Origin of the sequence: Gordonia sp. SCSIO 19800 (genome assembly GCF_018132775.1) — a bacterium.
Lineage (GTDB): Bacteria > Actinomycetota > Actinomycetes > Mycobacteriales > Mycobacteriaceae > Gordonia > Gordonia hongkongensis.
Map to the genome: position 1 here is coordinate 1 of NZ_JAGRQM010000028.1, position 49,208 is coordinate 49,208.

The following is a 49,208-nucleotide window of genomic DNA, read 5'->3' on the forward strand; positions in this document are numbered from 1 at the left end:
TTTGCGGCGGCGATCACCGGCGGAATGAGGTCGACAGATCTCGTCCATGACACCACGGTCAGCCACGAAGCAGGTCAAACCTCACCCCCGACAATCACCACACCCATTCTCACTGCCACGAAGGGCCTGGCGAGGCAGCTCACCCGGCCCTTCGTGGCTCGCTTCGCTCGCACCTCAGGGAGCAGAGGGAGTGGGCTGGCGAATCAGAACAGAGCCTCCCGATCACGCCGCCGAGGTCACCCGGTAGACGTCGTAGACGCCTTCGACGTTGCGCACCACGTTGAGCACGTGCCCGAGGTGCTTCGGGTCGCCCATCTCGAACGTGAACTTGCTGATGGCCACCCGGTCCCGGCTCGTCGTCACCGACGCGGACAGGATGTTGACGCGTTCGTCGGCGAGCACCTTGGTCACGTCTGACAGCAGCCGGTGCCGGTCGAGCGCCTCCACCTGGATCGCCACCAGGAACACCGATTCCGGCGACGGGGCCCAGGACACGTCGAGAATTCGTTCCTCTTGCTGCCGAAGCGATTCGGCGTTGGTGCAGTCGGTGCGGTGCACGCTGATCCCGCCGCCGCGGGTGACGAAACCGAGGATGTCGTCGCCGGGCACCGGGGTGCAGCACTTGGCGAGTTTGATCACGACGTTGTCGATGCCGTCGACCATGACGCCCGCGTCGCCGCCCTGACTTGCCCGGGTCGGCATCGTCGACGGCGTCGAACGCTCGGCGATCGCCTCTTCGGCGTCCTCGATGCCACCCAGTGAGGCGACCAGCCGGTTGACGACATGCCGTGCGGAGACGTGGTTCTCACCGACCGCGGTGTAGAGCGCGGTGACGTCGGTGTAGCGCAACTCGCGGGCGATCGTCGACATCGATTCCGCGCTGAGGAGCCGCTGGAGCGGGAGCCCGCCGCGGCGGACCTCCTTGGCGATCGCGTCCTTGCCGGCCTCGAGGGCCTCCTCGCGTCGCTCCTTGGCGAACCACTGCCGGATCTTGGCCTTGGCGCGCGGCGAGACCACGAATGTCTGCCAGTCCTTCGACGGACCGGCGGTCGGCGCCTTGGAGGTGAACACCTCCACCACCTCGCCGTTCTCGAGCGTGCGCTCGAGCGCGACCAGCCGGCCGTTGACGCGCGCGCCGATACAGCGGTGCCCGACCTCGGTGTGGACCGCGTAGGCGAAGTCGACCGGGGTCGACCCGGCGGGCAGGGTGATGACATCGCCCTTCGGGGTGAACACGAAAATCTCGCGCACGGCGAGGTCGTAGCGCAGCGACTCCAGGAACTCGCCCGGGTCCGCGGCCTCCCGCTGCCAGTCGAGCAGCTGGCGCATCCAGGCCATGTCGTCGATCTCGGCGGTGTCGGACTTCTTGCCCGACTTGCGGTAGCCGTTCTCCTTGTAGCGCCAGTGCGCGGCGATCCCGAACTCGGCCGTGCGGTGCATCTCGTGCGTGCGGATCTGCACCTCGAGCGGTTTGCCCTCGGGTCCGATCACAGTGGTGTGCAACGACATGTAGACGCCGAACCGCGGCTGGGCGATGTAGTCCTTGAAGCGCCCCGCCATGGGTTGCCACAGCGAGTGCACGACACCGACGGCGGCGTAGCAGTCACGGTCCTCCTCGCAGAGGATGCGCATCCCGACGAGGTCGTGGATGTCGTCGAAGTCGCGGCCCTTGACGATCATCTTCTGATAGATCGACCAGTAGTGCTTGGGCCGCCCTTCGACGGTTGCGTTGATACGCGCACCGGCCAGCGCATTGTTGATGTCGGCTCGCACCCGGGCCAGGTAGGTGTCGCGGGACGGCGCGCGGTCGGCGACGAGCCGGACGATCTCCTCGTAGCGTTTGGGGTGCAGGATCGCGAACGACAGGTCCTCGAGTTCCCATTTGACCGTCGCCATGCCGAGTCGATGAGCAAGTGGCGCAATGACTTCCAGGGTCTCGCGGGCCTTGCGCGCCTGCTTCTCCGGCGGCAGGAAGCGCATCGTGCGCATGTTGTGCAACCGGTCGGCGACCTTGATGACGAGAACGCGCGGATCGCGCGCCATCGCGATGATCATCTTGCGGATGGTCTCGGCCTCCGCGGCGCTGCCGAGGGCGACCTTGTCGAGCTTGGTCACGCCGTCGACGAGGTGCGCGACCTCGGGTCCGAAGTCCTTCTCCAGCGCCTGCAGGGAGTAGCCGGTGTCCTCGACCGTGTCGTGCAGCAGCGCCGCGATGAGGGTCGTGGTGTCCATGCCCAGATCGGCGAGAATCGTGGCGACCGCCAGCGGATGGGTGATGTAGGGATCGCCGGACTTGCGCTTCTGGCCGCTGTGCCGTTCGTCGGCGACGTCGTAGGCGCGCTGCAGCAACGCCACGTCGGCCTTGGGGTAGATCTCGCGGTGCAGCGTGACCAGCGGTTCGAGGACCGGCCGGACCTGGCTGCGGGTTGCGGTCATACGGCGCGCGAGGCGGGCGCGCACCCGGCGTGAGGCCGACGCACCCGGCTGGATGGAGCCGACCGCGGCCGGTGCGTTCGGCCGGTCGGCGGTCTCGGCCGACGTCGCTCCGGCGTCCGGGTTACCCGCGGGGGTCACGCCACGCTGCGCCGTGTCGGATTCATCGGGCATCAGCGGTCCTCCTCACGGTTGTCTGTCGGCATACGGTGACCCGTCCGGCCTGCCGGGCGGGCTCAGCCGATTCTAGTCGCGGCCCGCCCATGACCGGGTCGACGCCGTCAGTCCAGTGCGACCGCATGCACGGGAACGTCCGGTCCGAGGCCACGGGCGATCGTGTCCCGGCCGCCGAGACCCGCGAGTTCCATGATCACCGCGACCCCGACGACGTGCGCACCCGCACGATGGAGCAGTTCGGCCGCGGCGACCGCCGTCCCGCCGGTGGCGAGCACGTCGTCGACGAGCAGGACACGCCGCCCGCTGAGGTCGAGGCCGTCGGCCGGGATCTCAAGCGTTGCCTGCCCGTATTCGAGGCTGTAGTCGATGGCGAGGACCGGCGGCGGCAGCTTGCCGCCCTTGCGGACCGCCAGCACCCCGACCTCGAGCTCACGCGCGACCGCGCCGCCCAGCAGGAACCCGCGCGCGTCGATACCGGCCACGAGGTCGATCGACGAACAACCATGCGTGAGCGCGGTGACGATCGTCGACAGCCCTTCCGGGTCCGCGAGGACCGGTGTCAGATCCTTGAAAGCGATTCCGGGAGCCGGGAAGTCGTCGACGAGGCGAGCGTGTTCGGCGATCGCCGCCTGCGCTCGCGAGACCGCCTCCGCCGTACGGTCGGGCACGACACCACCCATCGCTTCACTCCCCTGCTCAGCCACGGATCGTCCACCGATCCATGTTCCATCCGGTGCCGTCGCGGCCGAGACCGGCCACCACGTTGCCCACCCGATCCTTCCACTGCCGTACCCGCGGCGCCGCGAAGAGGGGCACCGACGGCATCGTCGCCCAGGTCGCGTTCTCGATGGACCGGGCCAGACGGAGTCGGTCGGGCGCCGAGACGGTCGTCGCGAGCTGATCCACTCCCCGACTCACCATCGGCTCCCGGATGCCGGACAGGTTCAGGGGGTCTCCGCCGCGCAACGCGTAGGCGTCCCGGCTCGGGTCGGCAGCACCGGCCGCGGCGAATGACGCGCCCCCGGCGACGATGAGTGCGTCGACATCGCGGCCCAGCGCGTCGGGCCGCAGGTCGGGTGAGGACGCGTCCTCGACGACGATCCCCGCTGCGCGGCACGACGCCGCGATCGCCGCGGTCATCTGCTGCCAGCGCGGAGTCGGCGCGACGTAGCCGATGCGTACCGTCCGCGGTCGCAGCGCGACCTCCGAACCGGCCGCCTCGCCGCCGGCCGGATCCTGTACCGCGCCCTGCACGGTGGCCGCCCGGACGAGTCCGCGCGCTCGTTCGATGTCCGGCCGCTGATAGGCCTGGCCGAATTCGGTGTTCATCTGTGCGGCCAGATTGTCTGCCGGGGAGAGCACCCGGAGATTCCAGACCTGCGCGCCGGCGCCGAAATCGCGCGCGAGGTCGGCTCGCGGGACGCAGGAGGCGAACGCCCGGCGCATCCGGACATCGCCGAACAAGCCGCGGCCCGCCAGGACGAGTTCCTCGACGCCCAGCGCGCGCGCCGGCGAGGACGTCCCGGCGGCCCCCGCCGAACCGGCGATGTCACCGTCGACGAGGCCGGCCGTCACGTCGACGACGTCGAATCGCCCGTCGGGGAGCCGGCGGGTCGCGTCGGTCCCGCGCCCCCAGACGACGACGCGCGAGGTCTCCGGCTTGTCGCCCCACCACTCGTCGTTGGGCACCAGGACGAGTCCGCCCGAGCGCGAGTACCGGTCGATGCGATACGGACCCGACGCCGGATAGTGCGCGTGATCGACCGGTCCGAACGTCAGGTCGAAGCCGGTGTTCCATGCGTCCGCGATGCGTCCGACGGCGGCCCGGTCCATCGCCCGGATCGGGTCGATGACGTCGGAGAGGCCGGCCACGCGGGCCACCACATGCGCCGGCATCATCGCCCCGGCGCCGAAGAGCGAGAGCCAGTTCCGGTACTCCCGTCCGGGCGCGAAGGTGACGGTCGCGCTCTTGTCGCCGGCCGCGCAGTTCACCGAGTCGATGTCGCGATAGCCGGCGGTGGTCGCCGGGGTGAAGCCGGGCAGCCGTCCGCTCATCGCCGCCCAGGCGAGCACGAGATCGTCGCAGTCGAGGGCCACCCCGTCGGAGAAGGTCGCCTCGGGGTTGAAGTCATACCGCAGGGTCGGCACGCGGCCGGGCACCTGGGTGACCGTGCCGACGTCGCGATCCGGGATGACCTGGCCGGCCGGGCCCAGCAGACTGAAGCCGGGCAGCAGCCGGGTGGTCGCCATGAGGACGCCATCGGCGTTGCCGCTCACCGTGTTCGCGTTGTAGGTCGTGATCCGCGCGTCGACCACGTAGTCGATCGTCGGCGGCCCGTCGTCGCCGCAGGCCGTCACCAGCCCGGCGACCGTGACGAGCCCGACGAGGAGGCTCAGGACCCTGACGAACTCCCGGCGTCCAACGCTCACGTCGCAGAGACTAGCGGTTGCGGCGGCGTTTGCCGGTCGGGACCGCGCGGTCCGCGTCGTCGGTGTCGACTGCTGCCCCGGCGGATGCCCCTCGGCGCGTCCGGACCGGCCGCGGCTCGTCGGACGGGAGCCCGGCGCGACGTCGGAGGACCTTCTCGGTGTGCCGGCCGATGTCGGGGCGACGTTCCTTCAGTGTCGCCAGGAGCGGCGCGGCAAGGAAGACCGACGAGAACGTACCGACGAGGACACCGACGAGCTGGATCAGCCCGAGATCCTTGAGCGTTCCGACGCCGAGCAGCCAGACCGCGATGACCATCAGCGCGATGATCGGCAGCACCGAGATGACGGTGGTGTTGATCGATCGCATGAGGGTCTGGTTCACACCCAGGTTGGCCTGTTCGGCGTAGGTGCGCCGGGTGGTCTGGAGCACCGAGCGGGTGTTCTCGGAGATCTTGTCGAACACGACCACCGTGTCGTAGATCGAGAAGCCGAGGATGGTGAGCAGGCCGATGACGGTCGCCGGGGTGACCTCCCACCCGACGAGCGAGTAGATACCGGCGGTCACGATCAGGTCGAAGAACAGCGACCCCATCGCCGCGATGGACATCTCCCGGTCGAATCGCACCGCGATGTAGACGAAGACGATGACCAGGAACACGGCCAGCGCGATCAGCATGCGCTCGGTGATCTCGCTGCCCCACGTCGAGCTCACATCCGAGATGCTCACCTCGGCGGGCGCGAGTTCGGGACCGAATTCGTCGGCGAGCGCGCGCGTCACCGACTCCGCCTGGGCGAGATCGAGTGTCTCGGTGCGCACCTGGACCGTCTGGCTGCCACCGGCTCCCGCGGTCTGTACCGATTCGGGCGCCTCGCCGAGGGTCGCGGTGACAACTTCTTCGACGGACTCCGCGGTGATCTCCGAGGAGACGACCGGCACCGACATCTGGGTGCCGCCCTCGAAGTCGATACCGAGGGTGAACCCGCGGATTCCGATCGAGGCCAGGCAGATCAGCAGGATCGCCGCGGTGACGCCGTACCACATGCGGCGGCGCCCGACGATCTCGAAGGCACCGGTACCGGTGTAGAGCCGGGACAGGAACGAGCGGTTGCGATCGGCGACGAAGTCGGCGTCCGCGCCGGGCTGCGCCTTGTCGGCGTCGAGGACGGCCGAGTCGCCGGTTGCCTTGTTGTCCGGCCCGGTCATCGCACGGTCCCCTTCTCCCGAGTGGCGTCAGTGGTGTGGTCGGCGTCCGTCGACGATGCAGACGTGCCGGCGGTGGCCGCACCCGCTTGCCGGTGCGCGGCGACGCGACGCTGGCGGGCGACCTCGCTGATCGCCCCGAGTCCGTTGACGCTCGGCTTCGACAGGAATGTCGAACGGCTCGCGTAGACGACCAGCGGGTGGGTGACCAGGAACACGACCATGACGTCGAGGATCGTGGTGAGACCCAGTGTGAACGCGAAGCCGCGGACCTCGCCGATCGCCAGGATGTAGATGACCGCGGCGGCGATGAAGCTCACCGCATTGCCGGACCAGATGGTGCGGCGCGCGCTCGCCCAACCGCGGGGCACCGCGGACCGGAAGCTGCGCCCCTCGCGCATCTCGTCCTTGATTCGTTCGAAGTAGACGACGAACGAGTCGGCGGTCATACCGATACCGATGATCAGACCCGCGATGCCGGCGAGGTCGAGGGTGAACCCGATCCAGCGACCGAGCAGCACGATGATGCCGTACACCATGGCCCCGGCGAGGACGAGCGACAGCACCGTCAGGATGCCGAGCATGCGGTAGTAGGCCAGGGCGTAGATGAACACCGCGACCAGGCCCACCAGTCCGGCGATCAGGCCGGCCTGCAGCGACGCGAGACCCAGTGTCGCCGAGATCGTCTCGGCGTCGGAGGCGGTGAACGACAACGGCAGCGAGCCGTACTTCAGCACGTTGGCGAGTTCGTTCGACGACGACTCGGTGAACGGACTGGCGCTACCGCCGCTGATCCGGGTCTGACCGCCCGGGATGGGCTCGTTGATCGCCGGCGCCGAGACGACGCGCGAGTCGAGCGTGAAGGCGGTCTGGGTCCGGTTGGGGGCCTGCTCGGCGGTGTACCTGGGCCAGAAGCTGGCGGCCTCACCCTCGAATTCGAGGGTCACCACCCATTCGCCGGTCTGCGGATCGGTACCGGCGTTCGCGTTCTTGATGTCGCGACCGTCGATGATCTCCGGGCCGAGGAGGTAGACCTCCGAGCCGTCCGTCGAGCAGGCCACGAGGTACTGGTCGGGGCGGTCGTTGCCCAGCAGCGGGTCGTTGGCCGTCGGCGAGCAGTCCATCTTCGCCATCTGCTGCTGGAGAGCCTCGAGCTGCTGCGGGGTCGCGTTCCCCGGCGCCTGACGGAGCTTGCGCTGCTCGTCGATGGCGGCTGCCGCGGCCTCGGTGGGCAGGGCGTCGGCCTGATCGTCGGCACTCTCGGGCTTCGGCGGTTGCGGAGTCGCCATGGCCGGCTGCCCGACGACCGGTCGGACGTACAGGCGCGCCGTCTGGCCGAGTGACTTGGCCTGCGCGCCGTCCTGGCCGGGGACCGTGATGATCAGGTTGTCACCGCTGACGACGACCTCGGAACCGGAGACGCCGAGCCCGTTCACGCGCTGCTCGATGATCTGCTTGGCCTGATCGAGCTGCTCTCGGGTCGCCGCCTGACCGTCCTCGGTCCGCGCGGTCAGCGTGACGCGCGTACCGCCCTGGAGGTCGATACCGAGCTTCGGTTCGATGGTCTGGGGTCCGGTGAAGAATATCAGTCCGTAGACGACCGCGAGCAGGCCGATGAAGGCCACGAGCGGACGCCACGGCGGGATCTCTCGAGCCGGTCGCGACCGCTTCCCTGCAGTCCGGCCCTTCCCCGAAGTCCGAGAGGGAGTTGTCACAGCTGTTCAGGTCTCCTTGAGAGCGTCAACCGGCCGACGAGCAGCCCGACCGGCATGACCCATCGTCCACTCCTGGCCGGGACACGCCGGAAGCGCGTCGGAGGCGGTGCAGACGGACGGGCGCGCCGCGTCGTGGTCCGACGCGGCGCGGATGCGGCTTACTTGTCGTTGTCGCGCGCGTTGTCGGTGGCGGGCTTGTCCAGGCTGACCGAGTCGGCGTCGCCGTAGTCGTCGGACTCGATCTCCGGGGCGACGTGGCCGGCGTAGGTGGCCGCGGCCTCATCCGTCGGGACGACGCGCATGACGGCCAGCCGGTTCCAGCGGGTGACCACGCCGGTGGCGATCTCGACATCGACGACTTCGGGCGAGCTCGCGTCGATCACGGTGCCGAAGAGACCGGAGGTCAGCTGGACGCGGGTACCGGTGGACACCGAGTTCTGCATCTCCTGCATCTCGGCCACACGCTTCTTCTGCTTCCGCATCGACAGGAACATGAAGCCGGCCAGCAGGGCGAGCAGAAGCGGGAAGAGCAGAGCGTCCATGAGTGCGAGTCAGTCCTTTGGGTATCAGTGGGTACGGCGTGAGCGAGCGGCCTGTCCGGACGAATCCGGGCAGCATCAGCTCAGCTGTGCTCCACACAGTGTGCCACGTCTTGCGCGGAGCTCATCCCCGCAGGTGGTGCCGGTGTCCTCGACGGTCGTCGAAGATCCGGCTAGAGGTCGTCGAACAGCGTGTCGGCCGCCACGTCACGGGGACGCACCCCGAAGGTGGCGTTCATCGCACCGGCGGGCGGGGTGAGTCCGAGGTGATGCCAGGCGGCGGCGGTGGCCACCCGCCCGCGCGGCGTCCGCGCGATCATGCCCGCGCGCACAAGGAACGGCTCGCAGACCTCCTCCACGGTCGCCGGTTCCTCGCCGACGGCCACGGCCAGCGTGGACACCCCGACCGGCCCCCCGCCGAAGGCGCGGATCAGGGCGTCGAGGACCGCCCGGTCCAGACGGTCGAAGCCGAGTTCGTCGACGTCGTAGACCGCGAGCGCCGCGCGGGCGACGTCCACGGTGATCGACCCGTCTCCCCTCACCTCGGCGTAGTCGCGGACCCGGCGGAGCAGCCGGTTCGCGATGCGGGGCGTGCCCCGCGACCGGCGCGCGATCTCGCCCGAGGCGTCGCCGCGGAGTTCCATGCCCAGGATCCCGGCCGAGCGGTGCAGCACCCGGACGAGTTCGTCGGGCTCGTAGAACTCCATGTGCGCGGTGAACCCGAACCGGTCGCGCAGCGGGCCCGTCAGCGACCCCGACCGTGTTGTCGCCCCGACCAGCGTGAAGGGTGCGACGTCGAGCGGGATCGAGGTCGCTCCCGGGCCCTTGCCGACCACGACGTCGACGCGGAAGTCCTCCATCGCGAGGTACAGCATCTCCTCGGCCGGGCGCGCGATGCGATGGATCTCGTCGATGAACAGCACGTCGCCCTCGACGAGGTTCGACAGCATGGCCGCGAGGTCGCCGGCCCGCTCGAGTGCCGGACCGGAGGTCACCCGGATGGCGGCGCCCATCTCCGAGGCGATGATCATGGCCAGCGACGTCTTGCCGAGCCCGGGCGGTCCCGACAGCAGGATGTGGTCGGGGGTGCCACCGCGGCCCTTGGCCCCGTGCAGGACCAGTTCGAGCTGTTCGCAGACCCGCGGCTGGCCGATGAAATCAGCGAGTGACCGGGGACGGAGACCGGCGTCGAGGTCGCCGTCGGAGCGCACCGGCATCGCGCTCACGTCCCGATCGTCGACGTCGTCCGGATCGCCGCCCATCTACGACGCCTTGCCGAGCAGTGACAGCGAGTGACGCAGCGCGGTGGACGCATCGGCGTCGGGATTCTCGGCGAGTACCGTCGTGACCGCCTTCTCCGCGGGGCCCGCGGTGAACCCGAGCCCGACGAGCGCCTCGGCGACCTGCTCGCGAATACCGCCGACGACGGTCACACCGGTCGACGCCTCTCCCGTGGGCCGGTCCACCTTGTCCCGCAGTTCGACGCACAGCCGTTCGGCCACGCGTTTGCCGATGCCGGGTACCGAGGTCAGTGACTTGGTGTCGGATTCGGCGAGCGCGCGTCGCAACGCATCCGGCTCGAGGACTGCGAGGGTCGCCATCGCGAGTCTCGGGCCGACGCCGGTGACCGTCTGCAGCAGCGCGAACAGCGCACGGGCGTCGGGTTCGGTGAAGCCGTAGAGCGTCATCGAGTCCTCGCGGACGATCATCGAGGTCAGCAGCGTCGCCTCGTCACCGCGGCGCAGCCGGGACAGCGTCGCGGGCGTCGCCAGCACGCGGTATCCCACTCCCCCGCAGTCGATCACGGCGTGGTCGAGCGCGATCTCGAGCACCGGTCCGCGGACTGACGCGATCATGCGCGACTCCCCTCTCGTGCCTGGGCCACCCGCGCGCGGTGCCGGGCCGCGGCGGCGTCGGCCTGCTTCTGTGCGGCTGCCATCCGCTCCATCATGGGTCCGCGCCAGCAGTGACAGATCGCGAGCGCGAGCGCATCCGCGGCGTCGGCGGGACGCGGCTTGGTCTGCATGCCGAGAATCCGGGTGACCATCGCGGTGACCTGAGACTTGTCGGCCCGTCCGCTGCCGGTCACCGCCGCCTTCACCTCCGACGGGGTGTGAAAGCGCACCGGTACGTCGCGCTGGGACGCCGCGAGCGCGATGACGCCGCCGGCCTGCGCGGTCCCCATGGCCGTGGACACCTGGTTCTGCGCGAAGACCCGCTCGATGGCCACCACGTCGGGCTGGTGAACATCGAGCCAGTGACACGCGGAGGTGTAGATCGCGAGCAACCGCTCGGCGAGTTCCATGTCACTGGGGGTGCGCACGACGTCCACGTCGAGGGCGGTCACCGTCCGCCCCCGACCCGACTCGACCAGCGCGATACCGCACCGGGTCAGACCCGGATCGACGCCCATGACGCGCACTCGTACCCTCCCAGGCATGGTGATCTGCGAACAGTTGTTCGAGATCTTATCGGGGAGGACGGACAAGTCCGGTGATCAACACACCGGAGAGGCGGCGGCTGTCAGTCGTTCTCGAGTTCGGCGAGGACCTCGTCGCTGATGTCGACGTTGCTGTAGACGTTCTGGACGTCGTCGGAGTCCTCGAGGGCGTCGATCAGCTTGAACACCTTGCGTGCGCCGTCGGCGTCCACCGCGACCTCGACCGACGCGCGGAAGCTGGCCTCGGCGGAGTCGTAGTCGATCCCGGCCTCCTGCAGCGCGCTGCGGACGGCGATGAGATCGCTTGGCTCGCTGACGATCTCGAAGGACTCGCCGAGATCGGTGACCTCTTCGGCGCCCGCGTCGAGCACGGCCATCAGGACGTCGTCCTCGGTCTGTCCGTTCTTCTCCAGCGTCACCACGCCCTTGCGGGTGAACAGGTAGGAGACCGAACCCGGGTCGGCCATGTTGCCGCCGTTGCGCGTCATCGCGGTCCGGACCTCGCCGGCCGCACGGTTGCGGTTGTCGGTGAGGCATTCGATGAGCACGGCGACGCCGTTGGGCCCGTAGCCCTCGTACATGATGGTCTGCCAGTCCGCGCCGCCGGCCTCTTCACCACCGCCGCGCTTGCGTGCGCGTTCGATGTTGTCGTTGGGGACCGAGGACTTCTTCGCCTTCTGGATCGCGTCGAACAGTGTGGGGTTACCCGCCGGGTCACCGCCGCCGGTCCGCGCCGCCACCTCGATGTTCTTGATGAGCTTGGCGAACATCTTGCCGCGCTTGGCGTCGATGGCCGCCTTCTTGTGCTTGGTGGTGGCCCATTTGGAGTGGCCGCTCATGTCCGTCGATTCCTTTCCCGGCGCCGGCACGTGCGGCGGGCCGTGGCCCGCATCCGGCGCACTTCTACCTGTATCCGGTCGCCCTGTTGGTGGTGCGCCCTGTTGGGTTGTTCCCGGCGTGCCGGGCTCGTGGTCTACCGCTGGTTCGGCACGATCTTACCGACGCACCATCTCCACGAAGTATTCATGTACGCGCCGGTCGCCGGTCACCTCCGGGTGGAACGACGTCGCGAGCACGTTCCCCTGACGCACCGCGACGATCCGCCCGGCCGCCGGGCCGCCGGGAACACGCGCCAGGACCTCGACCTCCGGGGCGACGGACTCGACCCACGGCGCCCGGATGAACACCGCGCGCATCGGCGCGGCGCCCTCGGCGTCGGTGATCCCGGTGAACTCCAGGTCGGTCTCGAAACTCTCCACCTGACGCCCGAATGCGTTGCGCCGCACCGTGACATCGAGGGCGTCCAGATGCCGTGCGTCGGGCCGGGTGTCGAGGATCGTGGAGGCGAGCATGATCATGCCCGCGCACGACCCGTACGCCGGGAGGCCGTCGGACAGCTTGTCCACCAGCGGGTCGAACAGGTCGAAGATGCCGAGCAGTTTGCTCATCGTCGTCGATTCACCGCCGGGGATGACGATTCCGTCGACCTCGTCGAGTTCGGCCGGGCGTCGCACCGCCACGGCGTCGGCGCCGGCCGCCTCGAGCGCGAAGACGTGCTCGCGCACATCGCCCTGCAGTGCCAGAACCCCGATCCGCGGCCGGTTCCCTTCGCTCACCGATCGGTCCGGGCGTGCTGGTCGTCGGGCATCACGCGGCCGGTGCGCGCCAGCCCCTCCTGGGTGACCGCCGCGACCAGGCGGCCCTGTCGATCGAAGATCCGTCCCTGGGTCAGGGCGCGACCACCGCCCGCCGACGGCGACGTCTGGTCGTAGAGGAGCCAGTCGTCCGCGCGGAACGGCCGCATGAACCACATCGCATGGTCGAGCGAGGCGACCTGCGGATTGGATTCGGGGTGGGGCACACGCGAGGACCCGAGCAGGGTCATGTCGCTCATGTAGGCCAGCGTGCCGACGTGGAAGACGGTGTCGTCGGGCAGCCGATGGCGGTAGCGGAACCAGACTCGTTGTTGCGCAGCGAAATACGACGATGTGACCATCATCTCCGGGGGCACGATGCGCAGATCGAAGTTGCGCCACTCCTTGAACACCGCGCGCTCTTCCTCGGCCAGCTCGTCGAGGCGGTCGGTGAGCTCGTCCGGTTGCGGGGCCGGCGGCATCCGGTCCTGGTGCTCGTAGCCCTGGTCGGTGCGCACGTGGAACGACGCCGACATGGTGAAGATGGCCTCGCCGTTCTGGATGCCGGTCACCCGCCGGGTGACGAACGACCGTCCGTCGCGTATGCGGTCGACGAGGAACACCGCCGGACGATCCGGGTCACCGGGACGCAGGAAGTAACCGTGGAGGGAATGGACGTCGAACTCGTCGGACACCGTGCGGGTCGCCGACATCAGGGCCTGACCGGCGACCTGGCCGCCGAAGGTGCGCTGCAGGTGACTCGGGAACGCACCGCCGCGGTAGATGTCGGTCTCGATCTGTTCGACCTGGAGTATGTCCTCGATGGCTGCCACGCAGACCAGTATCGCGCACGGCGCCGGTGGGCACTCCCCTGCCCGCCGAAGCGCGGCCGGCGATCAGAGTTCGTCGAGGGTCATGATCCCGTCCTGGATGGCCCGGGCGACCAGCGATGCCTTCGTCGGGGCGGGACGGCCGATCTCGGCGTACTTGGCCCGGATCCGGGTGAGGTGGGTGTTGACCGTACCGAGCGAAATGTAGAGCTCCTGGGCCACAGCGGGTTTGGAGTCGACGAGCATCCAGGTGCGCAGGACCTCGACCTCGCGCGAGGTGAGATTCGGCTTGGCCCGGTCGGCCGTGGCCTCCGCGACCTCGGGGACCTCGGTGAGCGCGGGAACGGCGACCGCACGGTGCAGGTGGGGGTGTCCCGGACGATGGCCCAGGCCGAGCGGCTGACCCGCACGCGGCGTCTGGATCTGGTGGCCGGGCAACGGCATCCGGCGAGCCGCCAGACGCGCCAGGGCTTCCTTCCGGCGGGCGATGGCCTCCGCGTCACGACGAGCGCTGACCGAGCGCAGGTGCTGGGGGGCCTGATGGGCGATCGCAGTCATGTGTGCTTCCTCTTCACTCATTCAACCGGTGGTCTTCCGGGTTCTCCCGGCGATGAGATGAAGATTATGGGCTGCGGCCCGGGTGGTCGATGGGGAGAACTCCCCTACCCGTGGGGAGAACTACCCACGGTGAAACCGCAGGTCAGCGACGTGCAGACGCGGCGGCTGACTCAGTCGGCCGCGTTTCGGGCCGCCTCGGCGTCGATGAGGGGGAGATCTTCTCGCGTGACGATGCGTGACGACACCGCGTACTCCACCAGTTTGGTCCGGCGGTTGCTCGCGAGTTTTCCGCCCCCACCGCGCATTCCGCTCACCCCGAGTTGATCGAGTTTGTCGCAGACGTTGTCGAGTTTGCGATTGAACTTGGTCAGCGGCCAGCCCAGCCGGCGCGCCGCCTGCGCCGACGACGGGATGGCACTCGAGCCGGTCCCCTCACGCCGCAGGATCTCCTCGGCCAGCACGATGATGAGCAGTTTCTGGCTCTCGGTAAGCGTCGGCACGCCCTGCGTCGTGTGCCCGCCGCTGTATTCCGGCCGCGTCACCGACTTCACCTGCGGTGCGCGGGCGAACAGACTCAGCTCGTAGGTCGTCGGGCCGGCGGTGAACACGATGGTCGTCTCACCGAAGACGAGCGGCATCCGCGCACCGGGGCCCAGGGTCGCCGAGAACCCGACGTCGCCCGCCGAGACGCTCGCCGACAGGTGCGTGCCGAGATTGGTGAGCCACCAGAGCCCGTTCTCGTTGTGTATCACCAGGAATCGGCGATGAAGATAGGGGTTGTCGTCGATGGACAGATCCGCTTCGCGGCCGATGAAGAACCGTCGGTCGGCGTCGAGCGCGATGCGCTCGCCGCAGTATTCGACGTAGGTCGCCCCGGCGTCCAGCGCGGCGTCGCCGGACTCTGCGGGTGGTGTCTCGGCCCGGTCCTGACCCGTGGTCATCAGTCCTCCGATCAGCTCGGGTCGGGGGCCGGAGCAGCTCCGGCGGCCTCTCCCTGCGCCGAGTCGTCGAGCGCGGGCATCGTGAGGGTCGGCACCGATTCGTGGACACTCACGACGATGACGGTGACGTTGTCGTGCGCGCCGAGCGCCAGGGCGGCGTCGACGAGCCGTTCGGCCGCCTGCCGGGAGTCCTCCGCATTGCGCAGGATGTCACCGATCTCCTCGTCGGGCAGCTCCCCGGTGAGACCGTCGGTACACAGCAGCAGCACATCCCCCGGGAATGCCGGCGTACTCGAGTAGTCGGCGACCGGGTCGACCATGCCCGCGCCGAGGGCGCGCGTGATCACGTTGCGGCGCGGGTCGGTTCGGGCCTGCTCGGGGGTGAGGAATCCGGCGTCGATGAATTCCTGGACCTGCGAGTGGTCGGTGGTGAGCTGGTTGAGCGAGCCGTTCTGGAAGCGATAGGTCCGCGAGTCGCCGATGTTCAGCACCAGCCAGTGCGGGCTCTGCTCGTGGGTGACGAGCACGATGCCGGTGGCGGTGGTACCCGCGCGTCGCTCGGTCTCGGTATCGATCTCGCCGATGCGCCGCTGGGCGGCGAGCAACAGATCGTCGAGTTGCAGTTGGGTCGCCTTGAGTTCACCCGCGCTGGTGGCCTCCGACAAGGTGAGCAGTGCGGCCTCGCTGGCCAGCTCGCCGCTGTCGTGCCCGCCCATGCCGTCGGCGAGCAGGTACATCCCCGGCAGCGCGAGTGCCGCGTCCTCGTTCGTCTCCCGGACTCGCCCCACATTGCACGCGGCGGACCACTCGAGCCGCAATTCACCCACGATGTGTGTGCCCGAGACCGAAGCGTCTCGAACGATGGTCGCCGCATCCATGATCAGCAGATACTACCGCCGCGAAGCCCCTGACCCGCCACGCATGTCGACTGTTCGGTCTCCGGCGTGTTGAGACGGGGCGCCGCGGCGGCCGGCGGTCGGTCTGACCACCTACGATTCGGACGAAGCGGTCACCAGCCGCGCTCGGCGAGGCGGTGCGGCTGCGGGATGTCGTCGACGTTGATGCCGACCATCGCCTCGCCCAGGCCGCGCGAGACCTTCGCCAGCACGTCGGGATCGTCGTGGAACGTGGTCGCCTGCACGATCGCCGCGGCCCGCTGTGCCGGGTTGCCCGACTTGAAGATCCCCGATCCGACGAACACGCCCTCGGCGCCGAGCTGCATCATCATCGCCGCATCGGCCGGGGTGGCGATCCCGCCCGCGGTGAACAGGGTGACCGGCAGCTTGCCGGCCTCGGCCACCTCGACCACGAGCTCGTAGGGAGCCTGCAATTCCTTTGCGGCCACGTACAGTTCGTCCTTCGGCAACGAGGTCAGACGCCGGATCTCGTCGCGGATCTTGCGCATGTGGGTCGTCGCGTTCGACACGTCGCCGGTGCCGGCCTCGCCCTTCGAGCGGATCATGGCCGCGCCCTCGGTGATCCGGCGCAAGGCCTCACCGAGATTGGTCGCACCGCACACGAACGGCACGGTGAAGGCCCACTTGTCGATGTGGTTGCTGTAGTCGGCCGGGGTCAGGACCTCGGATTCGTCGACGTAGTCCACCCCGAGGCTCTGCAGGATCTGCGCCTCGACAAAATGTCCGATGCGGGCCTTGGCCATCACCGGGATCGAGACGGCGGCGATGATGCCGTCGATCATGTCGGGATCGCTCATCCGCGACACCCCACCCTGGGCACGGATGTCGGCGGGCACCCGCTCCAGAGCCATGACGGCCACCGCGCCGGCATCCTCGGCGATCTTCGCCTGCTCGGGGGTCACGACGTCCATGATCACGCCGCCCTTGAGCATCTCCGCCATGCCGCGCTTGACCCGGGCCGTGCCCTGGCCGACCTCGGGAACGGTCGCGCCGTTGTGACTCACTGAAGATCTCCTCGTGTCGCAGTCCCGACCTGCCGCGTTCGCGGCGGCGGTATGCCCACCAGTCTAGGTGAGGGGCCGAGGGCCCCCGACGAGGGATCAGTCCGCCTGGCCTGGGGTGACGCGCTCGATGATCTCGAAGTACTCCGGGGGTGCCGCGTGGCCGCCGAGCCGCAGCCATCGAACGGGCCGTCGTTGCGCGAGGGCCCTGGTGTCACGCACGGCGTCGTTGTAGAACCGACGCGCCATCATCACCCGCGTCTCGGCGTCGGCGAGTTCGACGACGAGGGCCGCGGACCGACGATTCGGGTCGGTGCGCGCCAGTGCGGCCGACAGCGCGTTCTCGGCGTCCTCACGTGCCGACGGCGCGGCCCGCTCGGCGCGATCGGCCAGCGTGGCGAGCTCTCGCGCCTGGGCGGCGACGCCGTCGTCGACGGACGTGCGGGAGTTCGCGGCGCCGTCGCCGGCGATCATCTCCGCTGACACCGCACGCACGACCACCGCGCGCCGGTCGAGGTTCGATTCGAGCGCCTGGCGGGCGAGATCGACGCGGACGTTGAGCCGGTCGAGGCGGTTGGCCGTGTGGTAGGCCCATCCCGCCACGAGCAGCACGGCCACCACGCCGAGGACGATCCAGGTGGCCATCAGTCCGACACCACGACCGGACCGGCTCCCACGGTGACGGTGTCGTAGACCCGGAGGATCTGGTCGGCCACCCGCGACCAGTCGTACTTGTCGGCCCGAATACGTCCGGCGGCGACGAGGTCGCCGCGCGCCTCCGGGTCGGCGAGGAGTTCGACGAGGCCGGCGGCGAGTTGATCGGGGGAACCCGTCTCGACGAGTCGCCCGGCCCGGCCGTCGTCGAGCACCCGCCGGAAGGCGTTCAGGGAGCTGGCGATCACCGCCGCCCCGGCCGCCATCGCCTCGACCAGGACGATGCCGAAGCTCTCGCCGCCGAGGTTGGGCGCGCAGTAGACGTCGGCGGAGGCCAGCGCCCGCGCCTTGGTCGCGTCGTCGACCTGCCCCAGGAACACCAGGTGTTCGGCGAGTGGACCCGCCCGCCGCCGCAGCGCCGCCTGGTTGCCGCCGCCGACGACCAGGACCCGCACGTACGGGAACCTCTCCACGACCGCGGGCAGCGCACGCATGAGCACATCGATGCCCTTGCGCGGTTCGTCGAAACGGCCGAGGAACAGAATCGTTCCACCCGGGTGCGGATACCCCTCGAGAGGCTCGGCGTCGGCGAAGGACGCGACGTTGATGCCGTTCGGGATCTCGACGGCATCGGAGCCGAGTGACTCCATCTGCCAGCGACGCGCGAGCTCGGAGACGGCGATCTTGCCCGCGATCCGTTCGTGATACGGCCGTAGGATTCCCTGGAACACGCTCAGCCACAACGATTTCGAGGTGGCGGTGTGGAAGGTGGTGACGATGGGCCCGGAGGCCACCATCAACGACAGCATCGAGATGCTCGGCGAATTCGGTTCGTGGACGTGCAGGACGTCGAATCCGTTCTCGGCGACCCAGCGACGCAAGCGCAGGTAGCCCTTGGGACTGAAATTCACCCGGGAGACCGAGCCGTTGTACGGGATCGCCAGCGCGGGCCCCGCCCGGACGACGTAGTCCGGCAGTTCGGTGTCGCGGCCGGCCGGGGCGAGCACGCTGACCTCGTGGCCCCGGTCGAGGAAGACGACGGCGAGTTCGGTGACGTGGGCCTGTACACCCCCGGGCACGTCGAACGAGTAAGGGCAGATCATTCCGATTCGCATGGCACTCCCCTGGTCGTCGTCATGTCGGCGTCCCGTCCTGCTCGACGCGACCGCGCTGACGGTCGGTCCAGTCGCTCTCCCAGAGCGGCTGCAGCATGTGCCAGTCCGCCGGATGCGCGGCGATGTTGACCGCGAAGGCGTCGGCGAGGGCCTGGGTGGCCGTTTCGATCCCGCCGGAGACGTCGATCTGCTCCCCGCAGCACATCATCGAACGCGGCGCCTCCTCGAACCAATGATGGACGGGCATCAGCGCGGCACCGGTCTCCATCGCCAGCCGTGCGGACCCCGCCGGCATGCGGGTTCGTTCGCCGAAGAAGGTCACCGGAACCCCGTGCCGGGCGATGTCGCGTTCGCCGAGCAGGCACACGATGCCGCCGGCGCGGAGCCGGTCGGCCAGCTGCCCGAACGGGGGTTGCTCGCCGCCGCTCAACGGGAAGATCTCGAAGCCCAGTGATTCCCGGTAGGCGACGAACCGGTTGAACAGTGACTCCGGCTTCAGGCGTTCGGCGACCGTCGCGAACCTGCCGTAGTGGTGGACGAGCCAGACACCGGCCATGTCCCAGTTGCCGGTGTGCGGCAGAGCCAGGATGACTCCCCTACCCCGGGCCAGCGCGGCGTCCAGGCGGGCCCGGTCCTCGTCGGGGAGCGCAACGGTGGACGTGACGGTCGCACGATCCTGGGTCGGCAGGCGGAACGCCTCGCACCAGTACCGGGCGTAGGAGCGCATGGCGTCGGCGACGAGGTCGTCGGGCACCTGCGCGGGTTCGACGCCCAGGACACGGGCCAGGTTGCGGCGCAACTGGTCCGGGCCGCCGCCACGACGGCCCGCGTAGCTGCCGGCACGGTCGAACAGACCCCGCGCGGCCCGTTCCGGAGCCCACCGGACCGCGGCCCACCCGGCCCGGTATCCGAGGTCGGCGGCCATCGCGCCGAGATCGGTCATCGCTGTCCCGCGGGCGGGGTCTGACCGTCCGAGCCGGACGAGGGTTCGGCATCGCCGTTCTCGGATTCTGCGGGCTCGGTGTCTGCGGGTCCGGTGTCTGCGGGTTCGGAGGCGATGGGGATGAGGTCCCGCGCACCCGGCGACTGCGCGATCGACCACATCCGCTGCCCGACGGTGATGACACTGGCGACCGCGAGGAACCACATCGCGACGTGGATGGCCCACCACAGGCCGAGACCCGTGAGACCGGCGCCGACGAGCACGATGATCAGCCGGTCGGGCCGCTCGATGAGACCGCCGTCGCCGTACAGGCCGCTCGCCTCCGCGCGGGCCTTGGCATAGGAGATGACCTGGGAGGTCACCAGACAGATGAGGGTCGCGACGAGGAGCAGATCGTGGGGTTCGGTGACCGCGCACCACCAGGCGAGGCCGGCGAAGATGGCGCCGTCGGCGACGCGGTCACAGGTCGCGTCGAGAACGGCGCCGAATCGCGTGCCGCCGCCCCGGGCACGAGCCATCGCGCCGTCGAGCATGTCGAACATCACGAACAGCCAGATGACCAGCGTGCCCCAGAACAGCTCCCCCATCGGGAACAGCGTGAGGGCGGCTGCGACGCCGGCCAGCGTGCCGATCACCGTCACCGAGTCCGGCGTCAGCCCGGTCCGCAGGAGCGCCCGACCCATCGGGAGGGTCACCTTCGAGACCGATGCCCGACCCAGAATGCTCAGCATCGCCGAGTTCCTCCCCCATCTCGCGCCGCGTCGTGGCTCAGCGCTTCCCGATCGCTCTCGTCTGACATCGCCTCACCTGATCGCACCGGCACCCGATCGCTCACAGCGGGGTCAGTCGTCCAGCCGTTGCCAGGCGGTGGCCAGCAGTCCGCGGGTGTCCCGGAGCAACTGCGGCATGACCTTCGTCTCGCCGACGATGGTGATGAAGTTCGCGTCGCCCATCCATCGCGGCACGATGTGCTGGTGGAGGTGCTCGGACAACGAACCGCCCGCCGCGTAGCCGAGATTCAGACCCACGTTGAACGCGTTGGGGTTCGACACCGCCTTGATCGTGCGGATCATCCGCTGCGTGAACGCCATCAGTTCCGCGGACTCCGCGGCGGTCAGATCCTCGAGGTCGGCGACCTGCCGGTACGGCACCACCATGGTGTGCCCCGGGTTGTAGGGGTACAGGTTCAGCACCGCGTAGACGGTGTCACCACGCGCCACGATGAGACCGTCCTCATCGCTCATGGTCGGGATGTCGAGGAACGGGTGCCCCGTCTTCTCGGCCGGTTGCGGGTCGGCGATGTAGGTCATCCGGTGGGGACTCCACAGCCGTTGCAGGCGATCCGCCACACCGACACCCTCGTCTCGGATCTCGCCGGGCGCCTCACCGAACGCGGCGTCACTCATCGAGCGCTCCCGCCACCACGACCGTCTCCACCTCGCCGAGCGCGGCCTCGACCAACTCCTTGGTGGGCGACTCGTTGCGCCTGCTCCGGACCCACTCGACGATCACCGACACCGCATCGGCGACCGGTACGCCGTTGACCTGTGTGCCGTCGCGGAACCGGAAGCTCACCGCCCCGGCCTCGACGTCGCGTTCGCCGGCCAGCAACATGAACGGCACCTTGCCGGTGGTGTGGTTGCGGATCTTCTTCTGCATCCGGTCGTCGGAGGCGTCGACCTCGGCGCGGACACCGGCGGCGAGAAGGTCGGCCACCACATCAAATAGGTGTCCCTCGAACGCCTCCGCGACCGGGATGCCGACCACCTGGACCGGTGCGAGCCACGCCGGGAACGCGCCCGCGTAGTGCTCGGTGAGCACGCCGAAGAAGCGCTCGATGGAGCCGAACTTCGCCGAGTGGATCATCACCGGCTGCTGCTTGGTGCCGTCGGCGGCGGTGTACTCGAGGTCGAATCCGGCAGGCTGGTTGAAGTCGTACTGAATGGTCGACATCTGCCAGGTACGCCCGATCGCGTCCTTCGCCTGAACCGAGACCTTCGGTCCATAGTAGGCGGCACCACCCGGGTCGGGCACGAGGTCGAGACCTGATTCGACGCACACCTCTTCGAGGATGGCGGTCGCGGCGGCCCACTGCTCCGCGGAACCGATGAACTTCGGCGAGTCGTCGCGGGTGGACAGCTCGAGGTAGAACTCGTCGAGGCCGAAGTCGCGCAGCAGCCCGAGGATGAAGTCGAGCAGATGCTTGATCTCGTCCTTGGCCTGTTCCGGCGTCACATAGCTGTGCGAATCGTCCTGGGCGAACCCGCGGACGCGGGTCAGACCGTGCACGACGCCGGACTTTTCGTAGCGGTAGACGTGACCGAACTCGAAGAGCCGCAGCGGCAGTTCACGGTACGACCGTCCGCGCGACCGGAAGATCAGATTGTGCATCGGGCAGTTCATTGCCTTGAGGTAGTAGTCCTGCCCCTGGCGGGTGATCTCCCCTGTCTCGTTGCGTTCCTCGTCGACGTGGATCGGCGGGAACATGCCGTCGGCGTAGTACGGCAGATGGCCCGACAGGTGGAACAGATGCTCCTTCGAGATGTGCGGGGTGCCGACGTACTGGAAGCCGTTCTCGATGTGCTTCGCGCGGACGTAGTCCTCCATCTCGCGCTTGACGATGCCGCCCTTCGGGTGGAAGACCGGGAGTCCCGAGCCGAGCTCGTCGGGGAAGCTGAACAGGTCGAGTTCGGCGCCGAGCTTTCGGTGATCGCGCTTCTCGGCCTCCGCGAGCATCTCCAGGTGTGCGTCCAGCGCCTCCGACGATTCCCACGCGGTGCCGTACACGCGCTGCAGACCGGCGTTGGCCTGGTCGCCCCGCCAGTATGCCGCCGAGCTGCGGGTCAGCTTGAAGGCCGCGATGTACTTGGTGGTGGGGACGTGCGGTCCGCGGCACAGGTCGCACCAGATGCGTTCTCCGGTGCGCGGATTGAGGTTGTCGTAAACCGACAGTTCCCCGCCGCCGACCTCCATCACCTCGGCGTCGTCGGCGGCGCCCTTGTCGTCGATGAGTTCGAGTTTGAACGGCTCGCCGGCCAGTTCGGCGCGGGCCTCGTCCTTCGACTCGTACACCCGCCGCGAGAACCGCTGACCCGATTTGATGATCTGCTTCATCTTCTTCTCGAGGGCGGTGATGTCCTCGGGGGTGAAGGGTTCGGCGACGTCGAAGTCGTAGTAGAAGCCGTCCTTGATCGGCGGGCCGATGCCGAGCTTGGCCTCGGGGAACAGCTCCTGGACCGCCTGCGCGAGAACGTGTGCGGTGGAGTGCCGGATCACGCTGCGGCCGGCCTCGGTGTTCGCGGCGACCGGTTCGACATCAGTGTCGGCGTCGGGTGCCCACGACAGGTCGCGGAGATCCCCGCCCGCGTCACGGACGACGACGATGGCCTCCGGGCCCTTGTTGGGCAGCTCGGCCTCGCGCAGTGCGGTGCCCGCGGTCGTCCCAGCCGGCACACGGATCGTGGCGGGGCTGGTCACCTGGACGTCGTCGGGCACGGGGGCGCTCCTCGGGTTGGGGCGGACACGCGAAGACGCGTCCGGGTCGGACGTTTGCGCCTCTGATGGTATCCGCGACGGGTCGTCGTGGAGTGCACCCCTACCGTGTGCCCCTACCCGCGTCTCGAGTCGTCAGCCGAAGACGGGACTGGCCAGCCAGCTGTAGTCGAGGCCCACCCAACCGGCGACGGTGTTCAGGGCGCCCAGAACCCACAGGGTCGCGATGACGATCGCGCAGGTGCCGAGCCAGAAGATCGCCTGCACCGACCAGTGCTGATGACTCATCCAGTCCATCCAGGCGTCGTACTTCGCCCGCGCGAACTTCAGCAACCGGTGCGCCCAGTCGAACTCGGACGCCAGGATGCCCAGTCCGAGGAACACGATGAGCCAGCCCGGGCCCGGGTACGGGATCGCGACGATGCCGCACAGCAGGACGATCGTGCCGATGGTCCCGACCGCGATGCGGTACATGCCGTGCCACTTCGGGTTGCTGCGCACGACGTAGCGACGATGGCGTGCGCGGACGCGCAGGCGATGCCGGAGAGACCCGCGGTCCGCGTCGGCCGACGTCCGCGCGCCGCTCGGTGTGGACGCCTCGTTCACTCCCGACTCGCTCGCCCCCGGTGTCGGCATCGTCTCCCACCTCGTTCATTCGGCCCGCTGCGCACTTCGGCCCGGTGTTCGTCTCGGCCTGGAAAGTGACGTCCAGGCTACGCGATGCAGGTGTGGGCCTCCGGCCTCGGCAGGGTGGTCGAGCGGCGCCGTCGCCTCCGCCGCGCGCCGTCGATCAGAGTCGCGGACACGGTGACCGCGAGAAGCAGCGGATAGCAGCCCGAATACAGCACGACGAGCAGATCGCCCACGACGGAGTCGTCACCGTTTCGCGGCATCATGAAAAGCCCCAACGCGATCGCATGGTCGGAGGTGAGGTACGGCCCGCTGTCCCACCAGTGCCGCCACCAGGTGAACGTCAGCGCAGCCACGCCGGCCGGCGCGAGCCAGTACCACCACGTGCGAGCCGCGCTCCCCCGCCGCACCACCAGATCCAGCGCGACGACGAACAGCGGCACGCACCAGACCCAGTGGTGTCCCCACGCGAAGGGCGAGACCGCACACATGGTCATGCCGACAATCGTGGCCGCGAGGAGGTCGCGACCGTCGCGGTGGGCAACCACCGCGGCGAGCAGTCCGAGCGCGGCGACGACCAGCGCAAGCGGGAGCCACAGCCACGTCGGCGCGACGAAGACGGGTCCGCCGGGTGCGGGCTCGGCGAACCGCCCGATGTCGAAGTGCGACAACATCTGCGACACGAATCCGCGCACCGACTGATTGGCCGGCGAGTCGGCCCGGCCGATGCGTTCGGTGTCCGTGAGGTGGCGGGTCCAGTAGGCCCACGAGTCGGCGGGGACGGCGAGGAATCCGATCATCACGGTCGCCGCGAACGTCGCCAGCGCCGTGGCTGCCGCGCGCCACTGGCAGGTCACGAGCAGGTAGACGACGGCGAACAGGGGCGTCAGTTTGATCCCGGCGGCGATGCCGATAGCCACTCCGCGCCATCGAGAGTGCGTCCGGAGGAACACCAGGTCGACGAGGATCAGGATCATCACCAGGAGGTTGACCTGTCCGAGCCAGATGGTGGTTCGGACGGGTTCGAGGGCGGTCGACGAGATCGCGAGTAAGGCGGCGAACGTGATCAGGCGACCGTCGGGCCGGTAGCGCAGGCTGCGAAGGCACATCCCGATCACGCCGGTGAGCGAGGCGAAACCGATTGTCCACCAGACGATGTTGGCGACGGCCTCGGTGAGCAGAGCCAGCGGGACGAACACGACCGCGGCGAACGGCGGATAGGTGAAGTGCAGACGCCACAGGACGGGTGCGTCGTACAGCGGACCCGCGTCGAGCACGGTGGCCGCGCCCGCGCGATAGACGCGGGCATCAGTGGCGTTCTCGAAGAGCCCGTAGAACGGGTTGGCGATCGGGAACGCCGCGATGTGCCAGGCGATCACCCCGACCGCGACGACGGCCGCCACGACGATTGCCGCCGTCGGGATCCGTGCGGGCACAGGACGAGACGACTCCGGCAGATCGACGGCAGTCTTCGCGGCCACGCGGCGAGCGTACGCCCTGTCTGTGAGCTGCATCACGCGCAACGCCGTGGGGCGTGGTCGGTTGTTCGGTGGACAGCTGGATCGCGACGGTCCGTGCCGGACTACCGTTGACCTCGGTGGGTGACGAGATCACCTTGGGGACGACACCATGTCATCACTACGAGCAACCCTCGGCGTCGTACTGGTCATCGCGGCATCGTCGACGCTGACCGTCGCATGCGTCGGGGAAGGCATCGAGCCGGTCGCGATGACGCGCGACACCTCGTCGAGAACTGCCGACGGTCCGGTTCCACCGATCCACATCGCACTCGAGACCCCGTCCGAGGTCGTGCGCCCGCGGCTCGACCCCTGGCCACTCCCCGACGACTCTGCGCTACGACCCGACCAGCGGCGAGTGGCCGACATACTCATCGATCTCTCGACCGGGAACGACGGCGACGAGCTCGCGCAGCGGTCGACCTGCCGCGTTCTCGACGGCATCCAGTCACCGCCGGCCGACGCGCCGGGCTGGCAGGCGCGCATCGTCGCCACGGTGACGATGCGACACGGTTACGCGCTCCTCGCCGCGCCGTTGCAGCGGTCCGCGGACGCCGCGGTCGTCGTGCTGGCCCGGGCTCTCGACGACGTCGATGCGGTTGCGGGACAGCCATACCGGCCCGTGTTCGTTCAGGGATGCAGTCCATACTGACGCAGGTCGGTGATGCCGAACGGACGAAACGCTGGTGCGGCGATTACCACTGCCACCGCAAACCGGCGCTGCTCGACTGGCGGCAGGTGGCGATGCCGTCGGTCTGGTAGACCATCGCGCGAGCACCGAGCTTCGGGCAGGGTGTGCCGATTCGAACCTTGGGTGCGCGCGAGACCGCATGGCTGCGCCAGATGCCGTCGCCTTCTGGAGAGCAGTAGAGCTTGCCATCGGCGGAGTCCAGGCCGTACTCGTGCACGAAGCAAGGTCCGCCTTCGCGTTGGGCCGAAGTGGATTCCTCGTAGCGATGGGCGTGACGTGGGCATAGGTCTTGGGTTGCGTAGACCAGGAACAGTCGCTGCGTGTGCGCGGGCTGGTAGCTGCCGTCAGGGTTGTAGAAAATCCGCTCGGCAACCTGAGTGTCGCGGTATCGGTCCATGACGCCGCAGGCTCGGTAGCCTCCCGCCACCATCTCCGCGTCAGTGGTGTACCGACTGTTCGGCCAGGCAGCAGTGGGCAGCGTCCGCGCCTTGTTGACGAAGGCCTGTTCGGCAACCGTGATGGCTGATGCCTGCCCGACACCCACGAGCAGTCCCGCGACCAGAGCGAACGTGGCCAGGATTCCGATGATGAGTCGCTTCATTCGCAAAGCTCCTTGTGCGCGGCGTCGACGACGATGGCGGAGTTCTTCTTGCTGAGGAACAGCCCATCCGCTGTGTACATCTGGTGGGCGATGGAAGACGGTGAACGGCCTATTTTCAACTGATTGCACACCCAGTGGCCGGTATGAAGAGCATCGTCGGCTGTGGTGATTCGTCTGCTGCAACCGCTGGTGTCGTCGTCGGGATAGTCGAAGCAAGACGTCGCCCCAGGAGTTGTCGTGTAGATCCCGCGCGATTCCAGAACAGCGAGGTAGTCACCGGGTGCTGCCGAGGCGTCACCGGCACCGAGCGCGATGACGGCGGCCGACGCGAACACTGCAAGCCCGCCGAGCCAGTCACAGCGTCTGGTCATGTCACTCTCCAAGCGTCCGACTGCAGCTGTGAGCACTCATCGCCACATCTGCCGCCGCATCGTATCCATTGCATGACGGCAAAACCGGAGGTAGATGCGTTGTTCATCCGATCGACCGAACCCCGGGTTCCGGCGAGACGAGCGGGTGAGGTCGAACGAGAAAAGCCCCGCCGATGTCGGCGGGGCTTGTGGAACTGTGGTGGTCCCGGCTGGGATCGAACCAGCGACCTTCCCGGTGTGAACGGGACGCTCTTCCACTGAGCCACGGGACCGTGTCGGGCGCCTTCGGTCAGTGCCGGGGGCGCCTGCGCACGAGCCAGAAGATTACACGGGTTGCGCAGAAGTCCCAAATCACCGCGGTGGGCCACGTCACAAACGCCCCTACACGGCACGGGAGCGAATCACACGCTGGGGATTCACTCGCGGCCACGCCCCTGACCAGGCGATTTGGATAGTTCGGAAACCATCGCGTAAGTTTCTCTTCGCACCGCGAGCAGCACGATCCACAAGATCGCTCGTGGGCATGCGGATGTAGCGCAGCTGGTAGCGCATCACCTTGCCAAGGTGAGGGTCGCGGGTTCGAATCCCGTCATCCGCTCGGCGCGAGTCGACTCGCATCTGGTGGTGTGGCCGAGTGGTGAGGCAACGGCCTGCAAAGCCGTGTACACGGGTTCGATTCCCGTCGCCACCTCCACCGCTGCACAATTCCATACCCGCGCGATTAGCTCAGTGGGAGAGCGCTTCCCTGACACGGAAGAGGTCACAAGTTCAATCCTTGTATCGCGCACCACGACAAAACCCCCGGATCGCTCCGGGGGTTTTTCGTGGGCTCATCGGCCTTTCAGTTGCCCGCCGACCACTCGTCGACGATTTCCCCCAACGACGCCGCCGACGGACCTGAGGGCGCCGGCAGTACGGTCCGCGAGAACCGCGGTGCCGGCGCGGGCGCGATCACGTCGTCGACGCGCACGAACGAACCGCGTTGCACCGCGACCGGGTCTGCCGAGGCCTCGTCGAAGTCGAGAACCGGTGTCACACAGGCGTCCACACGGTCGAACACACTCCCCCATTCGTCGCGCGTACGCGACCCGAAGCGGGCTTGCAATGCCGCGCTGATCACCGGCCACGAGGCCCGGTCCCACCGGTCGGGCAGGTCGCCGATGCCGAGGGTGTCGATCAGGTTCCGCCAGAACTTCTCCTCGAGCGCGCCGACGGCGACGAACTTGTCGTCGGCGCACCGATATGTCGCGTAGAACGGCGCCGAGCCGTCGAGGAGATTGCCCTGGTCCCGAGACCCCCAGCGTCCGGCGGCCTTCCACGACCACTGCAGCGCGCCGAGCAGTCCGGCACCGTCGACCATGGCGGCGTCTATGACCTGGCCTCGGCCGGTGCGCGTGCGGTCGTGCAGAGCGGCCAGCACGCCGACGACGAGCAGCATCGATCCCCCGCCGAAGTCGCCGACGAGCGAGAGCGGCGGCACCGGCGGGGCGCCGGCCGGACCCATCGCCTCGAGCACACCGGTGACCACCAGGTAGTTGATGTCATGTCCGGCGCTCGCGGCACGATCCCCGTCCTGACCCCATCCGGTCATGCGCGCGTAGATGAGTTGCGGTGCGTCGGAGCAGATCTCGGGACCCAGTCCGAGACGTTCCATCACGCCCGGCCGGAACCCCTCCACGACGATGTCGGCGCGCCGGATCAGCTCTCGGATGCGGGCCACGTCGTCGGGGTCCTTGACGTCGGCGTCGACGGTGCGTCGCGACCGGTACAGACCGGCGTCGGCATCCGGGATACCGTCGGGCCCGGGCAGATCGGGGCCGGGCCGCCGGATCCGGATGACGTCGGCGCCGAGATCGGCGAGCAGCATGCAGGCGTGCGGGGTCGGCCCGAGTCCGGGCATCTCGACCACCCGCACGCCGGCGAGTGGTCCGCTCACGACGTCGGACGATGGTGGAGAACGCCACCGATCGTGAAGTCGACGTAGTCGCGGACCAACTGGTCGACATCGTGGGAGTCGTTGAGCCACCAGCTGATCCCGTTCATCAGGTCCAGCACCGCGATCGCCGACTGGTGTGGGTCGCGGACCTCGAACAGCCCCAGTCGGGCGCCGGCGGCGATCACATCGCGAATTCGACGCTGGTAGTACTTCCGATAGTCGGTGACCACCCGTCGGTGCTCGGGTGTCAGCGCCGACAATTCCCGAAGGGCGACAAGGTGTTCCACCCGGTGCCGCGCCAGGCGCCGGACGTGGGCCTCGATCAGGTTCGTGAGCCGTTCGACGGGACCGCCCTCGGCGTCGAGCAGCAGCAGATCCTGCTGGGGATCCTCGGTCATCCGCAGCGCGATGGCGTAGAGGATCTCCTCCTTGGACTGAAAGTGGTTGTAGAGGCTCGCACCCCGCATACCGACCGCCTGGGCGATGTCACGCATCCCCGCGTTGGAGTAGCCGTGATCGGCGAAGTAGCGGGCCGCGGCCTCGACGATCTCGTCGCGGCGTCGGCGGGGCCGCCGCGCCGGCGGCGTCCGGTCTTCGTCGGTGGCAGCGTCGGCGTCGATCTCAGCCCTGACCGGTTCCATAGGCCTTCCTCAACTCGCGTTTGAGCAGTTTGCCCTGGGCGTCGGTCGGCAACGCGTCGACCACGTGGACCTCCTTGGGCACCTTGTACGATGCCAGGTCGGTTCGGCAGTACTCACGGATGTCCGCGCCGGTGTGTTCCGCGCCGGCGCGGAGCACCACGAATCCGGTGACCGCCTCCGACCAGTAGGGGTCGGGCAGCCCCACGACGGCGGCGCGCTCGACGTCGGGGTGCGCCTGCAGGACACGCTCGACCTCTTGCGATGCGACGTTGAACCCGCCGGTCTTGATCATGTCCTTGCGCCGGTCGCGGAAGAACAGGTTGCCGTCGGCGTCGATGCGGACGATGTCACCGGTGTGCACCCAGCCACCCTCGAAGACCTGCGCGGTGCGCTCGGGGTCCTTGAAGTAGCCGAGCATGACCGACGGTGTGCGACACAGCAGCTCGCCCTCTTCGGAGTCGTTGCCGTCGGCGTCGACGACCCGGACCTCCAGGTGCCCGACCGGCTTGCCGATCCAGGTCGGGTCCTGGTCCGGTACGTCTTCGAGCCGCCGGAACCAGCCGACCGAGCCGAGCTGGGTCAGCTCGGACTGTCCCCAGTATGTGCCCCAGACGGACTCGGGTGTGGCCGCGGCCCACGCGTCGACCGCGTGCGGCGACACCTGGCCGCCGTAGGTCAGGCAGCGACGCACCGTACCCACGGTGTCGGGGCCGAAATCGGGGTGATTGGCCAGCGCGATGAAGAACGTCGGCGTCTGCGCCAGGACGGAGATCTTCTCGTCCCGGATCATCCGCAACGCCGTCGCCGGGTCGACCGCGGCCGGCAGGACGAGGGTGGCACCCAGCAGCGTCAGCGACGTCAGCGAACCGATCCCGGCGATGGTGTGGAAGGGCATGACGTAGAGCCACACGTCGTCGTTGCGGCAGCGAAGTCCCCATGTGTACGCGGGCGAGGTGGAGATGAGGTAGTTGCGGTGGGCGATCTCGACGCCCTTGGGTGTCGACTCGGTCCCGCTGGTGTAGACGATCATCGCGAGGTCGTGTTCGTCGACCTCACACTCCGGTTCGGAGTCGTCCGCCGCGGCCACCGACTCGTCGAAGGAGTTCCACGAGTTCCCCTCGGCGTCGCCGACGACGAGGACCGAGATGCCGAGACTGTCGGCGATGGGGCCGGCCAGCGCGGACAGCGGTTGTTCGACCACCAGCACCGTCGGCTCCAGGTGGCGGAGCTGTTGTGCGACCTCGCCTTCGCGGAACATCGGGCTCACGCCGGAGTACGCGGCGCCGACCTTGAGGGCGCCGTAGTAGGTGGCGACCGTCTCGACCCGGTTGCGACTCATCACCGCAACGCGATCCCCGCGCCCGACGCCGAGGTCGAGCAGCACATGGGCGACCCGGTTGGCCATCGTGTTCAGCTCCGCGTACGAGGTCGACGTACGACCGCCTTCCGCGTCGTAGGCCACGATCGCCGGGGTCGAACCCTGGGACCGGGCCAGGCGACGCAGCTGGTCACCGATGGTGGCCCGGCCCAGCATCGAGGTCTGTGCGGGAGAGAGAGCGCGCGTCGAGGGGTTCACGGCGGGGGCGCTCACGCGAACATCCGGTTGTCGAAGCGGTCGAGGAAGGCGATCTCCTCGACCGGGGTCCGGGACAGCTTGCGAGGGAAGTCGTCACGCGGATAGCCGACGGCGATGTGGGCGGCGGTGAGATAACCCTCGGGGATGCCGAGGAGGTCCTTCACCTCGTTCTCGGCAGCGCACAGCAGGGTCGTCAGCGCAGTGGCCACGCCTTGCTGCCGAAGCGCGAGCGTCAGGTTCTGCACGCTCGGATAGATCGACGCCCCGCCGACGACGCTGAGCCTGCCCAGTTCGTGGTCGGTCGGGTGCAGTCCGTCCATCTCGGCGCACACCACGATCAGGGCGGGCACCTCGGCGAGGTGGTGCGCAAAATAGTTGGCGCTCTCCACGGTCTTGGGGATGGCGCCGACCTTCTTCGACCCCTCGACGACCGCGGCGTAGTAGCCCTCCCAGAACGGCAGGTACAGGTCGGCGAGAGCCTTCTTGGTCACCTCGTCGCGGACGACGACCCAACGGACGGGCTGGCGGTTGCCGCCCTGCGGGCCGAATCGCGCGTCGTCGAACGCCCGGTACAGCACCTCGTCCTCCACCGGACGGTCGCTGAAGTAGCGGCAGGTGCCCGTCGTGCGCATTGCCTCGCTGAGATCCATGTCAATCCTCCGTGCTCACTAACCATTGTTAGTATGACTGAGGACACAGTGACACAGCTCGTTTTCGCCGTCAAGGCCCGTCAGTTCAAGTAAAACGCGGTGTTGACGACGCACTACTAACAGTGGTTAGTTTTATCCATGACATCTGTTTCGCTGCGTCCGGAGACGCGACCGACCACAGCGGAGATCCGGGCATTCGTGGCGGCGGGCAACATCCCGACCCTGCTCGCGGTCCTCGTGGAGATGACGGGTGACCACCGGTGGATGGCCGATCGATTCCGCCCGACGCGGAGCCGAGGCATGGACGACAACTCCTCGGGCGGGCTCGGAGAGGACGTCCAGCAGGAGATCCGCGCGGCGGTCGTCGACGCCCTCGAGGACTGGTACGACCGTGGCCGGCCTGCGCGGAAGCCGGCCGACGAGGCACTCGTCGCATCGTTGATGTCGTTCACGGCGGGCGAGCAGGTGGCCCCGGAATTCGCGCCGATGATGACCGAGATCGTCCGTGGCGACCTCCGGGATATGCATCTGCCGGCGTTGCCCGATGATCTCGCCACGTCGATGGACGCGCTGGTCATCGGCGCCGGTGTGGCCGGCATGCTGATCTCCACGCAACTCGCCGGAGCCGGCGTCGAGCACACCGTGCTGGAGAAGAACGACGAGGTCGGCGGCTCGTGGTACGAGAACCGGTACCCCGGCGCCGGCGTGGACACGCCGAGCTACCTGTACTCGATCTCGTCCTTCGACCACCCGTGGTCCACGCACTTCGGCAAGCGCGACGAGGTGCAGGGCTACCTACAGGCCTTCGCCGACCGGCACGCGGTGCGCGATCGCGTCCGCTTCGGCACCGAGGTCCTATCGGCTGCCTACGACGCCGAGACCCAGCGCTGGACGGTCCACGTCCGTAACCGCGAGGGCCACCAGGACACCCTGACCGCCCGGATCCTCATCAGCGCAGTCGGTCTCCTCAACCGCCCCAAGCTTCCCGAACTTCCGGGGATGGACGACTTCACCGGTTCGATCTTCCATTCCGCACAATGGCCGGACGAACTCGACGGTCCCGGCGCGCTCACCGGCAAACGGGTCGCCATCGTCGGATCCGGTGCCAGCGCGATGCAGATCGGGCCGGCCATCGCCGATCGGGTCGGATCGCTGACGATCTTCCAGCGCTCGCCGCAGTGGATCGCGCCGAACGATGACTACTTCGCGCCGGTCGGCGACGACGTGCACTGGCTGATGGACAACCTCCCCGGGTACCGGGAGTGGTACCGCGCACGGCTGTCGTGGATCTTCAACGACAAGGTCCACTCGACCCTGCGCATCGACCCGGACTGGCCCGAGCCGACCGCGTCGATCAACGCCGTCAATCACGGTCACCGCGAGTTCTACCTGCGCTACCTGCGCAGCGAACTGGGTGACCGCGACGACCTCATCGACCTGTCGACTCCCGACTACCCGCCCTTCGGCAAGCGGATGCTGTTGGACAACGGCTGGTTTCGCATGTTGCGTCGGCCGAACGTCGAGCTGGTTCCACACGGCGTCGAACGGGTCACCTCCGATGGACTCGTCGACGGCACCGGCACCGCCCACGACTTCGACATCATCGTCTTCGCCACCGGATTCCACAGCGACCGCTACCTCTACCCCATGGACATCGTCGGACGCAGCGGGCAGAACACCGTCGAGGCGTGGGGTGATCACGACGCGTACGCCTACCTCGGGATCACCGCACCCGACTTCCCCAACCTGTTCATCCTCACCGGGCCGAACACCGCACTGGGACACGGCGGCAGCTTCATCAGCATCCTCGAGTACCAGGTGCGCTATGTCTGCGACGCTCTCCGCGCGATGATCGAGAACCGGCTGGGCGCACTGGAAGTCCGGCGGGACGTCACCGAGGAATACAACGACGCCGTCGACCGCGCCCACGCGCAGATGGTGTGGACGCATCCGGCGATGACCAATTGGTATCGCAACCCCGACGGACGCGTCGTCGCCGTCCTGCCATGGCGGATCGTCGACTACTGGGCGCGGACGCGCAGTGTCGACCTCGACGATTTCGTCGCCGAACCCCTCGTCGACTGACGCGACTACCGTGGCTGTCATGACGCCCCTCATCTCCGCCACCGATCTCGCCGCCCGCCTCGGCGAGGAGAATCTCCGCATCGTCGACGCCACCGTCCATCTGACCTTCGATGCCGACGGCGCACACGTCGCCTCCGGTCGGGAGACCTATCTGGCCGGGCACCTGCCCGGCGCGGTGTTCGCCGATCAGATCACCGACCTCAGCGACCCCGACGGCGAAGCACCGTTCGCCGCCGCAGACTCCGCGCGTTTCGCCGACGCGGTCGGCCGCCTCGGCATCGGCGACGACTCCACCGTCGTCGTGTACGACACCGCCAACGGCATCTGGGCCACGCGACTGTGGTGGCAGTTCGGACTCGAGGGCTTCGACGACGTACTCGTCCTCGACGGCGGATACGCCGCCTGGACCGCGGCCGGCCTCCCGGTCGAGACCGGCGAGGTCACGACCACCCCGGCTTCGTTCACCCCGCGCCGCCGGCCCCAGCGGATCGTCTCCACCGACGAGGTCGCGGCCGCCACCGGCGAGTCCTCCGTCCTGCTGGTCAACGCGCTCGACCGGGAATCGTTCGCGGGCGGCCACATTCCCGGCAGTGTCAACGTGCCGTTCGCCGAACTGGTCGACGACGCGGGGCGCCTCCGGCCGCTAGAGGAGTTGCGCGAACTGTTTGCAGATGTCGGCGCCCTCGACCCGTCGGTACGCCCGGTCACGTACTGCGGCGGCGGAATCGCTGCCACCGCTGCGGCATTCGCACTGCACAGCCTCGGACGCGACGACGTCGCGGTCTACGACGGATCGATGAACGCCTGGACCGCCGATCCGGCTCGGCCGCTGTCGTGACCGATCCCGGTATCGCCGACCTCGCCGATGTCACCGTCGAGGTCGTGACCGACCCCGCAGCGGCGGCGGGAGTCGCCGAGGTCGCCGCCATCACGTTCCCGCTCGCGTGCCCGCCGCACGCAACGCCGGCCGACATCGAGAGTTTCGTCGCCGACAATCTGCGGGAGAACAACTTTCGTGATCACATCGCCGATCCGACTGCGGACGTCCTGGTCGCGCGCGACGGTGTCGGCGGACCGATCCTCGGGTACGCGCTGGTGATGCATCGCGACCCGACGCACCCCGACGTGTGTGCGGTCGTGACCGAGCGTCCGGTGAGCGAGATCTCGAAGATGTACGTGCTGCGCGACCATCATTCGCGGCAGGGCGCGACTCCGTCTCACCTGCTCATGGGTGCCGCGCTCGATCGCGCACGGTCGCACGGCAGCGCTCTGGTGTGGTTGGGCGTGAACCAGCTCAACGTCCGGGCCCAGCGGTTCTACACGAAGATGGGTTTCGAACGCGCCGGCGCGAAGACCTTCACCCTCGGTGACAGCATCGAGCACGACTACGTGTTCACGCAGCGGCTGTGAGCCTTCGGTTCGATCGGACGTCGCACCTGGACTGGTGACTTCGGCCACGCGCTGTCAAGACACCACGCTTTCCGTGTGACCATTCGAGAGTGTCCGCAGAGCGTCATGCAGTAGTCACCGCGATCTCGGCGGCGGCCGCCGACGCCGGGATCGTGCTGGACCCTCAGCAACGGCTACTCGTCGATCGGCTCGCCGTCCTCGTTCCGGAGGGACGCCGGCGGACACGACGCTCGTCGGGCCCGCGCGGGCTCTATGTCCACGGTTCGGCCGGTCGGGGCAAGACGTGGCTGGCCGATGCCTTCTACAACGTGAGCCCCGTACCGAGGAAGACGCGGATCCATTTCCACAGCTTTTTCGAGGAACTCCAGCGCCGAGTACACGAGCACCGGCACGACCCGCACTCGCTACGCCTGGGCATGGACGATGTCCTCGGCGACAGCGAGCTGTTGTACTTCGACGAGCTTCACGTGCACGACTCCGGGGACGCACGTCTCCTCATCCGATTGCTGGAGTACGTGCTCGCCCGCCGGATCACCGTCCTCGCGACGTCGAACTACGCCCCGGATGACCTTCTGCCGAACCCCATCTGGCATCACCTCTTCGAGCCCGGCATCACGCTGATCAAGAATCATTTCGACGTCCATCACCTGAACGGGCAGACCGACTACCGCACATCTCCCCGCGGGGACTCCGTCGGCTTCGCCGCGGGAACTTGGATCACAGTGCCGCCGTCAGGTCGCGTGTCCGAGACCACCCAGACAGTCGGGCTCACTGTTCGTGGGCGACGTTTCGAGGTCCACTCCGAGCGTGACGGGTGTCTGCAGGCCTCGTTTGCGCACTTGTGTGACGCGCCGGTGTCAACCATCGAGTATCTGACGTCGGCGCGAATGTATCCCCGATGGACGATCACCGACGTACCGACATTCGATGTCGCCGACGAGGAGGCGCAGCAGCGGTTCATCAACCTTGTGGACATCCTGGTCGACGAGGACATCGCCGTCACGTTCACCTCGCCCCACTCCTTGCCCGACTTCTGCGCCGCCGCAACGGCCTCCCGTCCCGATGCATTTCGTATGACCAGTCGTCTGCGGTTGATCCGCTCGACTCCGTAATCGCGGCGTTCCGCCGTCGTGGTCGAATCCCTGGCGTTTTCTTGAGTCGAACCAACTCAAGTTCGCGCCACATCACGGGACAACCGGATACTCCTGTGACTGAAGGTGCGTTCTCGTGGTAATCACGCCTCGATCCACATTCTCAGAGTGATTGCAGTGCAACAGTATTCATGTGCAAAACCCCTGGCGCTCGCCAGGATGTCGAGTACCTTGGAGGCATGACCGATCTCACACTGCTTCTCGATCAACTGGTCGACGCCGAGTCACCAGCTGATGATCCCGCCGGGCGTGCAGCTTTCATCGAGCTGGAGACGCTGCGGCTTATGCGGAACGTGATCGATCACCGGATCGCCATGCGCTCAGCAAAACTGGGTCGCCTACGAGTCGCTGAGCGAAACCACTCGACGCTACGGAGGCTGCTGATCGAGATGGGCTTCGCGCCCGCTGTGGCCTCGCGAATCGTGCGGATCGTTGACAGACTAGAAGATCTACCCAAGGTTGCCGGCCACGCCGCCGACGGCCGTCTTTCCGCCGAGATCGTCGACGCCGTCGCCCGAGGCCTGGATCACATCGAGAAGCGCTCGGCCACTGCGCTTGTCGACGACGACCGAGCCGCCTTCGAGACCGAGTTGATCACCCAGGCACTGTCCGGGGCCACGCCCGCAGAGGTGCTGCGACGTGCTCGAGCCCTCGGCAACACGGTTGCCGAGACCAACGGCGGAGTCCCGGCCGCCGAGGATCGGACACTCAATGCCGTCGTCCACAACGTCACCGACGATGGCCGGGTCGAGATCGCCGCCGACTTGACCAACGTCATCGGCGAGAAGTTCATCGCCATGATCGACGAGCGCTCCGTCCCGCGACCCGAACCCGACGGCGCCGGCGATCGCCGCTCGCCCGCAGAACGGCGCGCCGATGCGCTCGAACTGATCCTCGACCAGGCATGCCTGGGCGCCACCGTCCAGACCGCGGGAGCCCCACGCACACAACTGATCCTGACCATCCCCGCCGACGCCACCGACCTCGGCACCCTGCCATGGACGGGCACCATCACCGACACCACCGCCCGCGCTCTCACGTGCGACGGCACCCTGACCGAGATCGTGGTCGACTCGGCCACCGTGCCCCTCGACATGGGTCGCGAAAAGCGGGTCTTCCCACCGGAATTGCGCAAGGCCGTGGTCGTCCGGGACGCCTGCTGCATCAAATGTGGTGCGCCACCGTCACATACCCAGGTCCACCATCTCGAACACTGGGCGGACGGCGGAACGACCAGCCTGGACAACGGCTGCTTGCTCTGCCAGCGATGCCACACGCAGGTTCACCTCCATGGCTGGGACGTCGTCCTGGGTTACGACCGACATCCGTGGCTGATACCACCCGTCGAAGTCGACCCCGCGCGCCGACCGCTCCCCGCCTACAACCGACGCACCATGCGCCTCGACGACGCCGCCTGAGTCACCGGACCTCGACAACCTCGGCCGCCTGCTGGTGGCACGTTGTCGCGGGGGCCCGAAACCCGGGCTGCTTTACGTACATTGACAACTCCACAGTGTGAGGGCCGCCGACGACGGCCTCTACCCCGAAGTCAGGCCGCCGACTCCGCGAACCGCGAGAGAGCCAGCAGGCGCGACGTGGCGCGCAGGTACTTCTTTCGGTAACCGCCCGCGAGCATCTCCTCGGTGAAGATCTCGTCGAGCTTCGCGCCCGAGACGGTCACCGGGATGTGGGCGTCGTAGAGACGGTCGGCGAGCACCACCAGGCGCAGGGCGACCGACTGGTCCTCGGCCGGGTGCACCCCCGAGATGCAGACCAGGGAAACGCCGTCGACGAGGTCCTTGTACTTCGACGGGTGCAGGGTGCTGAGGTGGTCGCACAGGGCATCGAAGTCGTCGAGGGTCGCGCCGTCGGTGGACTCGGCGATCTCCGTCAGTTCGGACTCGCTGCGCGGCTCCGGCGCCGGCGGCAGATCGCGGTGACGATAATCGGGACCGTCGACGCGGATCGTCTCGAACACCGAGGACAGCTTGCGGATCTCCCGTAGGAAGTCCTGGGCGGCGAACCGGCCCTCCCCCAGCTGGCCGGGAAGCGTGTTGGAGGTGGCGACGATCGACACGCCCTTGGCGGTGAGTTCGGTCAGCAGCCGGGAGACGAGCATCGTGTCGCCCGGGTCGTCGAGTTCGAACTCGTCGATACACAGCACCGTGTGCTGTGAGAGCCGCTCGACGGCATTCACGAAGCCCAGCGCGCCGACCACGTGTGTGACCTCGACGAACGTGGCGAACGACTTCGGTGCGGGCATCGAGTGGTAGATCGACGCCAGCAGGTGGGTCTTGCCGACGCCGAAGCCGCCGTCGAGATACAGACCGACCCCTTTTGCCGGCGCCTTCCGGGAGAACAGGCCCTTCTTGCCCGAGCGCGCCTTCGACGCCCGCGCCACGAAGTCGCGCGCCTTGGCCACCGCCTCGGCCTGCGACGGCTCGTTGGGGTCGGGGATGTAGGAGTCGAAGCTCACGTCGTCGAAGGTCGACGGGGGCACCATCTCGTCGATGAGTGCGTCGGGCGAGGTCGCAGGGTTGCGATCGCAGAGTCGGGCCACCATGTGTGGAGAGTAGCCAGGCGCGGAATGATGAACGCATGTTCCACCTGCAGAAAGCGACCCAGGTCACATCCGAGGACGAGCTGGTCCGGCTGGCCGAGCTCTACTCGTACCCCCCTCGATCGTCCACGGATCCGGACGACGGCGCGCCGTTCGTGCGGGCGAACATGGTGTCGTCGATCGACGGTGCGGTCACCGTCGACGGCAAGTCCGGCGGTCTCGGCGGTCCCGGCGACAAAGCCGTGTTCCGCGTGCTGCGAGGGCTCGCCGACGTCGTCCTCGTGGGTGCGGGCACGGCGACCACCGAGGGATATGGGCAACCCGCACCCGACGACGCCCTCGCCGCAGTCCGGCGATCGCTGGGGCAGGCGCCCGCCCCGGCACTCGCGCTCGTGTCCCGGTCGCTGTCGATACCGCCCGACTTCGAGCCCGTGTCCCACGAGAACACCGTCGTCCTCACCTGTTCGAACGCGCCCGCCGATCGCCGGCGGGCTCTGCTCGATGCCGGCGCGACGCTGGTGGACTGCGGCGACGACGCCGTGTCGACCGCGGCCATCCTGGAGCACTGCGGTGTTCGCGGATGGTCCCGGGTGCTCTGCGAGGGCGGTCCGAGTCTGCTCGGTTCGCTCGTGGCAGCCGATGCCGTGGACGAGCTGTGTCTGACCACGAGCCCGCACCTCGTCGGCGGGATCGCCGGCCGCATCGCGGTCACCGACGAGGGGGCGGCGGTCCTGCGCGCACTGCACCCGGCGTCGATCATGACCGATGACGACGGGTTCGTGTTCACCCGCTGGGTCCGCGACGGCCGCCCGTCCACCCGGTGAGCTTTCCGCTCCCGGTCCGGGACTCAACCGACACCCGGCTCGAGCGTCCTCGCGGATTCGTTGACTACGCTCGCGGACATGCCAAGAGCGCACACCCCGGCCGTCGGCGCAGCACCGAACTCCCGCCCGAGGGCTCTCGCGGGTGTGGTCGCCGGCGTGATCGCGGCGATCGTCCTGTCCTCTTGTGCCGTCGGTCCCGACCGTGGTCCCGACCTGATCCCGGGCGGCGGCGGTCAGGAGGGACCGGCACCGTCGTCGTCGACCGCTCCCCCCGCCCCCGCGCTCGCGGTGCCGATGACCGATCTCGAGTGGAGCGAGTGCGCCGCCGAGACGAGCGAACGATACGGGGTGCCACGTCCGGAAGGCGTGACGATCGAATGTGCCGAATACGACTCGCCCATCGACCGCGACCAACCCGACGGCGAGGTCGTGTCGATCGCGGTGACGCGCGCCCGGACCGCGGACACGCCACCCGACGCGGCGCCGCTCGTCCTCACCTCCGGTTCCGATCTGCCGTCGTCGCGGACGCTGATGGTGATGACCGCCGGCCCGGGCCGGGCGTTCCTCTCCTCGCACCCCGTGGTCGCGGTCGACCACCGCGGCATCCCGCTCAGCAGCGACATCGACTGCATGACCCGACTGGAACGCACGACGATCGCCAACAACGGCCTCGTCGACCGCGCCACGACGACGGACGCGCGGATCTCGCGCCTGTCCACGGCCGCGTCATCGGCCTCGGACGGGTGCACGGAGACGCTCACCCCCTACCAACTGAGTTTCGGGGCCGCGAACGCCGCCGCGGACCTCGAGTCCCTGCGGCAGCGCTGGGGCGTCGAACATCTCGGGCTCATCGGCACCGGTGAGGGTTCCGACGTCGTGCTCACCTACGCGTCCCTGTACGGCGGACGTGCCGGGCGGATCATCCTCGACACCCCGACCCCGTTCGGCGCGAACGCCCGGGATCGCGCACAGTCCCAGGCGCGGGGCGTCCAGGTGGCGCTCCAGGGCTTCGCACAGCGGTGCTCGGCGTTACCGGGCTGCGCGCTCGGGTCCAACGGGGTCGCGACGATGACCCGCATGCTGGGCAAGGCACGGGCGGGCGACCTCGAGTCGCTCTCCGACACGGCCGCGCTCGAGGCGATCACCACGACCCTGGCCCTGGCGCCGGACCGCCCGCAATCGTTGCTCGACCTCGCAGATGCCATCGCAGCTGCCGACCGCGGCCAGACCGCGGCGCTGGTCCGGCTCGCCGATCGCGCCGCGACCCTGCGGCTCCCCGACGGCGCCCTGGTGTCCCGCTGCAACGACGTGACCGGCCCGGTCGGACAGAACGAGGTGCCGGGTCTGGTGGACGCGTGGTCCAAGCAGAACCCCCTCACCGGCGCGAACAGTGCGCTGTCACTCGTTCGGTGCAACGGCTGGGCGTCGGGCAATCCGGTCCGACCACCCACGTCGCTGCCCGCCGACCCGTTGATCCTCAACGGGACGCGCGACCCGATCAACGGTGGCGAGGGAGCCAATGCTCTGGTGCCGCTGTTCATGAACGCCGAGGCCGAGCCGGTGACCGTCACCTGGGACGGCCTGGGGTATTCGGTCCTGGGACGCAGTGCGTGCGCCGCCGAGGTCGTCGCGGAGTACGTCGATCGGGCACCGCTGCAGGGTCCGACCCAGCGGGGCTGCCCCACCTGAGTCCCCAGACCACGCCGCACGGTTCTGAGCTCGGCGGCGCGCGTAGTACGGTTCGCGGGTGGCCAATCTCGACAGGTATCTCTATCCCCCGATGAGTGCTCAGCGGATCATCCCGATGGTCCTGTGGCCGATCAGCCTGCTCATGGTCGTGCACCGCTCGGTGTTCCTCGGGGTCAACGGTGACCGCACCGACGACTTCAAACCGGTGTACGCCGCGGCCTACAACTTTCTCAACGGCCTACCGGTCTACGGCGAGAACTACGCCACGGTCGACCCGCACTACCTCTACCCGCCGTCGGGCACCCTGCTGATGGCGCCGGTCGCGGTCATCGACTACGAGCGCGCCCGCTGGGCCTTCATCGCGGCGAGCGTCATCGCGCTGCTGATCTGCGCCTACCTGCTCACCCGCATGTTCGGGTTCGCGGTCAACTCGTGGGTCATGCCGACGGTCCTGTTCTTCTTCTTCAGCACCGAAACCGTCTCGCACACGCTGATCTTCACGAACTTCAACTCGTTCGTGCTCCTCGGCCTCCTCGCTTTCCTGATGCTGATGCTCAGCCGGCACGACTGGTGGGCGGGCGTGCCGATGGGCCTCACCCTCGCGGTGAAACCGGTACTGGCGCCGCTGATGCTGCTTCCGCTGCTCAACCGGCAGTGGCGGGTGTTCGCGCTCGCCATCGTGGTTCCGGTCGTCCTGACGATCGTCGCCTGGCCCCTGTCGGTCGACGCGAACGACTTCATCAGCCGGACCGTCCCGTACCTCGGCGAGGCGCGCGACTACTACAACAGTTCGATCGCCGGCAACGGCGCGTACTTCGGCGTCGCACCCTGGCTGGTACTACTGCTCCGCGTCGCGTTCGTCGCGATGGCCGCGTTCTCGCTGTGGTTCCTGTACCGCTACTACCGCAGGACCAACGAACTGCTGTGGATCACGGCATCGTCTGGGGTGCTGCTGTGCACGACCTTCCTCGTAGGTTCGCTCGGCCAGGGCTACTACTCGATGCTCCTGTTCCCGCTCCTGATGACGGTGCTGCTGCCCGGATCGCCGATGCGCAACTGGCCCGCCTGGCTCGGTGTCTACGGGTGCATGACCTTCGACGGTTTCTACTCCGACCGCTGGACGGCGTTCGGCTGGATGGTCGAGTACAACAAGGTCACCTGGGGTTGGTCACTCCTGATGATCGCGGTGTTCTGCTCGCTGCTGTTCCGCTATCTCGACATGAGGTCCGACGGGATGGCCGGCATGGTGCCGCCGGTCCGCTCGGAGACCGACGCGCCGAGCATCCCCGCCACCGAGACCACGACTTCCACGAGCGAGACCGTGGGCCTGTCGAAATAGTGCTGCCAAAGCCGGTCCGGCAGCGCGCTACCGTGGAGGACATGACCGACAGCACCCCGTCGACCGACGCCGAGAATCTCGCCGAACTCACCGACGAGCAGTGGCGGCAGCGCCTGACTCCCGCCGAATACCGTGTCCTCCGCCAGGCCGGCACCGAGGCGCCGTTCACCGGTGAATACACCGACACCAAGACGGTCGGCATCTACCGGTGCCGCGCCTGCAACACCGAACTGTTCCGTAGCGAGCAGAAGTTCGAATCGCACTGCGGCTGGCCGTCGTTCTTCTCCCCGCTCGCCGGCGACAAGATCATCGAGGTCGAGGACAACTCGTTGGGCATGCGGCGCGTCGAGGTGCTCTGCGCGAACTGCAAGAGCCACCTCGGCCACGTCTTCGCCGGTGAGGGCTACGACACCCCCACCGACCTGCGCTACTGCATCAACTCCATCAGCCTGACGCTGGAACCGGCCGAGTAGCGGCCGGTCCCGCGCTCTGCTCAGGGCAGGGCGTCGATCAGCGCCGGCACCTCGACCCGCGGTCCGGTGAAGAACGGGGTCTCCTCGCGCACGTGCATCCGCGCCTCCGTGGCGCGCAGATCACGCATGAGATCGACGATGCGGTGCAGCTCCGGCGCCTCGAAGGCCAGCAGCCACTCGTAGTCACCCAGCGCGAACGACGACACCGTGTTGGCGCGGACGTCCTTGTACGCGCGCGCTGCCTTCCCGTGGTCGGCGAGCATCTTGCGCCGCTCCTCGTCGGGCAGCAGGTACCACTCGTAGGACCGCACGAACGGGTACACGCAGATGTAGTTGCCGGGGTCCTCGCCCGCGAGGAACGCCGGGATGTGGCTCTTGTTGAACTCGGCGGGCCGGTGCAGCGCGACGTTGCTCCACACCGCGTTGCACGCCCGTCCCAGAACGGTCTCGCGACGGAACTTCGCGTAGGCGGCCTGGATCGGCTCGACGTCCTCGGCGTGCCACCAGATCATGAAGTCGGCGTCGGCGCGCAGACCCGACACGTCGTAGACACCGCGGACGACGACGCCGGTGTCCTCGAGGGACTTGAAGAAGTCCGCGGCGTCGGATTTGGCCTGATCGCGATCAGCACCCAGTTCACCTGGGCGGACCGCGAACACCGAGAACATCAGGTAGCGGATCGTCGAGTTGAGTTCTGCGTAATCCAAGCGGCTCATGGGTGCCATCGTGCCACCGGCGCCCACCCGGCGACCAGGCAGGTCAGCGGAGTCGGGTCACGTCAGATCTGCCAGCAGTTCGGCCGCCGCGCGACCGGCCCGGCCGATACATGCCGGCACCCCGACCCCGGCATACGACGACCCGGCCAAGGCCAGACGCGACGGCCGCGCGGCCAGCACCTGCGACATCGCGGCGAGGTGCCAGGGCGCATAGACCGGCAGTCCGTCGTCCCAACGCTGGACGTATGCGTCGACGACCCGCGACGACACCGGTGCGACACCGGCGGCGCGGCACACCTCGTCGAGGTCTTCGAGTGCCTCACGATGCAGCCGGTCGTCGACGCCGGGTTCGGTCGTCTCATCCGGTACCACCGCCTCGAACCTCCCGAACGACGCCCGCACCGAGACCGGCCGGTCCGCATCCGACAGATGCGCCCACTTCTGCGAGCTGAACGTGAAAGCCTTGGCGCGCAATCCTTCTCCGGTCCCCACCAGCACACCGGAGTGATCGGGCAGCTCGGTCCCCGGCGCGAGCGCGATCGACACCACCACCGACGAGGCGCCCCGGACCGCGCGCAACGGCGCAGACAGGTCCGGCGCGGACCGACCCAGTAGCTCCCCCGCCCGCCAGGCCGGCACGGCCAGGAGCACGGCGTCGTACGGTCGCGGGTCGCGAGCCGTACCGAAGACGAGCACCCACCCGGCCCCCGACGGAGTGACTTCGGTGACCGGACACGAGATCTCGGGTTCGACGCCGGCCGCGGTCCGCAGGGCGTCGAGGAGGACTTGGTATCCGCCCACGAGGGCGCCGAAGACCGGCCCCGAGGCCCCGGCCCCCGCGGCGATGAGGTCGCCGACGGCAGCGGTGAGCGACGGCGCGCCCGCGTCGAGGCGCGTGGCCAGCGCCGGTAGCGCCTCGCGGACCCCGATGTCGCCGGCGAGACTGGAGTACACACCCCCGAGCATCGGGTCGACGCTGCGCGCCACCACCGAGGGCCCGAACCGGTCGGCGACCAGCTGCCCGACCGACGTATCGGTCCCGGCTTCCCACCGCATCGAACGGTCGGGTTCACCGGACATGCGGTCGACGTCCTCGGGGTCGGCGAGACCGTCGACGACGGCCGGTCCGGCCGGGATGCCCATCAGCGCCGGACTTGGCAACGGATGCAACCGCTTACCCGACCACACCGCGGGACGGCGCGGCGTCGGCGAGACGATCCGGTCGGCGAGGCCTAGTTCGGTGACGAGTTCGAGCGCCTCGGGTCGCCGGACGATGAACGCCTCGGCCCCGACGTCGACGGTCCGACCGCCCACCGTCGTGGTGTGCAGGACCCCGCCCACCCGTCCGGAGGCCTCGAGCAGGTCGAGGTGCGCGTCGGGTCCGAGCGCACGACGAAGGCGGTAGGCGGCGGTCAGACCGGAGATCCCGCCGCCGACGATCGCGATTCGGACCCGCGGGGACATCAGAGGCTGTGGATCACTTCGACGGCCCGGGTCAGCACGTCCGGGTCGGTGCCGGGCAGCACGCCGTGTCCGAGGTTGAAGATGTGCCCGACCGCCCCGGCGGCGATCGCCCGGTCGCCATCGGCGACCACCCGGCGGACCTCGGCGTCGACGACGTCGGGACCGGCGAACAGCAGTGTCGGATCGAGGTTGCCCTGCACGGCCTTGCCCGGGCCCACCCGGCGCACGGCCTCCTCGAGCGGCACGCGCCAGTCGACGCCGATGACATCGGCACCGACATGCGCCATCGGGGCGAGCAGCTCACCGGTGCCGACGCCGAAGTGGATGCGCGGGACGCCGTACCCGGCGACCTCGGCCAGGACACGGGCGCTGTGCGGTGCGACGAAACGCTGGTAGTCGGCGGCCGACAGCATGCCCGCCCACGAGTCGAAGAGCTGGATCGCGTCGACCCCGGCCTCCAGCTGGACGCGCAGGAACGCGATGGTGATGTCGGCGAGACGCGCCATCAGCTCGGCCCACGTCTCCGGGTCGCCGTGCATCATCGCCTTGGTCCGCTCGTAGTTGCGGCTCGGGCCGCCCTCGATGAGGTACGAGGCCAGGGTGAACGGCGCTCCGGCGAAGCCGATCAGCGCCACCTGGTCCCCCAGCTCGCCGAGGAGTAGTTCGATGGCCCGCGCGATCGAGCCGACCGCTGCCGGTTCCAGCCGCGGGATGCGCGACACCGCGTCGGGCGAGCGCACCGGCTCGGCGATCACCGGCCCGGTGCCCGCGACGATGTCGAGGTCGATGCCGGCGGCCTTGAGCGGCACCACGATGTCGGAGAACAGGATCGCCGCGTCGACGTCGTGCCGGCGGACGGGCTGCATGGTGATCTCGCAGACCAGTTCGGCGTCGAAGCAGGACTCCAGCATGCCGTGATCGGCGCGGATGGCCCGGTATTCGGGCAGCGAGCGACCGGCTTGCCGCATGAACCACACCGGACGGCGTGACGGGGTCGCGCCGGTGGCCGCGGCGACGAGCGGCAGGTTCGACCTATGGACCCGGGTACCAGTTGCGTTCGACATCACCGCTTACTCTGCCATGCCCCTCGATCTGCGCACGGGTGGTCCTCGGCGCGCCTCCGCCGTGGCCGGGCACCCCAGCCCTACGGTCGAACGGTGACCTCTTCGGGAGCTCCGGACGAGCCTGCTGATTTCCGCGCGGCGGTGGAGTCGCTGCATGCTGCCCGGGTGCGCCGCGAGATCGAGGTCGGACCGATCCGGCCGCCGCAGCGCCTGGCGCCGTACAGCTACGCCGTCGGTGCCGAGGTGCGCCCGCCCGAGGACCTCGACGTGGTGCCCACGGATTCGCAGGGCAGCGCGTTCGGGCGCCTCATCCTGCTGTTCGATCCCGCTGGACAGGACGCGTGGAACGGCACCATGCGCCTCGTCGCGTTCCTCCAGGCGGAGGTGGAGGCCGCCTTGGCCATGGATCCGCTGCTGCCCGAGGTGGCCTGGAGCTGGCTCAGCGACGCCCTCGGCGTCCCGGTGGGCGCGACCGCCACCCCCGACGGTTCCGCCCACCGAGTCGAGGTGACCGCGCTCGGCGGCACCGTCACCTCCACGACGTCGGTCCGGTACGGCGACATCGCCGGACCTCCGCGCGCACATCAGCTCGAGGTGCGCGCCTCGTGGACCGCCCTGAGCTCGGACGGCCTGAACAACCACCTCGAGGCATTCTGCGACGTCCTCGCCTCCGCCGCCGGCCTCCCGCCGGTCGGGGTCACCGAACTCGGCGCGACGTGAACGACTCCGCCCCCGGGGATGCGGCCGAGCCGGACCCCGCGCCGGAGGTCACCCCGTTGCTCCGGCCGGCCGACGGCGTGCCCCCGGTACTGGCGACCGCCACCGAATTCGCCGACGCGGCAGCCGCTCTGGCAGCCGGCGACGGGCCGATCGCCGTCGACACCGAACGCGCGTCGGGCTACCGGTACTCGCAACGCGCCTATCTGATCCAGATCAAACGACGCGGATCGGGGAGCTTCCTGCTGGACCCGATCGGTGATCCCGGCGCGCTGGCGCCCGTCATCGACGCGATGCGCGGACCGGAATGGGTGCTGCACGCGGCCGATCAGGACCTCCCGTGCCTCCGCGAACTCGGTTTCGAGTGCGTCGAGCTGTACGACACCGAGCTGGCCGGACGCCTCCTGGGCCTGGCCAAGGTCAACCTCGCCGCGATGGTGGCGGAGTTCCTCGGGCTCGGACTCCTCAAGGGACACGGCGCCGCCGACTGGTCGCGCCGCCCGCTGCCCGACGAATGGCTGAACTACGCCGCGCTCGACGTCGAGGTCCTCGTCGAACTGCGCGACGCCATGGACGCCGCACTCGCGGAAGCGGGCAAGGACGGCTGGGCGCGAGAGGAATTCGCGTACGTCCTGGGCCGGCCACCGGCACCGCCGCGCACCGACCGGTGGCGCAAGACGTCGAACGTGCACACCGTCAAATCCACCCGCGCCCTCGCCGCGGTCCGCGAATTGTGGACCGCGCGTGAGGAACTGGCGCAGCGTCGGGATGTCGCGCCCGGACGTGTCCTGCCCGACACCGCCATCGTCAACGCCGCGACCGTGAACCCCCAGTCCATCGCCGAACTCACCAAGCTGCCGGTCTTTGGCGGCCCGCGCCAGCGCCGTCAGGCCGGGGTCTGGATGTCCGCGCTGCAGCGGGCGCGCGAGATCCCCGACAGCAAGCTGCCCTCGCGGAAGTCGACCGGACCGGGCCTGCCCCCGGTCAGCCGGTGGGATCAGCGCAACCCGGAGGCCGCGGCGCGGCTGCAGGCGGTCCGGCCGGTGCTCAAACAGATCGCCGAAGACCACACCCTGCCGGTGGAGAACCTCCTCGCACCCGATGTGGTGCGACAGCTGTGCTGGGACGGGTTGGCGGAACCGATCACGACCGAGGCGGTCGATGCACATCTGGCCGCCGCCGGCGCCCGCACGTGGCAGCGGACGCTCTGTGCGGAGGCCCTGACCGAGGCCTTCCTCGACGCCGCCCGACCAGGGCCGACGGCGGCCGCCGAGTAGATCGCCCAGCCCGACGAGACCCCCGGCCATCGCGCTGTGGCGCCGACCGTCGCGTACATTCGGGGGTCACGACCCGAATGCCATCACCCGAGTACGCGAGCCACCGGGAAGTCACCTCCGGTGTGCACACCACCTTCCGCGATGGGAGCAGTTCTGTGGCCACAGTCTCCGTCGGCATCGACTCCGACCTCGAACCGAGCGCAGCATGGGCGCTCGCCAGCAACCTCTCGCGCTTCGACGAGTGGATGACCATCTTCGGCGGGTGGCGCTCGCCGGTCCCCGACACGATCGCCGAGGGCACCACCATCTCCTCCCTCATCAAGGTCAAGGGCTTCCGCAATGTGATCCACTGGACCGTCACCGACTACGACGAGCCGCGGCTCATCGCGCTGTCGGGAACCGGCCGCGGCGGGGTGAACATCGATCTGGCGATGAAGGTCGACGAGATCGCCGACGGTTCGTACTTCGATCTGTCGGCCGAGTTGTCCGGCGGTCTGCTCAACGGCTCGGTCGGTAGGCTCGTCGCCAAGATCCTGGAATCCGATGTGCACAAGTCGATCTCGAACCTGGCGACACTGCGCTGAGTCGATCGGGGCCGACCTGACCCCTCTGCACCCTAACCCGAGGAACCACCAAACCGCTGGTCTGTGGGGTGCAAGCGACACCCTCCCTCCGCTCCCTGAGGTGCGAGGAGCGCCAGCGACGAGATGGTCCTATAGATTGTCAAGTGCTCCGAGGTCGGTGGTGAAGGCTTTGTAGAGTTCGCGGGCGACGTAGCGTTTGAGGCATCGGATGATTTCTTTCTT

The 49,208-nt window shown here is 68.6% G+C and carries 47 protein-coding genes and 4 tRNA genes; 16 read left to right on the forward strand and 35 right to left on the reverse strand.

All coding sequences use genetic code 11. The annotated features are described in order from the left end of the window. Nucleotides 1-222: 222 nt before the first annotated feature. From KB201_RS22185 to KB201_RS22300, 24 genes are all read right to left on the reverse strand, one after another. A complete protein-coding gene (locus KB201_RS22185) occupies nucleotides 223-2,607 on the reverse strand; it encodes a bifunctional (p)ppGpp synthetase/guanosine-3',5'-bis(diphosphate) 3'-pyrophosphohydrolase (RefSeq protein ID WP_211540493.1) in 2,385 nt (794 codons plus the stop codon). A 107-nt stretch (nucleotides 2,608-2,714) separates the two neighbouring features. Further along, nucleotides 2,715-3,290, reverse strand: a complete 576-nt coding sequence (locus KB201_RS22190) for an adenine phosphoribosyltransferase (protein ID WP_058250276.1) — start codon at nucleotides 3,288-3,290, stop codon at nucleotides 2,715-2,717. 16 nt (nucleotides 3,291-3,306) lie between these two features. After that, nucleotides 3,307-5,040 carry an ABC transporter substrate-binding protein gene (locus KB201_RS22195; protein ID WP_058250275.1) on the reverse strand — a complete coding sequence of 578 codons (1,734 nt, stop codon included), beginning with the start codon at nucleotides 5,038-5,040 and terminating at the stop codon, nucleotides 3,307-3,309. 10 nt (nucleotides 5,041-5,050) lie between these two features. Further along, nucleotides 5,051-6,244 (reverse strand): protein translocase subunit SecF, encoded by a 1,194-nt coding sequence (gene secF, locus KB201_RS22200; protein ID WP_058250274.1) that lies wholly within the window; start codon nucleotides 6,242-6,244, stop codon nucleotides 5,051-5,053. After that, entirely contained in the window at nucleotides 6,241-7,866 is a 1,626-nt protein-coding gene (gene secD, locus KB201_RS22205; RefSeq protein ID WP_231742245.1) for a protein translocase subunit SecD, read from the reverse strand. Before secD ends, secF begins: the two co-directional genes overlap by 4 nt. A gap of 248 nt (nucleotides 7,867-8,114) precedes the next feature. Then, nucleotides 8,115-8,498 carry a preprotein translocase subunit YajC gene (gene yajC / locus KB201_RS22210; protein WP_211540496.1) on the reverse strand — a complete coding sequence of 128 codons (384 nt, stop codon included), beginning with the start codon at nucleotides 8,496-8,498 and terminating at the stop codon, nucleotides 8,115-8,117. A gap of 170 nt (nucleotides 8,499-8,668) precedes the next feature. After that, nucleotides 8,669-9,757 (reverse strand): Holliday junction branch migration DNA helicase RuvB, encoded by a 1,089-nt coding sequence (gene ruvB / locus KB201_RS22215; protein WP_058250271.1) that lies wholly within the window; start codon nucleotides 9,755-9,757, stop codon nucleotides 8,669-8,671. Beyond that, nucleotides 9,758-10,351, reverse strand: coding sequence for a Holliday junction branch migration protein RuvA (gene ruvA / locus KB201_RS22220; RefSeq protein WP_058250270.1), 594 nt, complete (start codon nucleotides 10,349-10,351; stop codon nucleotides 9,758-9,760). Next, the gene (gene ruvC, locus KB201_RS22225; protein ID WP_058250269.1) at nucleotides 10,348-10,917 is read right to left on the reverse strand and encodes a crossover junction endodeoxyribonuclease RuvC; all 570 of its coding nucleotides are present in this window, start codon (nucleotides 10,915-10,917) and stop codon (nucleotides 10,348-10,350) included. The genes ruvA and ruvC overlap by 4 nt, the downstream gene beginning before the upstream one ends. 101 nt (nucleotides 10,918-11,018) lie before the next feature. Beyond that, nucleotides 11,019-11,774 (reverse strand): YebC/PmpR family DNA-binding transcriptional regulator, encoded by a 756-nt coding sequence (locus tag KB201_RS22230; protein ID WP_058250268.1) that lies wholly within the window; start codon nucleotides 11,772-11,774, stop codon nucleotides 11,019-11,021. 156 nt (nucleotides 11,775-11,930) lie between these two features. Next, nucleotides 11,931-12,551: a pyridoxal 5'-phosphate synthase glutaminase subunit PdxT gene (pdxT, locus tag KB201_RS22235; RefSeq protein WP_058250267.1), complete on the reverse strand. Its 621-nt coding sequence runs from the start codon at nucleotides 12,549-12,551 to the stop codon at nucleotides 11,931-11,933. Next, nucleotides 12,548-13,402 carry an acyl-CoA thioesterase II gene (locus KB201_RS22240; RefSeq protein ID WP_065632103.1) on the reverse strand — a complete coding sequence of 285 codons (855 nt, stop codon included), beginning with the start codon at nucleotides 13,400-13,402 and terminating at the stop codon, nucleotides 12,548-12,550. Before KB201_RS22240 ends, pdxT begins: the two co-directional genes overlap by 4 nt. 63 nt (nucleotides 13,403-13,465) lie before the next feature. Continuing rightward, entirely contained in the window at nucleotides 13,466-13,957 is a 492-nt protein-coding gene (locus tag KB201_RS22245; RefSeq protein WP_058250265.1) for a LuxR C-terminal-related transcriptional regulator, read from the reverse strand. 170 nt (nucleotides 13,958-14,127) lie between these two features. Then, complete coding sequence (locus KB201_RS22250) at nucleotides 14,128-14,898, reverse strand: FHA domain-containing protein (RefSeq protein WP_078112331.1); 771 nt, start codon at nucleotides 14,896-14,898, stop codon at nucleotides 14,128-14,130. An 11-nt stretch (nucleotides 14,899-14,909) separates the two neighbouring features. Continuing rightward, on the reverse strand, nucleotides 14,910-15,776 hold the full coding sequence (locus tag KB201_RS22255) for a PP2C family serine/threonine-protein phosphatase (RefSeq protein ID WP_058250263.1): 867 nt from the start codon (nucleotides 15,774-15,776) through the stop codon (nucleotides 14,910-14,912). Nucleotides 15,777-15,907: 131 nt separating this feature from the next. Beyond that, on the reverse strand, nucleotides 15,908-16,819 hold the full coding sequence (gene pdxS / locus KB201_RS22260) for a pyridoxal 5'-phosphate synthase lyase subunit PdxS (RefSeq protein WP_058250262.1): 912 nt from the start codon (nucleotides 16,817-16,819) through the stop codon (nucleotides 15,908-15,910). A gap of 96 nt (nucleotides 16,820-16,915) precedes the next feature. Continuing rightward, nucleotides 16,916-17,461, reverse strand: a complete 546-nt coding sequence (locus tag KB201_RS22265; protein WP_058250261.1) for an NUDIX hydrolase — start codon at nucleotides 17,459-17,461, stop codon at nucleotides 16,916-16,918. Further along, the gene (locus tag KB201_RS22270) at nucleotides 17,461-18,585 is read right to left on the reverse strand and encodes a glycosyltransferase family 4 protein (RefSeq protein WP_211540499.1); all 1,125 of its coding nucleotides are present in this window, start codon (nucleotides 18,583-18,585) and stop codon (nucleotides 17,461-17,463) included. The genes KB201_RS22265 and KB201_RS22270 overlap by 1 nt, the downstream gene beginning before the upstream one ends. A gap of 19 nt (nucleotides 18,586-18,604) precedes the next feature. Continuing rightward, on the reverse strand, nucleotides 18,605-19,528 hold the full coding sequence (locus KB201_RS22275) for a phosphatidylinositol mannoside acyltransferase (RefSeq protein WP_211540500.1): 924 nt from the start codon (nucleotides 19,526-19,528) through the stop codon (nucleotides 18,605-18,607). Continuing rightward, nucleotides 19,525-20,259 carry a phosphatidylinositol phosphate synthase gene (gene pgsA, locus KB201_RS22280; RefSeq protein ID WP_211540502.1) on the reverse strand — a complete coding sequence of 245 codons (735 nt, stop codon included), beginning with the start codon at nucleotides 20,257-20,259 and terminating at the stop codon, nucleotides 19,525-19,527. Before pgsA ends, KB201_RS22275 begins: the two co-directional genes overlap by 4 nt. A gap of 111 nt (nucleotides 20,260-20,370) precedes the next feature. Continuing rightward, on the reverse strand, nucleotides 20,371-20,934 hold the full coding sequence (locus KB201_RS22285; RefSeq protein ID WP_058250257.1) for an HIT domain-containing protein: 564 nt from the start codon (nucleotides 20,932-20,934) through the stop codon (nucleotides 20,371-20,373). Next, nucleotides 20,927-23,023: a threonine--tRNA ligase gene (gene thrS, locus KB201_RS22290; protein WP_211540503.1), complete on the reverse strand. Its 2,097-nt coding sequence runs from the start codon at nucleotides 23,021-23,023 to the stop codon at nucleotides 20,927-20,929. Before thrS ends, KB201_RS22285 begins: the two co-directional genes overlap by 8 nt. Before the next feature lie 132 nt (nucleotides 23,024-23,155). Next, nucleotides 23,156-23,656 carry a TIGR02611 family protein gene (locus KB201_RS22295; RefSeq protein WP_211540504.1) on the reverse strand — a complete coding sequence of 167 codons (501 nt, stop codon included), beginning with the start codon at nucleotides 23,654-23,656 and terminating at the stop codon, nucleotides 23,156-23,158. A gap of 77 nt (nucleotides 23,657-23,733) precedes the next feature. Further along, complete coding sequence (locus KB201_RS22300) at nucleotides 23,734-25,131, reverse strand: glycosyltransferase 87 family protein (protein ID WP_307848117.1); 1,398 nt, start codon at nucleotides 25,129-25,131, stop codon at nucleotides 23,734-23,736. Between the two features lie 148 nt (nucleotides 25,132-25,279). Here KB201_RS22300 and KB201_RS22305 point away from each other — a divergent pair, with 148 nt between their 5' ends. Then, complete coding sequence (locus KB201_RS22305; protein WP_211540505.1) at nucleotides 25,280-25,819, forward strand: hypothetical protein; 540 nt, start codon at nucleotides 25,280-25,282, stop codon at nucleotides 25,817-25,819. Nucleotides 25,820-25,862: 43 nt separating this feature from the next. On the opposite strand, the gene KB201_RS25015 is transcribed toward KB201_RS22305, so the two are convergent. The 3 genes from KB201_RS25015 to KB201_RS22320 form a co-directional block, all read right to left on the reverse strand. Continuing rightward, nucleotides 25,863-26,459 (reverse strand): DUF732 domain-containing protein, encoded by a 597-nt coding sequence (locus KB201_RS25015; RefSeq protein WP_249146312.1) that lies wholly within the window; start codon nucleotides 26,457-26,459, stop codon nucleotides 25,863-25,865. Continuing rightward, nucleotides 26,456-26,830, reverse strand: a complete 375-nt coding sequence (locus tag KB201_RS22315) for a DUF732 domain-containing protein (RefSeq protein WP_211540507.1) — start codon at nucleotides 26,828-26,830, stop codon at nucleotides 26,456-26,458. Before KB201_RS22315 ends, KB201_RS25015 begins: the two co-directional genes overlap by 4 nt. Before the next feature lie 197 nt (nucleotides 26,831-27,027). Next, nucleotides 27,028-27,102 (reverse strand) — tRNA-Val (locus tag KB201_RS22320). Between the two features lie 253 nt (nucleotides 27,103-27,355). Here KB201_RS22320 and KB201_RS22325 point away from each other — a divergent pair. From KB201_RS22325 to KB201_RS22335, 3 genes are all read left to right on the forward strand, one after another. Further along, a tRNA-Gly gene (locus KB201_RS22325) sits at nucleotides 27,356-27,428 on the forward strand. Between the two features lie 22 nt (nucleotides 27,429-27,450). After that, a tRNA-Cys gene (locus KB201_RS22330) sits at nucleotides 27,451-27,524 on the forward strand. A 21-nt stretch (nucleotides 27,525-27,545) separates the two neighbouring features. Further along, a tRNA-Val gene (locus KB201_RS22335) sits at nucleotides 27,546-27,620 on the forward strand. Between the two features lie 51 nt (nucleotides 27,621-27,671). On the opposite strand, the gene KB201_RS22340 is transcribed toward KB201_RS22335, so the two are convergent. From KB201_RS22340 to KB201_RS22355, 4 genes are read right to left on the reverse strand one after another with little or no spacing between them, the layout of a single operon-like run. Next, nucleotides 27,672-28,766 (reverse strand): CaiB/BaiF CoA-transferase family protein, encoded by a 1,095-nt coding sequence (locus KB201_RS22340; protein WP_211540509.1) that lies wholly within the window; start codon nucleotides 28,764-28,766, stop codon nucleotides 27,672-27,674. Beyond that, the gene (locus KB201_RS22345) at nucleotides 28,763-29,407 is read right to left on the reverse strand and encodes a TetR/AcrR family transcriptional regulator (protein WP_065632091.1); all 645 of its coding nucleotides are present in this window, start codon (nucleotides 29,405-29,407) and stop codon (nucleotides 28,763-28,765) included. Before KB201_RS22345 ends, KB201_RS22340 begins: the two co-directional genes overlap by 4 nt. Beyond that, nucleotides 29,388-30,998: a class I adenylate-forming enzyme family protein gene (locus KB201_RS22350; protein ID WP_211540513.1), complete on the reverse strand. Its 1,611-nt coding sequence runs from the start codon at nucleotides 30,996-30,998 to the stop codon at nucleotides 29,388-29,390. Before KB201_RS22350 ends, KB201_RS22345 begins: the two co-directional genes overlap by 20 nt. Next, nucleotides 30,995-31,633, reverse strand: a complete 639-nt coding sequence (locus KB201_RS22355; protein WP_137808758.1) for a nitroreductase family protein — start codon at nucleotides 31,631-31,633, stop codon at nucleotides 30,995-30,997. Before KB201_RS22355 ends, KB201_RS22350 begins: the two co-directional genes overlap by 4 nt. Before the next feature lie 138 nt (nucleotides 31,634-31,771). Between KB201_RS22355 and KB201_RS22360 the strand changes: the two genes are divergently transcribed. From KB201_RS22360 to KB201_RS22380, 5 genes are all read left to right on the forward strand, one after another. Beyond that, nucleotides 31,772-33,718 (forward strand): NAD(P)/FAD-dependent oxidoreductase, encoded by a 1,947-nt coding sequence (locus KB201_RS22360; RefSeq protein ID WP_211540514.1) that lies wholly within the window; start codon nucleotides 31,772-31,774, stop codon nucleotides 33,716-33,718. 19 nt (nucleotides 33,719-33,737) lie between these two features. Beyond that, nucleotides 33,738-34,556 carry a sulfurtransferase gene (locus KB201_RS22365; RefSeq protein WP_078112321.1) on the forward strand — a complete coding sequence of 273 codons (819 nt, stop codon included), beginning with the start codon at nucleotides 33,738-33,740 and terminating at the stop codon, nucleotides 34,554-34,556. Then, nucleotides 34,553-35,128 (forward strand): GNAT family N-acetyltransferase, encoded by a 576-nt coding sequence (locus KB201_RS22370; protein ID WP_374193968.1) that lies wholly within the window; start codon nucleotides 34,553-34,555, stop codon nucleotides 35,126-35,128. The genes KB201_RS22365 and KB201_RS22370 overlap by 4 nt, the downstream gene beginning before the upstream one ends. An 89-nt stretch (nucleotides 35,129-35,217) precedes the next feature. Then, nucleotides 35,218-36,240 (forward strand): cell division protein ZapE, encoded by a 1,023-nt coding sequence (gene zapE, locus KB201_RS22375; protein ID WP_211540516.1) that lies wholly within the window; start codon nucleotides 35,218-35,220, stop codon nucleotides 36,238-36,240. 218 nt (nucleotides 36,241-36,458) lie between these two features. Next, the gene (locus KB201_RS22380; RefSeq protein ID WP_211540518.1) at nucleotides 36,459-37,697 is read left to right on the forward strand and encodes an HNH endonuclease signature motif containing protein; all 1,239 of its coding nucleotides are present in this window, start codon (nucleotides 36,459-36,461) and stop codon (nucleotides 37,695-37,697) included. A gap of 131 nt (nucleotides 37,698-37,828) precedes the next feature. On the opposite strand, the gene zapE (KB201_RS22385) is transcribed toward KB201_RS22380, so the two are convergent. Continuing rightward, nucleotides 37,829-38,842 carry a cell division protein ZapE gene (gene zapE, locus KB201_RS22385; RefSeq protein WP_211540521.1) on the reverse strand — a complete coding sequence of 338 codons (1,014 nt, stop codon included), beginning with the start codon at nucleotides 38,840-38,842 and terminating at the stop codon, nucleotides 37,829-37,831. A 35-nt stretch (nucleotides 38,843-38,877) separates the two neighbouring features. On the opposite strand from zapE (KB201_RS22385), the gene KB201_RS22390 reads away from it, so the two are divergent. The 4 genes from KB201_RS22390 (at nucleotide 38,878) to msrB (ending at nucleotide 43,164) form a co-directional block, all read left to right on the forward strand. After that, the gene (locus KB201_RS22390; RefSeq protein ID WP_211540523.1) at nucleotides 38,878-39,663 is read left to right on the forward strand and encodes a pyrimidine reductase family protein; all 786 of its coding nucleotides are present in this window, start codon (nucleotides 38,878-38,880) and stop codon (nucleotides 39,661-39,663) included. 78 nt (nucleotides 39,664-39,741) lie between these two features. Beyond that, the gene (locus tag KB201_RS22395) at nucleotides 39,742-41,352 is read left to right on the forward strand and encodes an alpha/beta fold hydrolase (RefSeq protein ID WP_249146314.1); all 1,611 of its coding nucleotides are present in this window, start codon (nucleotides 39,742-39,744) and stop codon (nucleotides 41,350-41,352) included. 58 nt (nucleotides 41,353-41,410) lie between these two features. Continuing rightward, nucleotides 41,411-42,691: a glycosyltransferase family 87 protein gene (locus KB201_RS22400; RefSeq protein ID WP_211540525.1), complete on the forward strand. Its 1,281-nt coding sequence runs from the start codon at nucleotides 41,411-41,413 to the stop codon at nucleotides 42,689-42,691. A gap of 41 nt (nucleotides 42,692-42,732) precedes the next feature. Further along, entirely contained in the window at nucleotides 42,733-43,164 is a 432-nt protein-coding gene (gene msrB / locus KB201_RS22405) for a peptide-methionine (R)-S-oxide reductase MsrB (RefSeq protein ID WP_058250317.1), read from the forward strand. 20 nt (nucleotides 43,165-43,184) lie between these two features. On the opposite strand, the gene hemQ is transcribed toward msrB, so the two are convergent. From hemQ to hemE, 3 genes are read right to left on the reverse strand one after another with little or no spacing between them, the layout of a single operon-like run. Beyond that, a complete protein-coding gene (gene hemQ / locus KB201_RS22410; protein ID WP_058250316.1) occupies nucleotides 43,185-43,880 on the reverse strand; it encodes a hydrogen peroxide-dependent heme synthase in 696 nt (231 codons plus the stop codon). 57 nt (nucleotides 43,881-43,937) lie between these two features. After that, on the reverse strand, nucleotides 43,938-45,344 hold the full coding sequence (locus tag KB201_RS22415; RefSeq protein ID WP_211540528.1) for an FAD-dependent oxidoreductase: 1,407 nt from the start codon (nucleotides 45,342-45,344) through the stop codon (nucleotides 43,938-43,940). Further along, nucleotides 45,344-46,408, reverse strand: coding sequence for a uroporphyrinogen decarboxylase (hemE, locus tag KB201_RS22420; RefSeq protein ID WP_078112320.1), 1,065 nt, complete (start codon nucleotides 46,406-46,408; stop codon nucleotides 45,344-45,346). Before hemE ends, KB201_RS22415 begins: the two co-directional genes overlap by 1 nt. Nucleotides 46,409-46,501: 93 nt before the next feature. On the opposite strand from hemE, the gene KB201_RS22425 reads away from it, so the two are divergent. The 3 genes from KB201_RS22425 to KB201_RS22435 all read left to right on the forward strand — a co-directional run bounded on the left by KB201_RS22425 (nucleotide 46,502) and on the right by KB201_RS22435 (nucleotide 48,986). Then, nucleotides 46,502-47,128, forward strand: coding sequence for a DUF3000 domain-containing protein (locus tag KB201_RS22425; protein ID WP_058250234.1), 627 nt, complete (start codon nucleotides 46,502-46,504; stop codon nucleotides 47,126-47,128). Further along, nucleotides 47,125-48,402, forward strand: a complete 1,278-nt coding sequence (locus KB201_RS22430; RefSeq protein WP_078112319.1) for an HRDC domain-containing protein — start codon at nucleotides 47,125-47,127, stop codon at nucleotides 48,400-48,402. Before KB201_RS22425 ends, KB201_RS22430 begins: the two co-directional genes overlap by 4 nt. 155 nt (nucleotides 48,403-48,557) lie before the next feature. Beyond that, complete coding sequence (locus KB201_RS22435; RefSeq protein WP_078112450.1) at nucleotides 48,558-48,986, forward strand: SRPBCC family protein; 429 nt, start codon at nucleotides 48,558-48,560, stop codon at nucleotides 48,984-48,986. The last annotated feature ends 222 nt before the right edge of the window (nucleotides 48,987-49,208 follow it).

Excerpts from the sequence above, each read along its gene's own strand:
- KB201_RS22185 (WP_211540493.1), bottom strand. The coding sequence starts at position 2,607 with ATGCCCGATGAATCCGACACGGCGCAGCGTGGCGTGACCCCCGCGGGT.
- KB201_RS22190 (WP_058250276.1), bottom strand. The coding sequence starts at position 3,290 with ATGGGTGGTGTCGTGCCCGACCGTACGGCGGAGGCGGTCTCGCGAGCG.
- secF (WP_058250274.1), bottom strand. The coding sequence starts at position 6,244 with ATGACCGGGCCGGACAACAAGGCAACCGGCGACTCGGCCGTCCTCGAC.
- yajC (WP_211540496.1), bottom strand. The coding sequence starts at position 8,498 with ATGGACGCTCTGCTCTTCCCGCTTCTGCTCGCCCTGCTGGCCGGCTTC.
- ruvB (WP_058250271.1), bottom strand. The coding sequence starts at position 9,757 with ATGGGCGGCGATCCGGACGACGTCGACGATCGGGACGTGAGCGCGATG.
- ruvA (WP_058250270.1), bottom strand. The coding sequence starts at position 10,351 with ATGATCGCGTCAGTCCGCGGACCGGTGCTCGAGATCGCGCTCGACCAC.
- KB201_RS22230 (WP_058250268.1), bottom strand. The coding sequence starts at position 11,774 with ATGAGCGGCCACTCCAAATGGGCCACCACCAAGCACAAGAAGGCGGCC.
- KB201_RS22245 (WP_058250265.1), bottom strand. The coding sequence starts at position 13,957 with ATGACTGCGATCGCCCATCAGGCCCCCCAGCACCTGCGCTCGGTCAGC.
- KB201_RS22250 (WP_078112331.1), bottom strand. The coding sequence starts at position 14,898 with ATGACCACGGGTCAGGACCGGGCCGAGACACCACCCGCAGAGTCCGGC.
- KB201_RS22255 (WP_058250263.1), bottom strand. The coding sequence starts at position 15,776 with ATGGATGCGGCGACCATCGTTCGAGACGCTTCGGTCTCGGGCACACAC.
- KB201_RS22265 (WP_058250261.1), bottom strand. The coding sequence starts at position 17,461 with ATGGCCACCTGGATCGTCCTCGGCGTGGTGGCCGTGCTGCTCGTGGCG.
- KB201_RS22270 (WP_211540499.1), bottom strand. The coding sequence starts at position 18,585 with ATGCGAATCGGAATGATCTGCCCTTACTCGTTCGACGTGCCCGGGGGT.
- KB201_RS22275 (WP_211540500.1), bottom strand. The coding sequence starts at position 19,528 with ATGACCGATCTCGGCGCGATGGCCGCCGACCTCGGATACCGGGCCGGG.
- pgsA (WP_211540502.1), bottom strand. The coding sequence starts at position 20,259 with ATGCTGAGCATTCTGGGTCGGGCATCGGTCTCGAAGGTGACCCTCCCG.
- KB201_RS22285 (WP_058250257.1), bottom strand. The coding sequence starts at position 20,934 with ATGAGTGACGCCGCGTTCGGTGAGGCGCCCGGCGAGATCCGAGACGAG.
- KB201_RS22295 (WP_211540504.1), bottom strand. The coding sequence starts at position 23,656 with ATGCCGACACCGGGGGCGAGCGAGTCGGGAGTGAACGAGGCGTCCACA.
- KB201_RS22305 (WP_211540505.1), top strand. The coding sequence starts at position 25,280 with ATGTCATCACTACGAGCAACCCTCGGCGTCGTACTGGTCATCGCGGCA.
- KB201_RS25015 (WP_249146312.1), bottom strand. The coding sequence starts at position 26,459 with ATGAAGCGACTCATCATCGGAATCCTGGCCACGTTCGCTCTGGTCGCG.
- KB201_RS22315 (WP_211540507.1), bottom strand. The coding sequence starts at position 26,830 with ATGACCAGACGCTGTGACTGGCTCGGCGGGCTTGCAGTGTTCGCGTCG.
- KB201_RS22345 (WP_065632091.1), bottom strand. The coding sequence starts at position 29,407 with ATGGAACCGGTCAGGGCTGAGATCGACGCCGACGCTGCCACCGACGAA.
- KB201_RS22355 (WP_137808758.1), bottom strand. The coding sequence starts at position 31,633 with ATGGATCTCAGCGAGGCAATGCGCACGACGGGCACCTGCCGCTACTTC.
- KB201_RS22360 (WP_211540514.1), top strand. The coding sequence starts at position 31,772 with ATGACATCTGTTTCGCTGCGTCCGGAGACGCGACCGACCACAGCGGAG.
- KB201_RS22365 (WP_078112321.1), top strand. The coding sequence starts at position 33,738 with ATGACGCCCCTCATCTCCGCCACCGATCTCGCCGCCCGCCTCGGCGAG.
- KB201_RS22380 (WP_211540518.1), top strand. The coding sequence starts at position 36,459 with ATGACCGATCTCACACTGCTTCTCGATCAACTGGTCGACGCCGAGTCA.
- zapE (WP_211540521.1), bottom strand. The coding sequence starts at position 38,842 with ATGGTGGCCCGACTCTGCGATCGCAACCCTGCGACCTCGCCCGACGCA.
- KB201_RS22390 (WP_211540523.1), top strand. The coding sequence starts at position 38,878 with ATGTTCCACCTGCAGAAAGCGACCCAGGTCACATCCGAGGACGAGCTG.
- KB201_RS22395 (WP_249146314.1), top strand. The coding sequence starts at position 39,742 with ATGCCAAGAGCGCACACCCCGGCCGTCGGCGCAGCACCGAACTCCCGC.
- msrB (WP_058250317.1), top strand. The coding sequence starts at position 42,733 with ATGACCGACAGCACCCCGTCGACCGACGCCGAGAATCTCGCCGAACTC.
- hemQ (WP_058250316.1), bottom strand. The coding sequence starts at position 43,880 with ATGAGCCGCTTGGATTACGCAGAACTCAACTCGACGATCCGCTACCTG.
- KB201_RS22415 (WP_211540528.1), bottom strand. The coding sequence starts at position 45,344 with ATGTCCCCGCGGGTCCGAATCGCGATCGTCGGCGGCGGGATCTCCGGT.
- hemE (WP_078112320.1), bottom strand. The coding sequence starts at position 46,408 with ATGTCGAACGCAACTGGTACCCGGGTCCATAGGTCGAACCTGCCGCTC.